Origin of the sequence: Pedobacter steynii (assembly GCF_900103665.1) — a bacterium.
In the GTDB taxonomy this organism is placed as follows: Bacteria; Bacteroidota; Bacteroidia; order Sphingobacteriales; family Sphingobacteriaceae; genus Pedobacter; species Pedobacter steynii.
The window spans coordinates 980,414-1,038,084 of sequence record NZ_FNGY01000001.1 but is presented as its reverse complement, the minus strand read 5'-3'; the positions used below and the strand labels follow the sequence as shown (position 1 = coordinate 1,038,084).

The following is a 57,671-nucleotide window of genomic DNA, read 5'->3' as shown; positions in this document are numbered from 1 at the left end:
ACTACTGATATTTACAACACCCTGAGGCCTTCTTCCGTCCATTTGCAAGAGGTTGTGATTTGCTTTCACTCTTTGAACTACTGATATTTACAACACCAAATGGGCATCCATGAATAACAATTTGATAGTTGTGATTTGCTTTCACTCTTTGAACTACTGATATTTACAACACCTTGATCCAAGCGACTTGTCTTGAACTACCGGTTGTGATTTGCTTTCACTCTTTGAACTACTGATATTTACAACACCCATATTTGATTTTATTTAAAAACTTGCCAGGTTGTGATTTGCTTTCACTCTTTGAACTACTGATATTTACAACACCTTTTACAGCTGAATAATAACTAGTTTTGGTGTTGTGATTTGCTTTCACTCTTTGAACTACTGATATTTACAACACCTGGGATATATATAAAAACTACTACGCAAAGTTGTGATTTGCTTTCACTCTTTGAACTACTGATATTTACAACACCTGAATACATCTAGTTGTACTTTGAATGATCGTTGTGATTTGCTTTCACTCTTTGAACTACTGATATTTACAACACCGGAAAGAAGAATACTACAAACTACTAGAGGTTGTGATTTGCTTTCACTCTTTGAACTACTGATATTTACAACACCCAAAAGAAAACAATAGAAGAGTTCAATAAGTTGTGATTTGCTTTCACTCTTTGAACTACTGATATTTACAACACCTCTATAGAAATAAACGAAAGTATAGAAGGAGTTGTGATTTGCTTTCACTCTTTGAACTACTGATATTTACAACACCTGGTTATCAGTATACCCAACTGGAGGAACAGTTGTGATTTGCTTTCACTCTTTGAACTACTGATATTTACAACACCCAATACTAACAATGCAAGCACCAGTAGTGGGTTGTGATTTGCTTTCACTCTTTGAACTACTGATATTTACAACACCTCTGGAAAGAACATAAATTATTCATGTGAGTTGTGATTTGCTTTCACTCTTTGAACTACTGATATTTACAACACCGCAATAGCAAGTAACGAAATGTTTATGACACGTTGTGATTTGCTTTCACTCTTTGAACTACTGATATTTACAACACCAAACGGTAGCTTCATAACACTAGGAAGCTAGTTGTGATTTGCTTTCACTCTTTGAACTACTGATATTTACAACACCCGGCTGATTTAAGCGGAGCAACAGCCGCAAGTTGTGATTTGCTTTCACTCTTTGAACTACTGATATTTACAACACCTGCTCATAAGTTTGGGGCCGAAGAGGCCCCGTTGTGATTTGCTTTCACTCTTTGAACTACTGATATTTACAACACCACAGTAAACTATATAGTGAAATACATTCAGTTGTGATTTGCTTTCACTCTTTGAACTACTGATATTTACAACACCAAAGAACTGGATAGAATAAGAGAAAAATGTGTTGTGATTTGCTTTCACTCTTTGAACTACTGATATTTACAACACCAGAGACGTACAAGCAATAAAAGACCATAGAGTTGTGATTTGCTTTCACTCTTTGAACTACTGATATTTACAACACCAACGGTAGCTTCATAACACTAGGAAGCTAGTTGTGATTTGCTTTCACTCTTTGAACTACTGATATTTACAACACCCCCACTACAAAACATAGACACTATGAGGGGTTGTGATTTGCTTTCACTCTTTGAACTACTGATATTTACAACACCATATCGTATGCTGCTTGCACTCCTTCTTTGTTGTGATTTGCTTTCACTCTTTGAACTACTGATATTTACAACACCACGAAAGCCCCAGATAGAAGCGCGGCGCTGGTTGTGATTTGCTTTCACTCTTTGAACTACTGATATTTACAACACCCCTTGATTTGTTTGTCAGAAAACGACGTTGGTTGTGATTTGCTTTCACTCTTTGAACTACTGATATTTACAACACCATCAACAGAAGAAGGGAAAGAAGAATACTAGTTGTGATTTGCTTTCACTCTTTGAACTACTGATATTTACAACACCCTTTTGTAAAACAAAAGAAGCGAAAAAAGGGTTGTGATTTGCTTTCACTCTTTGAACTACTGATATTTACAACACCCCTATAGAAATAAACGAAAGTATAGAAGGAGTTGTGATTTGCTTTCACTCTTTGAACTACTGATATTTACAACACCTAAGGGAAAATTTTAAATCATGCGAGAGATGTTGTGATTTGCTTTCACTCTTTGAACTACTGATATTTACAACACCTATTTGACAGTGTATGAAATTGAAGCTCCTGTTGTGATTTGCTTTCACTCTTTGAACTACTGATATTTACAACACCAACCAAAGGCAAAAACCGGCACTGATGATTGTTGTGATTTGCTTTCACTCTTTGAACTACTGATATTTACAACACCTTGGAAACCAAAATGATTGCGATTAATGAGGTTGTGATTTGCTTTCACTCTTTGAACTACTGATATTTACAACACCGGAATATCAAAAGAATCGCCATGGTACATAGTTGTGATTTGCTTTCACTCTTTGAACTACTGATATTTACAACACCGGCCCTGGCTTACTTACATCTTGTTTATCGGTTGTGATTTGCTTTCACTCTTTGAACTACTGATATTTACAACACCTATCAAAGTGATCTATTCAACAACTGGATGGTTGTGATTTGCTTTCACTCTTTGAACTACTGATATTTACAACACCAGAAAGCAACAAAACAATACAAGAAAAAATGTTGTGATTTGCTTTCACTCTTTGAACTACTGATATTTACAACACCATGATAGCAATCATAGGAGCAGTAACAAACGTTGTGATTTGCTTTCACTCTTTGAACTACTGATATTTACAACACCAAGTACTTTGTGTATGATGGCACCATCATTGTTGTGATTTGCTTTCACTCTTTGAACTACTGATATTTACAACACCTGAATTGGACTCCAAAGATAAAACCAGGATGTTGTGATTTGCTTTCACTCTTTGAACTACTGATATTTACAACACCCTTTGATACCAGAGAGCGTTAATGATGGGGGTTGTGATTTGCTTTCACTCTTTGAACTACTGATATTTACAACACCCAGCAAAGGGATTTACTTATAAAGTAGAGTGTTGTGATTTGCTTTCACTCTTTGAACTACTGATATTTACAACACCTCAATTCACGATTTCATTTGACTGAAACTCGTTGTGATTTGCTTTCACTCTTTGAACTACTGATATTTACAACACCACTTCATACAATACCCATCCCATGTTAACAGTTGTGATTTGCTTTCACTCTTTGAACTACTGATATTTACAACACCGCGGATATCTTTTAGAGTGGGGATTGGCTAGTTGTGATTTGCTTTCACTCTTTGAACTACTGATATTTACAACACCTCTGGTGATCAATGGGAAATAGTCACAACAGTTGTGATTTGCTTTCACTCTTTGAACTACTGATATTTACAACACCTGCTTATTGGAGTTGCTGTTATGGCGCTTGTTGTGATTTGCTTTCACTCTTTGAACTACTGATATTTACAACACCATATGCTAAACAAAGAAAGTCATTCACACAGTTGTGATTTGCTTTCACTCTTTGAACTACTGATATTTACAACACCGTAATGTGAACACACCAACACATGAACGCGTTGTGATTTGCTTTCACTCTTTGAACTACTGATATTTACAACACCCTAAAATGGAAAATGGAAGGAGCCGTAATAGTTGTGATTTGCTTTCACTCTTTGAACTACTGATATTTACAACACCGATCCGGTAAAATACAACCACATCTTCGCGGTTGTGATTTGCTTTCACTCTTTGAACTACTGATATTTACAACACCCTAACATACAGGAACAGATTTCTTATGAAGGTTGTGATTTGCTTTCACTCTTTGAACTACTGATATTTACAACACCTAGATCAATGTTGCTAGTTGTAGTGAAAGTGTTGTGATTTGCTTTCACTCTTTGAACTACTGATATTTACAACACCCATTCCTTGCTTCACCATTGATGAAAGTATGTTGTGATTTGCTTTCACTCTTTGAACTACTGATATTTACAACACCCAGCAACCGGGTTTAGCAATATCTATCTGAGTTGTGATTTGCTTTCACTCTTTGAACTACTGATATTTACAACACCTTAATTAATCATTTTAAAACTTATTGTTATGTTGTGATTTGCTTTCACTCTTTGAACTACTGATATTTACAACACCCTCCCGATCTTATTTTTCTTCTTCATGCCAGTTGTGATTTGCTTTCACTCTTTGAACTACTGATATTTACAACACCTAGTTGCGGAAAACTCTCGTTTAACGATTGGTTGTGATTTGCTTTCACTCTTTGAACTACTGATATTTACAACACCTACCCGAAAGAGATACAGCATGTTATTTTAGTTGTGATTTGCTTTCACTCTTTGAACTACTGATATTTACAACACCTATTCCTACTGAAAAACTGCCAACTGATTTGTTGTGATTTGCTTTCACTCTTTGAACTACTGATATTTACAACACCAACAACACAGGCTGAAAGATTTCTATCTAGTTGTGATTTGCTTTCACTCTTTGAACTACTGATATTTACAACACCTCAGTTTTGTTGGAATTTGTTAGAAACAGTGTTGTGATTTGCTTTCACTCTTTGAACTACTGATATTTACAACACCAAGCAATGGTATAGCCTTTTTATTGGCTAGTTGTGATTTGCTTTCACTCTTTGAACTACTGATATTTACAACACCTAAATTAAATAACATGAACGAATCAGCATTGTTGTGATTTGCTTTCACTCTTTGAACTACTGATATTTACAACACCTACGTCGGAGGTAGACACGAGGACAACCCGTTGTGATTTGCTTTCACTCTTTGAACTACTGATATTTACAACACCGACCTTTTAGCGGAAATAGACGGGAGCTGGGTTGTGATTTGCTTTCACTCTTTGAACTACTGATATTTACAACACCCAATGCAATATTGATCAGGGTTAAGGCTGGGTTGTGATTTGCTTTCACTCTTTGAACTACTGATATTTACAACACCACCAAATAGCACAACAAGCTATAATTCAGTAGGTTAAACAAGAAATTAGAATTAAAAAAATCCGGACACAAATGTGTCCGGATTTTTATTCTAAGTATTTTTTGTTATTGTAATATTCGTATTTTAGAATAATTCGAGCTGTTGAGGAGTATCTGGCAATGCTTTTTCGTTCTTTCCATAAAATAATTCCATCATACCAAACTGTTTGTCTGTTATGGTCATAATACCAATATGACCTTTCTCAGGCAACAATCGTTTAACCCGATTAATATGTACATCTGCATTCTCCCTGCTACTACAATGTCTCAGATAAATGGAAAACTGAAACATTGCAAACCCATCCCTTAAAATTTCCTTACGAAATTTAGAAGCAATACTTCGTTCTTTTTTAGTTTCGGTTGGCAGATCAAAAAAAACTAATACCCACAAAATTCGATATTCATTTAAACGCATCAATTAAAATAGCAATTCATCAAAAGCTTCTTGCTCCGATCGGTAATTTTATAAATAAAGATCAAGTTTTAATCCTCATCAGCTTTGAAGTTCGATGATTTTCTAGTGTCGAAATTTTTCATTATTGGATAGTTAATTCTTCGGACCGTACCTTCGTAACACTTCGCCAGTGAAGAAGTTGTAGTCTGCAGACCAACCATTAAAGGGCTTTTATTTTTTTCAAACTGAACATCAACCGTTGCAATCTCCAAAAGCTGTGATTTAATATCCCTACCCAACTCTAAAAAATTTTCACCTCTATCTATTATCCCCAATACAATCTCATCCACGTACGGACGGTAAGGTTCCATAATGTCATCAGCCAGACAATAAGCATTATACTTATTCCGATGATGAATACCTAATGTTGGTAACAAACCAGAACAGACCAAACCACGAGCAACGATAGCACGTAGTATAGCATATCCATAATTCAATAAGTTGTTTGGCGGGTCACCGTCACGCCCTCTGAAGAAATCTAATTTTTTAGGAAAAACGTTTTTCCAGTAATAAGCAGCCGCTCGCGCTTCATAATTATCAGGGTCGCCTGAACGTACTGATTTTGCCCAATGAATCATATTTTTACTGGGAATATCTCTATCAAAAAGTATCGCAGCCTGATTTAAAATTTTTGCCTGAACGGTTTGCTGCCAAAGCTGCTTTTTTAAAGGCTGTGAAGCATCTATTTGATAACGAAATCTTTCACTTTGTGTATTGTGCCCATCAATTGGGAGCATCATACCAGTAGGATGGCGACTTTGGTTACAGGTAATAATTGCTGCATTATTTTCTAACAATGCAGCAATGCAACCATGTGTTATGGTTATTTGTTGGTTATCTAATATGATTATTCCAATATCTTCTATTGGAATAGACTTTTTTGATTCTCTTTCTCCTAAGGATTTTAAATGCGGCAGATCAATTGAAAGTTGATTTTGCTGTAAACTAAGGTACGCAGGATTGCCGAAGTGGAGGGTTCTTTTAATCATGAGAGAATATGTTAGAATTTCGTTATTTACTTTGGCTTTTTATCTCAAGTAACGTTTTTCAGTAGTCACCAATTTTTACAATTTGCCCAATATGGTTAATACGGACTTTTACAATATTGCTGATGCCACCTAATCCTTCCCTTTTCCAGGTGGTGTTCTTTAATTGTGAATTATCTTCCACATTAGTTTCTAAATGATGCCTAAAAAAATAGTCTTTAATAGTGAATTTCTGCACCCTAAACAAATTAGAGCTAATCAGTTTATTGTTCTTTGGATCTAGAAGATCAATTTCAGAAGGATTAAAGTTTGTCTGCTCATTTGGGAATATGAAATATTCATTCTGTTTCATGGTAAATAAAAACGTCCAACCCAAATATGCTTTTAATGTTTTATCAATAATCGGCAATCCTTGATTTACCCTTGCGACTGCCTCATAGAACGAAACCACATTTTCCTGCAGGTTACCTTTTTCATCTCTATAAATAGCCACGTGGTGATTATTACCTGTACTCACAAAATCCGTAGGGACAAGCTTTTGATGATGATCTAAAATCTCATTTCCCAGATGATCTTTTTTGTAATGCAAAGGTTCAGCATTGTTAACGCCGCTAATCTTAACCTTTTTAATAGCAATACCTTTTTCTTCATTAAGCCAAATGGGATTTTTTTCCAGATCAGAAAAAGCCTCTTTTGCGTTATTGTTGTATTTTGCTAATCTTTCTTTTAAAATTTGCTTCACACCTTCGTCCACTATTTTGTCTATAATTTTAATGTCCTTGAAGTTTTCGGGTGTAATGTCCTTTCTGATTGAATAGTCATTTTCCAACCACGTCAATTTTACCATTTCCGGTAGGACCAACATTTTTGTATTATCTAAATAAATAGGATTCTTAACTAAAGCGTTTTTCCCTGTAAATGCTTTCTTCGCATCCCTATCATTTTCGACTAACCGTTCCAACAAAAGTCTCTTATAAGTAGGGTTCGCTACTTTCTGGATGATTTTTTCATCAAATTTTGGCCCAATTTTCTCCTCCTTACAAACGTAGAACTGATATTTCCCATAAACGGTTTCTTTATGTAATTGCCCTCTTGGTGTAAGCTCAATTTTAGTTTTTTCTCCTTTGGCAGATTTTGTCTTATTTTTGTTTTTGGTAACGACCTTATTTTTCGCTTTGAAAGAAATCAACACATTTTCCAGGTGCTTTTTTGCTTCCTCCCTAAAGTTTGGGATAGGCAAATTAAATTTTCGCTTTTTATTACCTAAATCATCAATAACGACTTTAGTTTCCTTTTCTTCGATCGCAATGATATTATCGTGTTGCTTGTGATTTTCATTTTTACGGGCATTCAGATAATTTAAATATTGGATATGGTTATGCTTCGTAAAAGCGATTGTTAAAGCATCCATTGCGTGGTGACGGTGGTCGTTTCGCTTGCTCCAGCCCACTATTCGCTCCTTAAAGCCACCGTCTTTTTTCTCGACCATTTCGGTCAAACCTAATTTTTTGAATTTGTCAATATTAAGCTCTTGCATGATATTGACTAGGTTCCAATCCTCACGTAACCTACCAGTTACACTTCCCGTAGTTGGGGTCACAATCCTACAGATTTCATAAAGCATATTTCTTGCCTTCTTTGCAATGTATTGTGTGTCTCTTAGATCACGTTCTATAAATCCATCACCAATATCGTTTTCTCTCTTTAACAGTTTTTGATATTTGGCTTTAGATATCCCCTCTTCTTTATTTTTCTTTCCCTGTTCAAAAAGGAATTCTATTCTCTCCTCAAAATCAGCTAATTTTTCTTTGCCGAATCTGCTATCTATGTAATCAATTGCTGTTCTATTGCCCTTATCCAGGTTATCCTTTCTAAATACAATAGTCTTATTTGAGAAACTATCATCAAACATCTTTGATTGAGGAATGATATGCTCTATGTCCACCTGTTTGCTAAACAAAATCTCTCTGGAAATATAGGTATTGGTGTACAGGTCTTTATAGCCATTATTCTTTAGTTCTTCGTAGAGTTTATAACGGATAATGTCATTCCTTGTTGGATTTTTCACCCCAAACTCTGCTTGTAAAAGTTTGAATATTTTTTCATGAGCAATTCTTGCTGCATTAATATTCGTGGTCATTTCAGCACGTTCATCCGCGTTCTTCTTTAAATCTCGCGCTAACTCAATTCTAATTTCATCGAACCTGAAGTAATTTACAATGTTTCCATGGGCATCTTTTTCGCTATTGGTCTCAATTAAAGCATTAATTACGTTTACGAGCTGGTTAAGTATCTTTTCTACAACAGGGTTGCGCAGGCTATTTTTCTTTACTAACTCTAATTTATCCTTCAACGGTCTATTAGCAATTTCTTCCTTAGTTAATGATGCTGCGGAATGCCTGTATCCGGCAACTGCAGCGGCCTTATCAAAAGTCTGCTCCTTAATATGCGGATAAATTTTACGCATCGCTTTTGCACTCAAACTACCATAGTCATCAGATAAGGCAACACCTGCCAGAATTTGTGAATGTTCTTTTTTAAAGCCAAATTTTTGTTTTAGAAGTTCGTATAATTTTTCATTTCCACTTGGAGAATCGTCTCCCTCATAAGATTGTAACAAATGCCATAATTGGTAGGAGGCCTGTTGTTCAAAAGCTTTACCATCCTGTTCTGCATTGAACTCTAAAATTTCTATACTTATTTCCAGTGATTCAAAAATACGTTTAACCATATCTTTGATATTAACCACTGGAATATTTATATCATCCAGATCTAACTCATCTTTATTTGAACTTACATTCAACAACTCTTTTGTATCATAACCTTCTAAATCGATGATCTTCAGGTAGGCATTATATAAAGCTTTGTTCGTTCGGTTTCCCTCGATTTCTGAATAATTCATTTCCCAGTCTTTTGCATCATAGCCTAACAACTCGATAATTTTGTTAGATTTTAAGTTTCCTTTGATATTCAACTCATCAAATAAAACCTGTTTTGCCTGCAGATCGAAAACAAATATTTCCGTTCCCTCAGATAAGACACCATCATCTTCCACCTTAACAGTCCCTTTTTTACTTCCTTTTTTTCTGATTAGAATATTGCTCAAAACCTGCCAAATCTTAAATTCCTGGAACAAGGGTGATGATTTAGGTGCCACTTTTAAACCAATAATTTTCTTTATTCTCAGTCCTCCTCTTTCTATCTCAACTTCCTTACGTTCAAACTCACAAAAGTTTACTAATCCCTTTTGTGACTTCAATTTTCGCTGATAAAAGATAATGATATCACGGATTTCCTTTTTTAGTTCATCTGTAAGTTCTGCGTGAAATTTAGCTTGCGTTTCCCAAATTGTTTCAAATTCATCAAAGTAGTCCTGGCGATAAAAAACCTGATTTTTTAATTTTGTATTCGGCTTATTCTGAATTTGTTTATATAAATACTGTCCAACAGTTTGTTTGTTAAAATACAGCTCTTTACTTCTATCGCTAATTGCTCCCAGATAACCACTGGAATTATTTAGGTTACTGTTGATTTCTGTAATCACATAGGCAACTTCCTCCTTCTCGAGCCTATTGCTAACTGCATTACTTCGCCATTGATAAGAATTTAATTTCTTCTCTTCTCGAGTACCTTTATTCTCTGCTGTATTAAAATTGCAGGTCTTCCAAAAAATAGCTGAAGTAGCCCGTTGCCCTTTACCGGCCAATTCCTTTTTAAGCTCACCAGTTAAAATCTCAGGATAAAACTGCTCCTGGAAACTCCATACTTTATCAAATTCTGCCTGCAAATCTGAACGATAAAAATCAGGTAAGTATTTTTTACCCTCTTTTAATAACTGATAAGCTAATTGACCAGGTGTTAAATTTTCATCGTATAATTTCTTGGCAATAGCCATGCCGTCAATTGCCATCCCTTCGACATCGTTATTAGCCTTACGACTACTTTTATAACCTCTTTTTTTATTGATAGTCAGTAATATTCTGGCAAATTCTTCTTTTTCGATCTTTTCATTAACAGATTTCGCACGTAAGGCTAAAGTAGAATGGGTGGTGTTTTTACCGTCCTCGGCAAGAATCGTATTTTCCGTAATGATTTTTGCCTTGGCCAGAGCATCAATTAAATTAGAACGTCTATCTTGATAGCGGTCAAGCATTCTTCTTGCACCACGTTTTAAAGTTCTATCTGCATTTATAGAAATTGGCTTCCCCTTTTCAAAATTGGTTTGCTCATCGGTGGTTAGTGGATTAACACGTACTCCAATTCGTTCAATTGATGATTTTCCAAAATCTGCACTTTCATTAACCTGTGCATACCCAATGGATGTTGTACCTAAATCAATTCCTAAAATTTTTTTCATAACTCTGAGTTAGCGTTTTTTAAAGCTAAAAATAAAAAATTTAATAAAATACGGTTTCCCGTATATGGAGTAATATATAATAACTACATTTGAGTGAAAGCAAATCACAATAAGGATTATTCCGTTGTGAAAACATTAAGTGCCTCGTCTTACAATACGGGGCTTTTTTATAAAGAACCAAAAGATGAGCTACTATTGCAGCTAGCTTACCACCCCAATTATCTCTATTTCATCATAGTAGCAAAAGACCTCAGAAGTTGTATCTTAGAGATTAGGCTCTCCGAATTTCCTATGTCAAAAGCATTTAGATAGAGTCAATCCAAAAAATCTTCAAATTCCTAAGGTTCAAGAGTAAAAAAGTCAAATAAAGTCTTGCAAACCCAGCCCCTTTCTGATTCTCGATTGGCAATGAGATCATCAGTATAAACAAGATCCAGCGCTGTCTCGTCCTGAAGAAACCTTACAGGTGGTCTAATACGGGTTTCACTTTACAAAAATTGATATTATCTGTATTAAATAGCAGAATTCTAATCCACGTGTACCTGGTGAGCCTTTTTAAAAGCTTCGATTTTTTTCCTGCCGATTTCATTCTGGGCAAGTGCGATCTCCCTGAGTAGCTCATCATGTAGTTCACCTTCAATCTTTGCTCTAGCCTTTTGTTTTCTCACTTTTTCCTCTTCCTCAATATTTCTCAATTCTCGCTCATGCGCTAGATAATCTGCCGTCTTGAGTTCCAAAAGAAGTTCAAAGTCTTTTTCCCTCGCATATATTGCACGGTCATAGGCACCTATAGGTGTCGCGATCTTGGCCACAGTCGGCAGAATCTCAATAATAAAGAATAGAACCCTTATCAACCAGAGAAAACTCAGTAACGACTCATTCGTATACTTCAAAGGCTCCTTATCGTTTTTTCTCGGTTCGGTTGCATAAGCGGCATTTTCTAGTGCTACAAAATCTCGAATAAAGCTTTTAGTATACATCCTCTTCACCTTATCCCCCTTCTGCTCAGACTCTTCATTCACAGATTGTATTTCTGCCATCTTTTTTGTTCTGAGATTCCTCTGCAGATCAGCCAGTTTCTGCTTCTCTATCGAGTAAATCCGACATCGTTGAGACATCCTCTGAAATAGTACGTCCTTTTGCTGCTTAAGTACATTGTAGCTGCCCTCGACTACGCGATACTCACGACCTGACAGAAACAAGTTTGCCATATATCCATTATCATCAATATTCCTTAGTTTAGCTAATTTTTCTCTTACTCTTTTATAACGACCATTTACCTGCCGAAATTCGGCTGATTTTGTATCAAAGGCACTACGGATTGACCTAAACTCAGCGTCCGAAGCACAATTTTTAGAGTCTTCTAATGCTTCATTCTCTAAACGTTCCGCCTCAACAGCAGCCTCTCTCTTATCCCCTATATTTCCATTCTCTTTACTGATTTTCATGATATCTGACTTTCCTTTTTCCTGATCAAACTCTCTCTGTATTGCGATTTGGTCAGAAAAGATTAGAAGCTCAAGAGGAATAGAAATGATAAAGGCGATCAACAATGCGAGCACTCCCCGCCCCAAAAGCGGAAGCAAAATAGCTTGTTTAGTCTTAGTAGGATTTTTCTTTAATGTCACCACCAGCGTACGGTCAATCGAAAACACCAATAGCCCCCATATCAATCCGAAAATCGAGGCAGTCATAAAGTTTTCTGTAAAATAATAACCGGCATATCCTCCTGCAAAAACACCAAAAAGTGTTGTCATGAAAATAGTAAAGCCAATGCCTGCCTGTCGGTTATAATCAGTAGGACATTCCTTTAAAATACGGATCTCACAGCCTGACATCAGCCAGAAAAAATATTGTAATGATGAATAAGCCTTTATTGGCTCCGCCTCATCTGGTTGAAAAGTCTTGGACATATCGTTGGAACGTTTGATAATAAATGGAGTTGCGGTAATGATAAATCAGCACGAAAGGGGCTGAAAGCAGTAAGGTCACAAAAAGCGCAATACAGATACATATTGACAAAATGCTACTACCTTCATCCCCATCTGTGCAGAGATCAAAAAGCAATAGTGAACGGGAAGACCATGAGTCACTCCGAGAATCATTAAAAAAAATATAGACCAGTATTTCAGATTTAAAAATCCCAAAAGAAAGACCATAGGCTACTAAGAAAGCAAGCGGAATCGATAACATCAGTAGAGGGATCAATAGACTGATTGAATTGCTTCGGTGAAACAAAAAAGCCGAGAGCTTAAAACCAAAACCCATTAGAATACCAAGAACAATAGCACAAAACAAGGCCGTACTGGGCGTAAAACCAAATAAGTCTCTTGCATAGACGAAGACCGAAGCAGAAAGAGCAAAAAGTCCTAGCAACACCAAATAACCGATACCCGAGAACGCGTTAAACAACGTAGGACAATATGCCAAAACAAAACGGTCATAACCTGCTAGACAACAGAAAAAACGCTGCAATTTAGTCAATCCAATCAATCTTTCCATTGGAGAATTTTTTTAAAAAATGATTTACTCGACCTCTTACGACGAACACCGAAAACCTCTTCAAAAAATAGTCTGGATTGCTCTCTATTATCTGTAAACAACTGGTCAATTGGAAAACCTGGAACCAGTGATGTTTTGTCTGGCACAATATTAGGCAAAACCAGATTCAAACGGGGCCTTGGGTCAACATATATATCGCATTTTGAAATCGCCGAAAAAAGTGCATTCTTAGCCGTCAATGTGTATGTGACCGACCGTTGGGGTTCTACTTCTAATGATTTTCCGCTGAGATGATTAAAACTCTCTCCCAGACTAGACTCAATACTGATCTCATCAGCATAGTCCACATCCCATCTCAATTTTGTCTTTATGGACTCAATGATAAAACTATCTTTAGATAAAAAAAAATTGATATTAACATTTCTTTTAACCTGAATATTTAGTACTTCTTCTATCTGAGTCTTACAATCAAGTTCAACAACTAAGAGCTTACATATACAGTCACTGTTCGGACTCACCACTTTAGTGCCTTCCTCTCCTACTAATTCAGCAAGCCCATCGAAGATAAGTGTTATCTTTTTCGCTCCCTTTACCTTCCAAGAAATCTTCACTGATTCACTAACAGGTATAATGTCTGAATCCACAAAAAAATGTAAGACCTCAGCTCTCGCGTGAAGCTTTACTTTGTATTGACGATTTTTTTCGATCAGCTCATTCCCAAATATGAAGTTCACAACTGCGCCTTCAAGAAAAGCTTGTTTCACTTCCCCTGATAATGGATAAGTAGATCCCTCAAGAGTCAAGTAGTCTGCATATTGCGTCATCCATCTAACAGTAACGGATTCACCAGCCAAGGGCTTTACAGGGTACTGCGAAATCAAAATTGTAGGTTTTGGTATATTACCTCTCAAAATTCCCTCAAGCTCATCAATATAGATAAAAGAAGACCTGCAGGATCGTTTAATGAGATATCCATAGGGACACAAGTGACTGTCCTTCGCCAGTTCAACAAAAAGTAATGAATCATCGGGATAACTAAAATCATGTTTAGTAAAAATTAGATTATGCTGATCATTAAACTGCTCATAAAGCCCTGGATGTTTAGAAAGAGCGAGTATAGAAGTGTAAATAGTCAAGATTGAAAAATCATCGATCCTTTCATTAAAATCCTTTGCAGAACGTAGAGGATGCTGAAAGGCATCAGTACCCAGCTCAACTGAATCAGTTCCGGCAAATGCAGGCGTATAAAGACAATCATAGTCTACCAGAATAAGCTTCCCTTCATCAGAAACTATAATGTTATCATGTTTTAAATCCCCGTGACCGATTCCTTTTTCCAGAAGAAAAAGAGCAAGCTGCTTGAAGCTTTCCGCAAGTGTCGCAATTGCTTTTTTATTTCGATCGATACAAAGTTTCCGAAGACAAGTGCCCAAGGTTACTCCTTTTGCCCAGTCCATTACTACCCCAGGATAATAAGCTCCTCCTTGATAACTTTTATCCTGGACATAGATCAGGTTGCTAAAAAACTCAAAATTGACGAAGTACGGTGAGTTGAATCCTTTTAGGTAAGAACTAATCCGCTCAAATCGCGAAAAACGATCAGCCTCCTCCATTGCAAACAGCTTGAGTGCTTTATACTGTCCCGTCGAATTATCAGATACCTTAAAAACAATGGCTTTGTTCCCTGACTCGAAAACGGGTTCATCTTCATGCAGGACTGGTGTAAAAACCGTCCCCACCTCAGCAGGATCAAAAAAACTATTCCTTATGGAATGTTTGTATTGTAAGTTATCAGGATACATCTATTTTGTTAACATTAAAATACTCAAATCATCTTTCTCAAGCTCCGCCCGTTCGATCCGGTCGCTTAGGTTTTTTCGTATTATAATATATGGGCATTGCAGCCCCCTTTCTATAAACTCCAAGAGCGCTGTAGTTGAATTAAATTCTTTTCTCAGATTTAAGCTTTCCAAAAGTTCTCCCTCCTTACTTACCGAACTGTAAAGCTGCTCACCAAGCAAAGTAGGCATTTCCATAGGCGACAATAACATTAACTGCAGAATAAGCCATCGACTTATGCTATCGGTCGTAAGAATCAGCTGATCATCAGATTTGAGTATTTTTTTTTCAACTTGTATCCTCTGATCAAGTTTTTTGTTCCAATTGAAAAGCTTAGGAGGGTCATTAAGCGACGACTGCTCACCAATCGGAAAAATCAGCTTAGGGATAGACCGATCCCCATTCTTTTCAAACAAAAACAGTGTAGAATCTCCATGTCCCCAATAATACAGTTCAGCACGAAGTGTATCCCACCAGATCAACACCAAAGTAGCATAGGATCCATCATTATGGAACTTTTCAACAATGAACGCATCGCTGGCATCCAACTGAGTAACCTTGCTATCATAAAAGTTCTTAGAGACCCCTAAAAACCATTCCTCAGCTTTGTCCTTTGATAAAAAAGGCTTATCCGGCTGATTATTCACTAAATGGCGAGCCCAGTCTCCGCAGAATATCCCCGCTCCCCCTGCCCCATCAGAAATCGCTGCTTTGAGAAAATCAGGACTAGCTCCGCAATAGAATATTGCGTCCTCATTTTCCGATTCATTTTCCTTATCAAAGGGATCGGAACAGGAAAATCGAAAAGCATTAATCGGCGACATTGGCAAGGGTAATCATAGTTCCTATAGTAAGTAAATTAATTAAACTTGAAGCGGTTGAGTTCAATATAACTCCTTTTGTACGTCCTAATACAAAGCGTTCATCACCAAACACCTTACTGGCCATTTTTTTTAGCTCATGGGGAAGAAAGCTTGCACCTTCATATAAAGACATATGAAAATCGTTACCTTCAAAACCGAGTGCAGTACCATGAGAGGGTAGAATATTCTCGACTCCATCCGTGATTAGGCAGTTAAAGAGAAGTGTCTGACCATCATCTGTACCCGTTTTTTTGATCTCCTCACAGCTATCAACCAACTCTTTTAGTGTTGCAACATCAGTTGGAAATCCATCCGTAATATTGAATACCATCGGCGGAAAGCTTTCCGGATGCTCTGCAGTCCAGTCTAAAAGTTCTTCGCGACACAGTCGAAGTGCCTCTTTCATTGGCGTATTAGCCACACTATAGGGATTTATCCATATTTTTTTTGTTTGGGTATTCGGAATCAGACCCCAAGGCATCTGCTTCTGGGTTGCCACTACATCTGTCTTGTAAACATTATTCTTGAGTTCACTAATATTTACCCAGCTTCTTCCCTCAAGATTTCCTTCCCAGCCGAAACTTACTCTTTGTGAACCCTCGGTTTTACCATAGCCAATCACCATCACATCAAAATATTCCCGAACAATACTATCTCTCTGACATTTCATTATCAAGTTCTCAAGCATGTCATTTACTATGTCTGTCACTACTTGAGCCCTACTTATTCCATTGCTCATCTTTGAAGACATTGAAAAGGACTGATCAAGCAATAAGACAAATGCACATGGATTTTTTCTTGTCACTCTTGCTGCATACGCCAGAGGACTTAGCGCCATTCCTTTCAGCCCAAAAAGCGTCGAAGCGGAATTTTCCGCAGCAATCTGACTAGACAATGCGTTCGCCAACAATCTGTTATCTTCACTCATATTCTAAATTGTTTAATTCGCTTTCATATCGCAGACGTTCATCCCTAAAATACTCATCCATATCTCGTATCGAGCGGATATCCTTATAGGTCTTATCCTTATAGAGCAAGCTCAATTCAACCTGTAGCTGGGCATACTTGGCCTTCATTACTTCAAGCTGTTTCATCAATGCATCAAATTTATTTATCTGCTTCCTATCCTCAATATCATATAACCCACTCTCTAAATTGGAGAGTATCTCTCTTACCTTGGCAATATCATTGTTATCATAAGAATTCATCAGCTCTTTAAAAATACGTTCAGCATTTTGCTGCATCTGCACGTCTCCCGGGAATTTATCAGGATGGCAAAGTACTACTGCTTTACGCTTGAGCCCATCCATCTCTCTGCGTTCATCTTCGCTCAGTTTTAAGGAATTTTTCTGCTTTTCCCGATCAAAATACTGCTCATATTCCCGATATGCTTTTTCAGCTTGTTCAATTTTTTTTCCCTTACTATTTCCTTGCTGCGCAATTTTTTCCTTTTTCAGCTGTAAGATTCTTTTGATCATATCACCAAAAGCAAGTGTATAAGCATGTACGAAATCCGATATCATCTTCTGTATAGTCGATCTCTCGTTTTCCATAGAAATAATCTCTATTTCCAGATATTTGATTTCCCACCGGATCCTCATTAGTCTAACTTCATCATCAACAGTAAGAGCCTGATTTTTTTTGAGATACTGATCAATCGCCTCATAAGCCCGTACATACCGCTTACTATCCACTAGCTCTAACAACCCAAGTATTTCACTAGTCAATTCAAACTCAGCAATCTTGTCTACATGGGACTGAATCATTTCTGTCTCATCAAGATCAATAAGTCCTTTGATCACTTGAAGTCTTTTATTTATCGCTATCGCATCAAAGATCTTTAAGACATCATGCCCATGATACTGTACCTTAATACTTTTAAATTCAGAAAGAAAAGATTCGGCGAGTACCGTATTATCTTTAGTAACAGTAATATTTTCATGATTACTTCCAGCCCGGATACTCCAGTTAAAAGAGCCGGTAATAGTTGTTGAAGCGTCAATAACACAGAATTTATTATGCATCAGATTACCAAAACGCGCAGAATCAATAGAAAAAAAACGTCCCCCTGCATCAATTAGTTCTTCGTAGCGAAGCGATGAGCTACTATTTATATGATCATCTACAATGATCAACTGTACATCAATCCCTTCAGTGGCCTTTTTGCAGATTACATTGAAAAGTCTGGCATCAGTAAACCAAGCGACAGCGACATAAATAGAGACTTTTGCAGTCTCAAGTTCAGCGAGAATATGTACGCGAATATCAGTAAAATAAGCATGAGTTTCCAATAGAAAAGAGAGTGAGCGTTAAGTTTAACGGCAAATTAAGAAAAAAATACATAGCACAAAAAGTATCTTACTAAAGATTCGGCTACGGCTAATACCCAGCCTGAGTAATATATTCATAAAACCTCGTTATATTGAGCTTGTTGATGCAAATAACTTGATAAGTTGCCATAATAGTTTTATTAAAAAGACTAATATTATAATGCAAATTGTTAATTATATAGTGCTATTAAATACGGTTAACCGTAAAACATAGAAATTTTATAAAATCGGGTTAGAATAGCACCAGTCTAATCCATGAGCTCTATTTATAAAATGAGAAAATTAAATGGGTCCAGAAAACACGAATTTATAAATACAAAAAACAGACTAAGCCTGATATCTAGCTTCAAGATAAAAATTAAACAACTGCACTATAGGTATTAATGTTGAAGATAATCCTCGCATACCAATACTATGATCTACAGTATAATAACCAAAAATTAATATTTATGCCACGAAATTAAAAACGCACATAATAAATCGTGATTGATGTATTGAGTAGAATTAGAACCATATCGCATATTATTTAAACGCTAACATTCGAACAAGATTTGATTCCCAATGGGTTCAAGAAAATTTCAATGAAAATTGATTTTTTATACTAAAAAGCACAAACACCTATCATTCAACATCTTGAAACACATATCAAAATTCATATCGATTCCCGTTAGTTACGGAAAACCGTATTCTTTAATACTGTCAACAGTATACATTTACAAAAATTAAAGATAATACTATGGGAACAACTATCGGAAACTTATTAATATCATACGATGTTAATAAATCGTATTCGCAAGTTAAAGCAGATATGGAAAAATTAGGGTACCATGATCATTTTAAAAATACAAATGATCCAAAGACATACGTTTTACCAAATACCACGTTATGGCATCCTAAAAAAAGCTCTGATCAGGCGCTTATTAATCTTAAAACAACATGCAAAAGTCTTCAAGCAATTATTGAAAAAGCCGTTGCTATAAATGCGTCGGAATTTGTTGGACTATGAAATAGTTAATATTATGAGCAAAAAAACAACAGAGAACTTCGCTAAGATTGTACTGAATGAAAACGTCTATATTTATAAAAAGCTTAGTAATAAATTTTACTCCAAAAGAGCAATAACAAATCTTTTTCAACAATCTAAAGGTGAAAAAGCAGATTTGTCTTGTATAATTTTAGATAAATTAGAATTGAAAGAAGGAGTAAGTCTGAACGGTAAGCCTTATAAATTGTCAGCATTAATATTGAAGTATCATACGGAAGCATCATTTATTTCTGAACCAATAAAATATTGGGAGGAGGTCAAGTTAGCCTACCTTTTTTTAATAGATTTTGGTAATTACCTCATAATAACAAAGAAAAATATTTCAGGGCTTAGAAGTATAATGCAAACAGTGGAATCTATTCCATATGAAGTAATAAGCGGAGTTCTATTCACAACTAAATCATTGCTGGAAAAATTGTCTATGGATAACCTTGATACCAGTAGTACTGCAATGAAGGCCCGTATAGTTGTTTCTGAGAGTCTTAAAGATAGTTTTAATTATGTAGGGGCAAATACATATATGTTGAATTTTTTAAGACTGAACAATGAGAACGATCGCTTTACTATATCACTCAACACATCAAGAATTGCGAAATCAGGTGAAAAAACATCAATAATTAAGCTCGTCGACTGGACATCGCACTTGATTTCTCTAATTGAAAACTTTATTGAAAAAGAAACTCCATTAGATTTATTTGCTAAGCCTTACGAATACTCTAAAGAGAGAGATAATTTAACTCCTATTTCCTTAACTATTTTATTCACTCGTTTACTTGATGAAATCGAAAATGGCACTATAGAAGGAGCTCAATATAAATACAAAGACTACTTGCCCAGAAAAATCAATATTAACAAGCTAATCACGAAATTAAGTCAGTTTTTAAAATTAAACTTGGGTGAAGATAACTATACTTATCTGGTAGTAAATCCAGAAAATCCCATTTATAAAGATTTAAAAGTAAAACTTGGCGAAAAGAGCATACGAATTTATTCAAACCGCCTGAGAAATCTAGATCTTTTAAGAAATAATGACACGTCTATTTCTTTCATGGATTTCACAAATAATAGAAGCACCTTTTTTATAAATTTTGACCAGTGCGATTATACTTATGCGAATCGAAAATTATTCAAAGACAGCATGCTTTTGGGAAGTATAGAACAGTTTCTCAGTATATTTATAGATGAAGGTTCCGTTAATGGTATTACAACGGAAAAAGGAAATTTGTCAAAAAGCTCCAAATTCTTTAACAAAAACTCTGCATTTAACTATGTGGAGGAACGATTCAAAAATAGTGATTTCATAGTATTAGATGATCTGGGTGGAGAATGGGCAGATCATATAATAATCAAAGATTCTGAAATTTCCCTCGTGCATTCCAAGACAAATAATAGTAAATTCTCCGCAACAGCATTTACTGAAATAATAGGTCAAGCTCAAAAAAACATGCATGTATTTAATCTACCAAATACACAAATCAATCGAAAAAAAACGTTTTGGAATTCTTATTATAAAAAAGATAAAATAGTATCAAAAATACCGCGGTTAAGAACAGGATCATCAGTAGAAGATTTCATTGAGCGTTTTGAGACTATTAGAGTAATGCCCAATCATAAAAAATCTGTCTATCTCATGGTGAATTTTATCTCAAAAAAACTTTTAGAAACTAATTTGAATAAGCTTAAACTCGACCTTGATTTTGCTCAACGTAAAGAAGCAATTCAAATTTTGTGGCAAATATCTTCATTAATAGCTTCTTGTAGAGAACATAATGCCTCAGTTTACATTATATGCAAGCCATAGAGACTTTTCAGCAATTAGGACACGCTAGATATCCCGACAAAAGTACACCAGTGTTGCATAATAAAGCACCACATCTATTCCAGAGCAAAATATGTCAGCCGTTACGGTTATCTTCTTACATTCTTGTTTTTTTAAAAGATCTCTGGCTTATTTCTAGATTGACAAAACCTACTCATTTACTGATTGGCAACAAATCTATAAGTGAAAATGGAAAATTTGGTGCTGTGATTTTATTAAGATAACTTAGCAAAAATTGATCCTTATTTAGATATCGAAACTAACTATGTCAGAGAGAATCTTAAAGTCTATTTTACCATGAATGTATTCCCTTGTAATTTGAATGGTTGGGTAATTGCTATTGTAGCTTATTGTTTGGTGGCGATCGCAGCCTTTTTGCCAACATTAAATGCAATTCTAAGAAAAATACAATTACATCCTGGAGGCGATTCATTTAATGAATCTCTTTACTTTTCAGATGAGGGAAAAAAAATACTGACCCAACATTATTCAAGAATAAGAGGAACACTCCTTTTTTGGAAAAATCAAGCTGAAAAATTTAAGAATTTTCATTATTACTGCTTGCTTTGGACGATCCCCATCTCAATTTTAATTCCAATAATTACTCAACTAATTGATGAAGATTATTTCTCGAAGCTATTTTTAACCATTATTTCAAGTCACGCAGCCTTACTAATTGGCTTTCATCAAGGCTTGAGAATTGAAGCAAACTACAGAGCTTTTAGAAATGGCGAATCAGATTTTTACGACCTATATAGACGAATGCTAGATGAACCAAAAAGCTTTGGTAATACCGAAACGATTCAAATTGACACCTATATCCAGGATGTTGCTATTGTAAGGAAATTAGTCAGGAACGCAGAAACCAATAACTTCCCCACATTAGAAGATGTCAAACTTACGCATAGAGATAAGTGATTTTTTACACTATGAATGACGCATCATAAGAAATTACCTTGGTATATACTGAACAATCTATAATATATATACCTCGACAAATCGTAACTTGTTCATCAGTTAACTTCTTAATAATCCTCCACAAATCTTTGAAGATGGATTAACTCTATTCTCAAAAATAACGAGCTTAACCTATCCATTGGACACAAAATAAATTTTATAATCCTCGTTTTGATTAAATGTCTCATATCGTCTAGACATCAAAAGTCAAACGACTTGCTTATCTAAGTTACTATACACCTATTGCTAATACTATTAGCAGAAGTCACACATAAAACTGAAAAATATTATCACATTAATAGGGTCTTTAGCTCCGACCACTGGTAGAGAATATAAAAGGCATTTATAGGGCTGGAGGAGCTAGTAGAATACCAAACCCGATAATTTATTGTCTTCAATAAATTAGGATATTTCCCTCTGAAATAGTCCAATGATTTTTTACCGTTAAATATAATTGTATGAATCTGATTATGCTCACTAAAAAATCTCTCGAAATCATTTATTTTCTCGCCTGAAATTCGGTGATCTTGATTTCCCTTTCTGTTGCAAGCCGAAAGTGTATCCCATAAACCAATCCTATTAGTCTTTAGCACTTGTAGTTTCTCTCTGTAACTCAGTAAAATTTGACGATCAGCCGGAAGCGGAGGGTTAAATACGCGGTAGATGATATCCCAGAAAACATTATCTTCATTCGCATAATATTCCTCCTTCTCAATTGACGCTATTCCTGGCATCGTACCTAAAATAATAATCTGGGTGTCAAAATCTACTATTGGCTCCAAGCAATTACATTGCCCAGCATTATTATCCTCTGGTATGTCCATATCATATATTAGTGGATCCAGAAATTCGGTTAAACCCCTTAAATCCGGATCCGAATTTAAATATTTCTCGTTATGTGCTATAGACTACAGCTGCTGTTCTATAACCGAAGTTTCCTCTTCGGGCAACATGAACTCCAAAAACAGCGTCTCCGCCAAGAACTGCTCGTTTTCGAACTTTAGCATCCATCTTTTTTCCATAAATGCAAGTAGCTTTTTCCCCCTGTCATAGATATTGTCGGCATCCCAATGCTCATAATGGGAAACCTCAATTTCCGAATGCGAGCCGTCCAGGTAACCCTGTCTAATCTTTTCGTTCCGGTCATTATACTTCGGCATCTTTTTTTCTTCAAAGCCGTCATTCTGAAGGCTCGAATTTATACTCCGGGAAAGTGGTAAAAGGTTTCCGAGAGACCCCTTCAGCAATGGAAGATGGGATTTCTTGACACCCTTAAAGCGTACTTTCCAATATTTAGTATCTGAGGTTTGGGGAAGGATGTGTTCAACGGACACTCTATCCTTCTCGCCCTTAACAAAAAGGGACCAGTCAATTTTAGGACTTCCTCGTTCTCTAACCTTCTGCATCTCATATTCATATAGAAAATACTTCAGATCATTCCAATGGTAAAAACCACCACCACTTTTAAATTTTTTTTCGATGAATTTTCGAAAATAACCATGATCAAAGTATTTTTTGTCATCTCCATCGTTCTTGTAAAAGCAAAATGACATACGCTCATTTAACAAGTTGATCAGTCCTACACAATCTATCTCACCGTTCCTCAGCTGTCTGGCTGCCCGATAGAATTCACTATTTCGGTAACTGGAAACGGTTCGGCTTAATCTAAATGCGATAAATATGAATCGCTCTATGGCCTCAAAAAGTTCCACCCTTTTTCTCGAATCTAATCCTTTAGAAAGAAATGAAGCCGTTACCAGTGGTCTGAAATAAATAATCCCGACCCTATTTAGCCTATCTATCCATAGGCATTCCTCTTCTGTAAGATTCTTATTATTCTTCGGATTGTGGGTATTATACCAATGTACAGCAGCTGATTTCAAGCTATTTACATAGTCTTTGATCTGCTTTGGTGATAACCTGGACCGCTTGACGATCCTTTCCTCTTGAATTAGTTCCTCCAGTTCTTCATCTTCGATGCTGTCTCGCTCGCATATCTCGACCACTTCCTCTATAGAGGAAAGTTTAACCTCTGTTTTGGTATACACACTCTGTGGCGTAAACTTATGTTCGAGCAAAAAACGGATATAATCATCACCTCGTTCCCTTGTATATGGAAAGTACATGATCCAGTGTGCGGTCAAAAAATCATCGTCGTTCAACGGATTTTTCTTATTTCTCCCCAACTGGTAATAAACCTCTTTCCAAGAGTCATTGATGTTTTCTCGAAGCGCGAATCGGTCATCAGAACTCAATTCCTCCTCATCGTACAAAGTAGTCAAGTAGATTAATCTGTTTTTGAGTAGCTCAAGATTGGAAAGTTTCTTCCCTCTGTTATTCATCGTCTCAAAAGCTACAAAAACATCGAAATCATCACTTATTTCATAGACATTGAACATAAGATTTTGGGTAAGCTTCTTGAAAATTTTCTCAATTTCAGCAAGATCATACTTCTCATAAAACGCAGTTAAATTCTCAGCAAAGAAGTTCTTGGCATTTTCTAAATTCAACGTATAAAACGTTTCTTGGATCGTGCCACTATCCTCTTCGTTGAAGATGCGGTACTTGAGGAATTGAAAACTGGGGTTATCGATTTCATAACCGAACTTATGCGTACGGATGATGAACTGAGGAGGCTTCTGTACCACTAGATATTCTTCCTTGATGCTTTTAAGATTGAAGGTTCCCAGATAGATATCCTCCTCGCTCTTTTCTTTATTTTCTGGTAGTTTTTGTAAGAATTCAGTGATTGCCTGAATAAAAATGACAAAAGTAGTGAGGCGCTGCTGTCCATCAACAATATGGAAAGGTTTATAACCACGGTCTTCTAGTAGCCACGTTTCATCGTTCCAGCTTTTCCAAACCTTTTGCTCCACTTTTTTGAGAGAGAGCATCCCGGTATAATGAAATCTCTCTAATGGCAAGTTGATGACATCTTCCCAGAAATCCTTTAATTGTCTTTTTCCCCAAGCATATCCCCGTTGATAATCAGGGATTTTAAATAGTTTATCCTTGAAGATGTCCTTCAGTGATTGAAGTTCTTGCATAATATTTTTGAATTGAGCGTTTAAATCAGAAGGGTCAATATATAAAACAATGTAATTCAAAGCAAGCTGTGCTAAACAAAAATGTCGCGATATAAAATGAAGATTACAGTTAATGAAACCTCCAGGTAAAAACTCTTGCTGAGACCGTTCGAAAATGATCCGTTGACTTCGCAATATGTATGAGATTATATTTCGTCTTATCTTTGCGTTCTCCAAATTGATAACTGATAAAATATCATCTGTACTTTTTTTGATCAACAATCAAGTCCTGCAACTGCTTTCGGCATATTATTTCATCCGCTCCTGTGCTTCTATCTGTTCACTATACCAATATTTTTGAGTCGAGAAATCTAAAGGCCAATCCCGCTGAGCTTTAGACTTTAATGATCCATCTGGCACCTCTTTCATGTACTTGTAATCTTCCAACTCTGTATTTACCCAATATTCCTGAGTACTATAATCATCAGGCCAGTCTTCTCTTGCTTTTGCTTTCAACTTTGCCAGAACCTCCTCTTCTTCGCTGTCTACTTTAACATTATCTTCTGCAGGAGTAGTATCTACAGATGTCTCTGCCTGTTCTGTTGCAATCCTTTCCGTAGGGATGGCTTTTTCTTTTCCAAACATTGCAGATAATACACCTATTCCAATAAACCCTAAAAATCCATATAACACAACTTTACCAAATGTCAATTTCTTTTTTGGTATAATAAACTGTTGCGGCCAATGAGTCAGATTCAAATTGCGTTCTTGTCCATTGGATAGCACACTGGAAGTAGCATTCAATATATTTTCAATATTCTTCCTATTTTTCCCCATATCAAATGCCCCGCCCATCATGATCCCAGTTTTAGGAGTGGAGGTTATCTGAATTCGCGTTTTATTCTCACTTATCTCAATCAACTGAATAGGAATATTCTCACCCCAGGAAGCCAGGCTACCCCCCCCTTTTACAAGAATACGTCCAATCATTCGATCTGCACTTTCAACCTTAAGTCCTGAAATAGATGGAATAGCGATGCACAATGCATCAAAAACTTTGTTTTTTGCGAAGGGAAATTCACTTTCCCCGTTGTGGTCTAGTAATGCCATAATTTATATTGTTTTATTAATTCATTTTCCAGTAAAGCCACAACGTGATTCATTGGGACTTAATTTATGATTATCTATTAAAGATGAAGTTATTTGATTGGAACTAAATTAGACACAACTAGCCAGTTATAAATCCGGGAAACCGTAAATGGATTTTTATTTAGAAAATGAAAGAAAGTGACTTACATGGAATCACACATCGATGAATACCATCGAAAAACCTAGCCAAAGCTCATCGCTTAAGAACAATATCCTTACATCCATCCTTGAACATATCAAATTTCTTTTTAAAAAGAAATGCGAGATTATCATTTGCAGTAGCAAAGAAAAGTTGCTTTCCACCGGAGCTACTCGAAATTATTTCCCGGAGATAATCGAGGAAAGACAAAATATTAAGATCATCAGTAAAAGCAAGGGGATCGTCAAATATAATTAACTGTGGTCCCTTTTTAACTTTGCTATTAAGCGTTAGAAATACCGCCAATGCCAGTGCTGATCGTTGCCCGGTACTGATCGTAAAAAGATCGCTGATCTCACCATTCGTTTTTAGCAGTCGAATTTTGCCCTCGCTAATTAAAATGTCTGTAAATTCCTTAGGCGCATGAATGGTAAGAAATATAGCTTTTATTTGCTCTTTATTAGCGAGCAGAAAATTATTAAAATAGTCTTCCTCACTGTATTGCTTATAAAGCGAGTCAATAACTCCTAATGCATTCTCCAGGCGGTCAATCTCCGACATAAGCAATTTTAACAGGCCATTTCGATCCTCGATGGTTTCCATCGCCTGTTGAGACAAGCTGGTACTTCTTTCATTTAATGTCAAGTCATAAAACAACTGATCTACAAGCTCATATAGATGCTCCGTTTCCCCTGAGACATCTAGCGCGTGCCTGTAAGGATCATACACTATATATTTGTAGTGAATGATATTTTCAGCATAATGATTTAGGCTTTCAGTACGCTCAAAAAGCAGTTTTTCTATATAGTCATACTTCCCTGATTCAATTGGTACAAACTCATCTAACACCCCATAACGTTGAGCAGACAAACTATAAATTTCTAACGTGTGCTTCCCGATTTCTTCATTGAAATCTCTCACATCCTTTTCCAATTGTAAAATAGTATTTTCGATTTCTTCAGCAGATTCTGTGATTTCCGCTGAAAAATAGGCCTTCAGCTGCCTTAACACCATTCCAAGCTGAAATAGATCAGACTTTCGTCTCTCCCCCCACTGAATAAACTTATTAATTTTTTTTATGGAAGATTCACTTTCGCTAAGTTCCTCTCCAATCCGATCATAGATCACCTGAATAATGTGCGCAATTGTGTCGGTTTGCAGATCTAAACTATATTCTCGCCAACCGGCAGTACTTTTCAAAGACAGAATCCTGTCAAAATCATAAGATAAATCCTGAAGTTCCCGGTCTATTTTTTGTTCTTCTTTTAATATATTAACAAAATTTTCGCGCTCGTTTAGGAGCTTAAAATCTAATTCGATACTACCTTTTAGTTTTTCAAATGATTCAAAATTGGTCTTACAGAGCGGACATATACAAGCATCAGGCTCTATTTTAAGATACTCAATTCCACAATCAGAAATAGTGGAAGTTATTTTTTGCACCTCTGCCAGATGTTCGCGTGCTCGAGCTGTAGATATCCTGGCCACAGTTTGCGAACTTTTCAGATCTCGTTGCTGAAATTGTGATCGATCTATATATTCTGGTATGGTTAGCTGAAGTTTCGCATACCTGGATTCGTAATGTTTTCTCATATTAAAGTAAGCCGCAAAAGAGTTCTTTTTTTTGTCGGTTAGCTCTAAATAAGTTTTGTACTCTGGGTCTGTCTCGGTCACTCCATCCTTTATGTAACCCCGTAAGCTCTTGAGTAGGTTAATTTTTTGTAATGCCAGCTGCTTAGCTGCTTCAGCATTAATCTTCTTCGTCTGCATGTCCTCAACCTCACTGTTGATTTTTTTATAAGCAACGTAAGTAGCATTTAATGCTTTATATTCTTCTGTAACTGTTCTTAAGGTTACTTCCGACAGCCAATCTACATCTCTTAATAAATTTTTAAGATGTGTATTGAATTCTTTTAAATGTTGTCTGATCTCCTCCAAATTAGGTGATTCTGCGTTGTAAGAAGGAATAGTAACACTACTCTTAGAAAGCAGATCAGTCAATTCAGCAAACAATACAGAAAAACCATCCCTTGAGCGGGCGAGCTGGTTTAACGTATCCCCAGCTTCATCAATATCTTTTAGGTAATCAATGCGCAATTGCTTTTTTGATTCCCATACATCCTTTAATTCTTCCCGGTAAGCTTCAATGTGATTTTTCACCTGATTGATTTCTTCACCCAGGGCAAGATCACGGAATGCATTTTCGACATCCAGTTCATCTTTGTTTAACGTCAACCGGAAGGAAGCATCTGTATTGTAAAAATTGAACCTGTTAAAATTTGAAACAAGTGCAGTATCAGAACGACCTCTAGCACTATTGTACCAAACACGGTCTCTTTGGTCAAAAATGGTCAAATCATTTTTAGAAACACGATAATCAGCCTCCCCCGCTAACTTCGCCCCGATCTGATAGTCTTTTTTTAAAACGGTCCCATCGCTTCTGAAATTATCGCCGGTATAAAAATATTCGATAGCTTCCAGGAGTGAAGTCTTTCCATGACCATTTGCTCCATTGATCAGATTAACCTTGCCAAAACTAAACGGCGCATCCGACTTCGGGTATTCCCGGTATCTTATTGTTTTCAACTCCTGGATCTCCCCCATATGTACATCATGGTCCTCAACCCAATCATTGTTGTTGCTTTTATCAGAGGTTTCGGGAAAATCACCGGAAATAATTATTTCAACTCCCGAACTGACAGGCAACGATCTCTCCACTAAAAAGTCCAGTCCATGTGTTCCAAGTTTTGCTTCCCAGATTTCAGCTAAACTCTTATCTATAATTTGTGAGCCCGAAGTATTGCCTACCTCATAAGACCGCTTAAGCCAGTCCGCCAAAGCTTCTTGATGCAGAACAAATTTGCGTGCAAAGTCAAGATCAGATTCAATGGCAAATCTATCCTCCGCCTCAATTTCATGTTCCACTAAAAATACGACGTAATAATTCCATTGTATCGCACCTGGTTTGGCAAAATAATCATCGGTAATCGTACTTTTTAAATAAGCTCCCAGGTTTTCCGGTGTGATTGAACCCGACAAATCAAAATAAAATGTTTGATAAGGAATGTCCATATAAAACCGGGAAGCTTTGACAACTTTATCAGTTATCGGCTCAATGGACTGATAGTATTTTTCAAGCTGTCTTATGAGTTCTTCGATAGTCATCATTCTTTTGTTCTGTTAATTGCCGTTGGATTGTCGTTATTATTGGTTGAGAAACTAGGCGCTGTGGGTGAAAAATTAGGAACTGGCGGCTTGGGATCGACCTCTCTATCGCCGAAGTAATGATAAACGATCAGCAATCTGTTAGGAAAGGTATTGTCATCCGGATGAGATTTAAGCATCAGTGCACGTAATTCTTCCACCTTTGAGGGGTCAGTGACCCCTGCATATACAATACATGCCGGAAGCCCGTTTACCCCAACTACATTATAATTGTAATTGGGAGAACTGTAATGAATTTTACAATCGCTGATCAGATCCTGAAAAAACCCATTTCTAGGCATCCAATCAACGTTTTTGATCAGGCTGGTCGAAAACGTCGCATATTTATTTAACCAGCCAATTTTCAAATCTTTCGTATCTGGATCCTGAAAAAAGTTGATTCTACGTGAATATTCGTCATCTGAAATCTTAAAGAATTCGTTCTTGTCAGGTGATACCCATTCCTTGCCCGAAATTTCTCCAACAGTGATACTCAACAGCCTTTCCCGGTTGATAAAACTCATATTTTCGTTAAAGAAATACTCGAAATCTCCCCCCATTTTACGACAATATTCCACCAGTGATTGGTTCAAAGTATTATCGACGACCACCCATTTACCTTCCCACACCAGGCGTTCAAGCATTTTTGGCCCGTAACGAGCTTGATTTTGAACATTTAACCGTCGTTTGGAAACCTTTGAATTTAAAAAGCAAAAGACCGCTTCGTTTTCGTCAAAAATCAGAATACTGGACTTCGCGTTTTTCCAATTGTTATAATAAAGCCCCAGTTTGTCATTCCTGTTGATCCTATGATCATCAATCAAAATCTTCCTGGTTTTAGTGTAAATAGCAGAATGGGCGTAAGTCAGCACTTCGCCATCAATGGCACTATCTTTTGCCCAGTTGTAACAAAGTATTTCCACGCTGGTATCCTGCGCGCAGTTGTTAAAAAAATTAGTTCGATACTGTTTTAGATTTGCTGTCCTTGGGGAGAGGTTAAGCTGAGGATGTAATAACAGATAGGGTTTATCAATAAACTGCCGTAAGTCAGTTTCCAGATCAATATTCAATCCTTCCGAGCATATAATCGTGGCCAAATAAATTGACTCCTCATCGTTACGAAAAATATACCGTTTGGTACCAAACGCCATAAATTCATTCTCAATTGGGGTCGCTCCCATTGGGTAAGTTTTAAATTGAAATAAAACAACCCGGATATATTTATCCTGCCCGGCTTTTTTAGTAACAAACACATAGGCGACAGGATCGACAAACTTATTTTCCTTCGATGCGAACACGTCCGACTCCATCAAAACGACCAAAGAGTCTGAATTCAAATCATTGCTGAAATTTTCAAGTTCATTTAAAGTCGAGGATTCACATCCGATAACCATCAGGCTGCCTGGATGATCAAAATCCGCTGATTTAACAAAGTCATGAACTGCGGACAGTGGACAAGAGTATTCCGGAGTGACTAACAAGTCGAACGTTTCCCTACCCGCATGCTGAAAAAATGCCAGATGCTTGTCAGCAGCAAGTTTAGAATTTGCATTCTTTACCGATGGTATTCCTTCTACATTGGCAACGACCTTTCCGCTATGCTGATATAAAAATGTTTTATAATGTTCGTAATCGGGCCTTAAGACCTTTAAATCTGGCATAGCCAGTTGGTGTTGTTCAAGTATTTTATCGATAAAGTCGTATTTAACACCCATTGAAAGAGACAGTTAATTTGGTGGCACCTAGCTCAAATATACAATGAAAGTTTTAAGGATATAAAAAATTTAACCCTAATTTAAAGACCGATACAATCCCATTAAATTATTAGACGTCCAACTGCAGCTATTGAATCATCACCCTAAGTTCACAAAGATCTGTTGCCTTTTTACATCTTATAAGTTAATGAATCCTGCACTATTATAAGGTGCGTAATTCCAGCACCTTCTGAATGTATCATACTGACAATTAAAAATTTACGCCAGTTTATTTGGAAACATCATTTCTAATTCCCTAACTTGCTGTAACTAAATTAGCTCGCTCTCAAATGAAAAAACTTCTACTCTTGCTGGGTTTGGTAGTTTGTATCCAAGTGCATAGTTATGCGCAAACGGAAAAAATTGAAGAAATCCCCATCAACCTCAGTTCAAACAGCATTCTGAACACCGGATATCCATTCGATATTAATTTCCTAATAAAAGTCGATATAACGGACAACACAGCATCCATTGCATTTTTCTACCCTGTCCAGCCAAATAAAAATAAAACTAACTATGGTTATAAATCATGGCTGAGATATACTTCTTAAAGATAAGTATGCTGTATTCTGACTGAACGCAGCACTGACAACAGAATTACTAATCGTTGACTTTATGAGTTAACACAAATCAAATCATATAGCGATGAAATTTATATTAAAAATCAACGGATCAGAGTCTCCCACAGCCGCCTATGTCGGCTGGACACCTGTAAAATGTACACTTACAATTAGCGACTATACTGGCCAGTCGCCTATGCCGGTATTGATCACGGCAGGCAACGATAACCTTGATGGACAAATTTCGCTTTATAATAGCAATAAGACATCTTCTGAACCAGTTGATAAAATTGAACATGATTTTCAAACAAAAAGCGAGATTAGTTTTTACGTAGCAGGTAAATATCCGCATGCCAGCGTAGGCAAAAAAGACACCTTTTTAAAGATTGAAAACAAAAGTAACCAAGTGCCAACCCTGACTACAAAAATAATGGTGCGCGTCCGGAAAAACGCGAATAATCTTAAGCCTAATGAAATAGAAGCTTTCCTTTCCAGTTTTGTAGCGTTAGGCAAGCGACCGCCAAAGAAAACTTATCCGGGAGCCAACTTTACCCAAAAACCAAATAGCTTAATCGATGAGATCGTGTTGATGCACACCTACGATGCCATGCAGGAAATTCATCAAAGAACTTCATTTCACCCCTGGCATCGTGCATTTTTAAGTCATCTTGAACGGGAGCTACAAGAAGTTGATGCAACCGTTACCGTACCATACTGGAGATTCGATAAAAAGGCCGAAAATGTATTCAATGAATATTTTATTGGGAAAACTGAACAAAGCGTAGAAACAACGGGGCCATCAGTACCTGCTTTCAACAAAGCCAATCCCCTATATTCCTATAAAACCGTTTGGGGAGACCTGGTACGAGGCTACTGGGGGCAAAATCCAGCAAATGGAAAGACTACTAATGAAATTTATGATCAGAAGGATATTCTGAAGAGCTTTACTGTGTCAAATCCATATTCGGAAGGCATTAATATTTCTTCTGAGAAATTCAAAGGATGGGCCTATCACGAGGAAACTAGATCTCACAATGAAGCTCATAGCGCATTTTCCGGACATGTTGCCGATCCTGGAAAGGATCCGGTAGACCCATTATTTTTTATGATGCATGGGAATGTAGATCGTTTATGGGCACTTTGGCAAAGAAAATATAACCGATTTTCCCCAACAGATCCTGATACCTATCCTTATCAGGGAAAACATCCCGGCCATACAGGTCCATCAAGAGCTCCCAGAAATAGGGACAAAGGAAATTTCCTAAAAGATACACTCTGGCCCTGGGATATGGACAATGCGCCCATCCGGCCAGCCAGAAGATGGAATTTTCAAAACGTCCCCCCAGGTATCGTACCTCAGATCAATATAAAATTCCCAAGCTCAATAGCCACAAATGCCCCTGGCATCTCTCCGACATTAGAGAGTATGATCGATTATCAGGGCCGGCTAAATGCAGGAATTACATTGGGCTTTGACTATGATGAAATTCCTTATTTTGATCATAACCCTATTACTCCTGAAGTTCAAATTGCCGCTGCTTTTGAAGAACACAATAAAGTGTTTTTAAATTCCGGTCTTCCGCTGGAAGAACGGCTCTCCGCAGCCTCAAACGCACGTATAGAAGAATTGGATGAGTTCAATGCGCTACTCAACATCATTAAAGATCAGAGTGAAGCTGAACAAATCAGGATCCAATCCATACGACTTGCGGATAAAACAAATGAACAATTTCTTGACACCGGTTTAACGGTACTAAAAGATGGTTCGGAACCTGAAACATTGAGGTCTGAGCTGATACACGCGGTTTCAAATGCCAAACGGTCAAACTTGCATTTCCCATCCAGGCAACCAGAATTTTTCAACACATTAAGAGGGCTTATGAAAAGCGATAGCCCATTGCTTCGGTCCCAATCTATAGAGATCTTATCTGCGAATCAAGATGAAGCAGTCCAGGAATTTTTGGTGGAAGATTTAAGTAAGGAAGAAAACGCTTTAATGCCCAAAAAAGATGCAATTGCCTTCCTCGCACAAAACCCTAAACCACAACACACGGATCTTTTCTTAAAAGCTTTCGAGCAAGACAACAATGAAGAAGTGAAAATCGCCGCGTTAAAAGCAATGGGCAAAGACCAGGCATCTGTTGATTTGCTTAAAAATGTGGTATTGAAGGGGAAAAGTTTTAAAATCAGGGAAGCCGGAGCCCTGGCATTGCATCAACTCGATACTGAAACCATGAACAACCTGGCAGTTCAGATCATCACGCAACCAGCTAAAGGTATTCACAAAACATTTTTCAGCAATCTTGCTCCAGGTGAAGCTGACTTTAAAGCGGGTTTATTGAATATGTTAACATTTACCGGCGACATTAACCAGTTGAAGCAAAATGATAGCCTGAAGACTTCTTTGAGTAATGTAAAAAACGCCGATAATGACAACAAATCTGGTTTCAGTAAGACCTTTAAAACTGCTGTTGATTCAGCTAGTGTTACTGCTGATATAACTGATGAACCGGATATGATGGACCTGATGGCAACCAAATTACTTCGTAAATTTGACGCTGACGATGAAGTCGAATAGCATACCTGGCAAGAAAAAGGTTGAGCTGGGAAGCGATCGGTCTGATCAGGAGATAGGAAACAGGATTGATTTGATCAGGTCAGGAAAGCTTTCTAAGCGCCTTTTGGTTGAATTGATGTCCGAGCGCCATCCTGTTTATGAGGAAAGGCCGAATTTTCAATCCACGCGGATCAAAGGCTATGCCATGGCCTCTTTCTTTGATGTCGGGCTCCCCGATTCGGCATTAAAATTCGTTCTGGATGAGTTGCAGAATGGCAAAAGTGCTTACATGGTGGCTGCGGCAGCCCGCGGACTAAGGGGCGCGAAGCGTCCGGGATCTCAATACGTCAACTTTTTGCTGCAGGGTATGGAAAACATCCGTTATCATGACGACAGCATGAGCCTGGAAGTGTTCAAACCGGACTGGCCTCTTGAGCACCCAACAACGGCTAAAAGAGAGATATTCCTTACTTTTCAATGGTTACAGGGTTATGCAAAAGGAGCTTTACCAGAGTTGGTATCTTTTTTAAAGGATTCTTATGATTTTGACCCGGGAACCAAAGAAGAAATCCAAAAGACAATTCACATCATTGAAACAGATAACCGAAAACACAATCTAAGCTGCTGCGAGATCGAAAGTGAAGAAGAGAATGGTTTTTCGGGGATATGGAAGAAGTTAAGAAACATTAAAAGCATTGGAAAGCTTGAGGTCGAAAACCAGGAAGGTATCTGCCAGCCATTAGATGCATTTACCAATCAGAATCCAACCGTTGTAGCTTTCTTTTATACACGCTGCATGAACGCTAATAAATGTACCTTAACCATCAATAAGCTGGGATGGCTGCAACAGGATTTGATCAGGTACGGATTACAGGAAAAAGTCAATCTATTGGCTTTCACCTACGATCCCGGTTACGATACTGCAGGTAAGATGCATGTATTTGGTGAAAACAGAGGAGTGATTTTCGGACCAAATGTACATATGCTAAGAACAAAGCCGGAAGATTTTTCGCTTGTATCCGATTTTTTCAATCTGGGTGTTAACCATGTTAATTCCACTGTAAACCAGCATCGCCTTGAGCTATTTCTATTAGATCAAAAGGGAAACGTCAAAACCTCGTACACCCGCCTCCAATGGGAAGTAGAAAAGGTATCCGGAGATATTAAAAGTTTGTTGGAACGTTCTTCCCGTTTTGGTTGGCTTTCTTCTTCGATAAGCTTCTTCCAGCAAGTATGTTTTCCTGTGTTACTGGCTTTCTTCCCGAAGTGCCCCGTCTGCTGGGCGGTGTATATGAGTGCTTTCGGAGTGTCGGGGCTTCAAAGTGTCCCATATAGTCCCTGGTTAATTCCCTGGATTGTTCTGGCGATAGCAGTCAATTTGGTCATTCTTTACCGTAAAGCAAATGTGCGGAACGGCCTTACCCCATTTTGGCTAAGCCTCGCAGGCGGGCTATTAGTCATTGTCCCGGGATATATGTTTTCCTATCGATTCGGCTCCATGCTTGGTATTGCATTATTACTGATGGGTGCCTTATTTAACAGTCTCCCTTATCGGCAATGGTCAAAATGGACTGATTTCTTTTCTTCGGCCTTAAAGGAATTAAAAATTGCTTCCCATACAAAGACAAAAATATGGTTTAAGAAACCCCTTGCGCAAAAATAGTTACTCAGAAAGTCAACCTTGACATAAAAACATTGAATAGCGAAAAACACCTATATTAGCACAAACAAGCAATTCATTTCGATGAACGAATATGACAAACTCAAAGCCCACGTACAGAAACGACTATCCATCACTGAAGATGAGCTGATTGAATTCTGCAACGCCTTCAAAATAGTTAAAGTAAAAAAAAGACAATTCATTGTTCAACCTGAGTTTGTCGCAAAAAACCGGTTTTATGTCGTACAGGGGACTTTTCGTGCCTACGTCATTGGCGATGAAGGTCAGGAACACACCATACAATTTGCGATCAGTGACTGGTGGATCTCAGACTACAACAGCTATATCTTTCAGCAGCCCGCTTCTATGTTCATCGTTGCATTGGAAGACAGCGTTATCCTGCAAATTTCACATGAAGCGGAATCCGCGCTAAAACAACAGCGGCATGTTTTTGAAACCTTTTTCCGCATTCTTGCCGAAGGCACCGCAGCCTATATGGCCAGACGGGTGATTACCAATCTCACTAAAACAGCCGAACAGCGTTATGAAATATTTCTGGAAAGATATCCCGACATCGTAACAAAAGTGCCCCAGTACGCGTTAGCTTCTTTTCTGGGCATGACTACAGAATACCTCTCCAAGCTGCGCAACCGGCGCGTATCCTCAAAAACTTAATCTGGTTCAACCTTTTTTCTTAATCCAGTTCGCCAAGATTTCCTAAACCAGTTCGTTGAAAAACGGTCTTGCGGTTCGCCACATTTGTATTGTCGGAAGCGACAATATAATTCACAAAACACTCCACAAAATGGCATCACTAACAAGAACCCAGGTTTTGATCATGTCGGCAACAGCCGGTATCGCGGTCGCAAATGTTTACTACAGTCAACCAATTTTACAAGCCATCGCCACCCAGTTCCATACCACAGCAGAGAAAGCAGGAACAATATCAGTGCTTTCCCAGATCGGCTACGGCATCGGGCTATTTTTCCTCACACCGGCGGGTGATATGATCGAACGCAAAAAACTCATCTTATACCTGCAGGGCGGACTAATCCTATCGCTTTTACTCGTCGCCTTCTCTCCCAATCTGTTTACCCTGTATGCCGGAAGCCTGCTGATCGGCGTTTTCTCCGTAGTCGCCCAGGTCATCCTGCCAATGGCCGCCAGTCTGGTCACAGAAAACAGAGGTAAAATAGTGGGCCAGATCTTCACGGGCATCCTCGTTGGCATCCTGGTTGCCCGTGTATTCAGCGGCTTCATCACCGGCGCTTTAGGCTGGCAATACGTATACCTGATCTCAGCCGCAATGGTTTTAGGTACAGGCATACTCATGCAGGCCGACTTCCCTTCCATCAGGGAACGCTTTACCGGCAGTTACCCCTCATTGCTAAAATCAACAATTGCCCAATTCAAAAGATTCCCATTGCTACGTCGTACCGCATTTACCGGCATGCTTGCCTTTGGAACCTTAAGTGCCTTTTGGGTAACACTGACCTTCTACCTCAGTAATGCACCCTTCCACTATTCCGCCAGCAAAATCGGCTTATTTGGACTGCTTGCTGCTGCAGGTGCGCTGATTGCACCTGTTTTTGGTAAACTCGCGGACAAAGGTTCTCCACGTCGCTCCCTCCTTTTCTCCACCGGCGTAACCCTGATCAGTATCATCGTGCTGAAATTCTTTCCAGCTTCCATCGCAGCCATTTGGGTAACCGTAGTGCTGCTCGACATTGGTGTACAAGCAACTCAGGTCACCAACATTGCGGTCATTTACACGTTGGACCCCACAGCCAATAGCCGGATCAACACGGTATACATGACCAGCTATTTCATCGGCGGCGCCCTGGGATCTTTTATCGCCATCCAGCTCTATAACGCTGGCGGCTGGAGCTGGTCAACCTCATTTATGGGAGTAATGGCCATTGTCGCCATCATCAACGTCTTTACAACCAAAACTAAATAACAGCTATCATGAAAATAATTATAATCGGAGGCTCTATTGGAGGGCTGACCGCAGGCATTGCATTAATGGACGCAGGTCACGATGTTCATATCTATGAACGCAGCGCAGGAGAAATGAAAGATAGAGGCGCAGGTCTTGTCATCCAGCACGACATGATGGAGTATTTCATTGAACAGGGCATCGCCACCCGATCCGTCTTCGGCGTTTCAGCGACAAAGAGACAAATTCTGGACGACAAGGGCCGTGCCGCGCTTTTGTACCCAAATGACACCGTGTTTACCTCCTGGAACTACATCTGGCGACAGCTGAAAGATTACTTCCCCGCATCCAGCTATTCCCCAGGCTTTGAACTCGAAAGCATCGGTGAAGAAGAAGATACGGTAACCGCAAAATTCAAAAATGGGGAGCACAGGACAGCCGACCTGATTATTGGCGCCGACGGGGTAAGTTCTACAGTACGGGACTACGTCGCATCCGGAATAAAACCGCAATACGCAGGCTATGTAGCCTACCGTGGCCTGATACCTGAAAGCGAACTCACAGCGGATGAAATCAGATTCTTCTCCGATAAATTCTCCATCCATCACTACCAAAATTCCCACTTCCTATCCTATCTGGTTCCGGGAAAAAATGGCGATTTGAGGAAAGGCCACAGGTTGTACAACTGGGTTTGGTATCAGAACAAAACCACAAAGCAACTGGAAGAACTGTTAACCGATAAAAACGGCACCCACCGTCAGTTTACTGTACCAGCCGGTTTTTTAAATCCGGATCAACAGCACCAACTCAATGAACACGCAGAAAGGGACCTGCCGGAAGTCTTAAAAAACCGGGTGCATCAGACAACAAATCCATTTGTGCAAGTCATTTTGGATATGGCAGTACCGAAGATGTTTAAAGGACGTATCGCCATTCTCGGCGATGCAGCCAACCTGGTCAGGCCCCATACCGCATCCGGCACTGCCAAAGCCTACCGCGACGCCATTGCCCTTGCGATGAACCTAAGCGAATATCCAGATCTGGCTGCTGCTTTGCAAAACTGGAACAAATATCAGATTCGACATGCCATCTCTCTGGACATGCACGGCAGGCAATTGGCCGCCCAGAGTGGACTCGGCTCTCATTACTAATAAAACCAACCGGCATATGCCCGGAACTTGGAAATTATTTACATTTAACAAATTAATTTAAGATCAGAATCTACCTTTTCTGTATAAATTTTAACAACTGACTTACTCTTTCTTTTCAATTAAAGTATCATTACTTCCATCAAATACATATTCATAAGTCTTGTAATTTCTATAAATCATGATTCTTTTTATTCAACCTTTTAAAGGCCGTATTAAAAAAAAGCCTCCAGTATCGGTTATACAAAACATCAAAAGCAGGCTTGCTCCCCTCACTCAGTTAGAGCAAGAGTTCATCTTCCCCTTTAACAACCAAATCTATAAATATCTATAATATTACCTATCATCAGAATTTTTGATTTCATTATCCTAACCATGCCTTTCCCAATTGTGCATTATAATTTTTAATTTTGGTTGTTTTTAAGAATTTTCTGACCTCCTTACCAGATTGATTACTGCAGATGAAATTCACAGAAGTTAAACCGCACTTAAACATTGCTCCTTTTGTCGATGCCTATTGGGAGCTTAAAAACTGTGATAATTTTACCGTTTTGGATAAAGTTATTCCAGACGGCTGCATCGACTTAATCATCAATTTAGGAGAAGAATACCCCATCGAATCAGAAAACTGCAGCCTCAAAAGCGAAAAAGCATATTTGGGAGGCGCCATAACTGAGGTAAAAGAAAATAAAATCAGGCCAAATGCGCACCTGCTGGGTGTAAGGTTCAAACCAGCCTGCTTTTCTTATTTTTATTCCTTCTCCTCCTTGCATGAAGCCACAAATCTTTGTGTAGAACTCGATAAGCATATGGTTCCTGATCTAAAATCCCTGTCAGGCAATTTCTCTAGTGCTTTTGACCGGTATTACGCCAACCGGTTCATACAGCCAAAACATGATATGTTGCCCGTAGTTAATGCCGTTCAGAAATTAAAAGGGCAGGTTTCCGTTAATGATTTAGCCGGAATAAACTGTACAACAATTCGGCAATTAGAAAGAAATTTCAAATATTATACAGGTTTAACACCTAAAGAATATATTGGTATTGCCAGGTTTAAGTTTGCCCGGGAACTGATCGCATCAAGCTATCCTCAAAGAACCCTTCTTGATATTGCTTTGGAATGCGGTTACTATGACCATGCCCACCTCGGCAATGAAATAAAAAAATACACAAACCTCTCTCCTTCTCAGCTTTAACACACCCATTTAGACGCAGTTTATTTTGTCGCATTTTTCCAAATCTCAAGCTTTTAGCGTGGTTATTTTTGGTTATGAATAAAATAGCAAGAATTAGCATCCTTTTAGCCTCTTCAACTTTATTGTTTTTTGGACTGTTGCATTTGCATGGCACCTTTTTTTCTACAGACCTTCATCCCCAAAGTCTGGATTTAACCGCAAGACTTAAATCGTCCCATATACAAATGGACGTGTCTGGAAACCTCTGGAAATTATGGATAGGATTTAATGCCATGTTTAGTGCCGGCCTTATTTTTATCGGTTCCATTAATTTATACCTATCGGCAAAGCATTTTCAAATCTTAAGTGACCGGCCTTTTATCGGCCTGCTCACCATTGCTACAAATGTCTTTTTTGTTTGGATAGGATATCAATACATGATAAATGCCTTTGTACTAAGTATGTCTGTCCCATTATTGCTATTTGTTATCGGCTTTGTATTGATTCCAGGCAAACCCAGGATTTCAAATGAAAAATGAGGTGATACCCATTATTGCAGTTCTATTATGGGAAACAGGCATTTATTTTCTATCCGCCGATATTTCCAATAATGAGGGTCTTAAATATCAGTTATGTGCCAGATATTCGGCCCGAACCTCATTTTTCATGCTACTGGCTATGTTGTTTTGGATCGGGATACAGAGGCTCTCAAAAATTTACGGGAAAGAAAGTACCAGGACTACTTTTGTTTCAGCCATGCTATGCTTTGCCATTAACCACCTGATCCATTTTGTTTATATTGTTTTACATTACCGGTATCAACAACTGAGCCTTCTTAAACCGGGAAATATTTTTGGAGCGATTGGTTATCTGGGAATAATAATCCTGCCCATTTATCTGTTGCAAAAAAAATCCTTAACAAAAGAGCGCTGTATCGCAATTCATATCATGATCTATACGACCACACTTATTTTTCTTACCACCTATTTAGGTCGGCTTTCAAAAGAACTACCCTTTCCCAGTCCGCCTTTATTCTATGATCTCTGTTTGTTCCTTATTCTCTTTGCTGTAGCGGTGAATATCCTTCCCTTCTTGACAAAATATGATGGCAGAAAATGACATTATTTTTTCCCAACTACATTAATAAAAGGCCTGATTACTCCTTTCCCATCCTGGCCAGTTAGTTCTTCGGTCATTTGCGCTACTTCAATATTTACGAAACCTGCCTTCCTGAAAAACGTTTTCACTTCATCAACGTCATAAAAATTAAAATCGGCCTGCGTCCAGGGCAGGTCTGCCCCATTTTTCTTGTCTATAAATGACAGGCTAAGTTTTTCTCCCATCCGTAGCACACGGTATATTTCCTTTAAATGGGATACGGGATCTTTCCAGAAATAAATGGTATTTACGGTAAAGCAACCATCAAAGAAATTATTTCCAAAATCCAATGTACCTTCTTCTTTTGCATGGCTAAACTGGGCGGTACCTCCATTTATTTTTAATGCTGGGGCTGATGAAGCAGCCGTTACCAACGTTTCAGAAATATGATTGCCGTAATAACCAATTCCTGTAGCTTTTTTAAAAAGAAACGGAAGATATTCCCTGCTTTTAAAGCCGATTTCCAAAACCAAAGCATGGTCGGCTAATTCCAGCTGATCCAGGGTTTTGGAAATCATAGTACGACTAAAAGGCGAAACGTCACCTGTATTTTTCTTGCCTGCTTCTTTAATAAAATCTATCTGCTCTTCCATATTTTACTTTCTAAATCTCTTTCCAAATAAATTCCATAAATGGTCTCGATTTCTTTGAGCCTATTCGGCGCGCAAATTGGGAAATAGCTGCTACAGGGATTTACACCAAACGGATTTTCTTTTACAAGAAAATGTAATTTTTGAAAATCGCAATCGAGAAAGGTCCGTTTTATGATTATCATTGTCATTATGTCAATTAATGTTGGTAAGGATTATGGTACATGGAAAAAGGTAGGTGGAAATTTTAAGCCTTTTTCTAATCAGGGACAATTCATTAAAGAAAGCCGCGACAGGTACAATTTTTCCTTTAGCGATGCAGAAATGTTGCAGATCACTACTCCTGATCTTTACATCGTATACGGCGACATTTCATTCAAACAGCGGCAAATCTATTTCAGGCCCAACAATGAACTGCCGGATATGGTTAAATTGCGTTTCACCTTATCGGGCAATGGCACCATATATAATGAGGTGAACAAGCAGCGCTATATCTTTAATTCCAATCAGCAAAACATCATTTATATGCCTGAACTGGATGGTACAGGTGAATATGATACCAACAGTAATTACCGTTTCTTCGAAGTCCATTTTGCTAAAGAGAAATTCTTGCAACTCGCCGAAAAATCTAACAGGCCGCTCCAGATTTTAGCGGAGCATCTGGATGCCGGACGTTATTCACAAATGGCTGAACAAAACCTGCCGATCTCCTGGGCCATGCAAAACTGTATGCATGATATCCTCAATTGTACTTATACAGAAGGATTAAAATTGCTGCTGATCGAGTCGAAATGTACAGAATTACTGGTGCTTCAGGCCGAGGCTTTTGAAAGTGCGGTTACTAAAAATGAAAACTTACCCCTGCAATCCGCTTACGATAAAGATTGTATTTATTATGCCCGGGATTACCTGATTCAGAACATCCAGGAGCCCCCTTCTATTGCGCAGCTTGCAAAGATATGCGGCATTAATGAATTTAAATTGAAGAAAGGGTTTAAGGGGTTGTTTAATAAAAGCATATTTGGTTATTTAAGTGATTACAAGCTAAACCATGCCAGGCAACTCCTGCTTGAGGGTGCGCCGATAAAGTCGGTGGCATTTCAATCGGGTTATTCTTCCGTTCCGCATTTTAGCAATGCATTTAAGAAGAAGTTTGCCGTTTCGCCAGGGAAACTGAGTATATAATACTAAATCTGACAGTTCAAATTTTCGGTCAGTATTTTCATCAGCCCATGGTGATTGACCTGCATAAATTTCTTGCCCGAATATATGTCAATATTGCCCATTAGCCGTTTATTGATTTTTTGCGATTTAACCCCTCGTAAAGGCATTAAAAATGCACCTAAATAAGAATAAAGCAAGTAGTAATAAAGCCCCTACTTATCAGCAATGGCGATATTAAAATAAATAGTTAAATATATAAACAATAAAGATACATTATATATATATTCGACATAGATCAATTTAAACAGATGATATAGACAAACAAATTTTAATTATTTAACCCAACGAGCCTCGCAACTGACAAACTGGTAATTTATCATGTGAGAGTAAGTATGGCGCCAAATCCCTACATTCGTAGTCCAAAAGCCTCTTAGGTGGGGCTGGTGCTTGCTTATATTTTTGTATGATAACCGTTTCGAAAGAAATGGCAAAGCTGATGCTTCAATTCATTTTGAAGCTGAGGTGGGCTTACCAGTGCCTTCGGTTGCAAATATAGAAAGTAAGTCACCAGCCCCTTCTACGGGCTCGACTCCCATTCCATTAGGCTTGTTTAATTTATTAAACATGAGCCGTAAAGACAACCTCCGCTACCATCAACTGACCAAAGAGCAAATTTCCAACCCTCACCTATTTCTGGAATACTTCTGCAGGTGCGACATCGACATTGAAACCTTCCGAATAGAAATCCTCAACCTCATTCGTTCTGCATGTTCTTCCAAAAAGCATGGAAATCCGGAAGATTATCATTATAATTACCGATGCCTGCTTCAATTCTTAGAAGTTGCACATATATTCTTTAGAAGAGGTGAAAAATACTCTATTACAGCGAACCTTACCCTATGTACTCCTTGTACAATAGATCTTTCTAAATACTACCATACCCTCATCAATTCCCATTTCAGAAACCTCTCCCATGAGGAAATCAGAAATACCAATTGTTTCTTTACGGATTTATTCAGTTATAAAACACTCAACGACTGGCGCTTAACCTTCGATCGGATTGTGGAATATGCTCACCGTACTCAAACCATTGATGAAGTGATTGAAGATGGAGCTGAGATGGTCATCATCAAAGAATATATCGAGAAACTGATTGAAGTGATTTATCTGATTGACAATACCCAGTCGGTCATTTATCTGCAAAGCACCGCATCAATAAATTAATCGTCAAACTAAAAACTAAACAACATGAACATTGGAAGAAAAATCGGCCGGATTCGTGAATTACGTGGGATGAAGCAATCAACGATGGCAATCGAACTGGGCATAGCCCAACAAAATGTCTCTAAACTACTCTCCTTCCTTCGATCCCATGGAAAAAATAGTAACGCTTTACGAGGAAAAAGTAGCACTCCTGGAACGTCTCGTAAAAAGTGAACAGGAAAAGATTGAACTACTTAAGCGTAGGACTTAACATTTAATGCGATAATAATTTCGCCAAAAAGATTCCCGCGCTAAAAAATATCTATAACCATTATTTCATTACGGAGACAATAACAGAATAAAAAATTATTATTAGAAATAAAATTATCTTCGTTTTAATATGAAGAACAAGATAATTTTATTCTCCGTGGCCATGCTGTTTTCAATCCAGACAATTGCTCAGGAGGTAACCAAACAAGAGCGGGGATATTTTAATTTAACGGAAATAGGGTATTCCTTTGGAAACAAGACATTTGAGTACGAGGCTTCAAAAAATATGTTCAAATCCACCACGGATGGTGCTTATTCATTGAGTTTAAGAAACATCAACGGTATGTTTATTACCAATAAAATTTCTATTGGTGCAGGGATTGGCCTTGAGAACTATACACTTACTGAAAGCAGTCACGACTACAACAACTTAATGCTTCTTTTTGTAGATGTCAGGTATTACTTTAAAAATGAAAACAATACATTTTTTGCCTATGGTGATGCTGGAGGAGCGGCGAAAATTGCGGACAACTTTAGTAAAGGAACAATGTTCAATCTAGGGGTTGGTTATAAGTTTAAGGTTGCTCCAAAGACAGGTATGATTGGGAGTATAGGATACAATGATCAAACTATAAAAAGAGAACCTAACGTTACTAAAAATAGATATTATGGTTTTGCCGTTCGGGCAGGGATTTTGTTTTAACCGGCATTGTTTGTTTATGATATATGCCTTGTACAATAGATCCTTCGGCATACCAGTGGTCAAATAATTACTTATTAAACTGAATATTTTTCAAAAAATCATTTAAGATTTTTTCGGCCTTTTGTTGATCTGCTTTTTTAAATTGAATTCCCCCTCTTATTCCTGCACCGGCACGTGTATCAGACATAAAATAATAATAGCATTCATCTTCGCGTATAGCCTTTCTCACTAAAAACTTAGTGTTATTGTGTTTAATGATATCGACCGTTTCCTTGGTTTTCCTTAATTCGATTGATTCTACCTCGCCAAGTATCCGCTCTTTATAATCTTCAAGAGAACCAGCTAATTTTTCCGGACGACTAAAATCTTCAAAACCAAACAAGATGTCCCCTATTTTGTAAATATGTTTTAGGCCCCTGGTTGAAGACAAATATTTGAAATTTACTTTTTCAAACGCGGCGATTTGCTTTCCGTCAGAATGGTCCAGATTAACCGGCAATTTTATTGTTCCAATTTCACTTAAAGGTGCCTGTTGGAACACAATAGATAAAATGACGCTTGTTATGATTGCAATTGTAGTTTTCATAATTTAAGGCTTGGTGGCTTACAGTCATCAGGATCAGATTGCTATTATTTCTCTCTTTGGCTATATAGCAAAGAAAATACAATATAATGTACTTTTCTTACATAACAGTATACAAAAATGACACAGCAATGCATTCTTAGTATTATTTACTATAGCTTTAATTCTATAAAAAACTAAATTAACTAACCAAATCATCCCAAAATTATGAAAACGACAAAACTGATCCTGACCGGCATCATAGCGGTTCTGCTATGTGCAACATCATGTAAAAAACAAATTGACACTACTGCTGAACCTGCATCGGAAAACCTCAAGGCAAGTCAGGAGGGCGAATGGAAGTCCGCTTACTACCTTGGTTCATTAATCAGCTATCAGCGCATTAACGGACAAAACATATTCAACGGAGATATGATCCTTACGGATGATCAATTATCGGCTTCTCCTCAAAAAACAGACGTTCAGACAGAAGGACATGGGCAAAACAATGTCTGGCCTTCCGCAACGATTTATTATTACATCAGCACGAACTTCACAACCAGTGAAAGATCCGTCATTACATCAGCCATTAATGACTGGGCAAATAAAACCGGTCTCAGCTTTGTATCCCGAAATACCGGTACGTATCTGAGAATACAACGTGGCAGCGCCAATAATTGTACAGTGGGTTATGTGAGTAACGCAACCATGAACTTGTCTGACCCAAGCGCAAAAGGAATTGTAGTACATGAGCTTGGACATGCAATCGGTTTACATCATGAGCAATTGCGGGCCGACCGCGATACCTACATTGACGTGAAGTGGAGCAACATCAGTACATCTGCCCAGGGCAGTTATAACAAAATAACAGGAATGAATTACGGAGGAACAACCTTTGATTTCGCGTCCATTATGTTATACGGATCTTATAACGGTTACGGCGCTATCAATAGCAGCCTCCCTACCACTACCCGCAAAAACGGCACAACCTGGGTTGATCCCTCATGGAGTGGATCTAAAACACCATCCGCAGGTGATGTAAGCTGGGTAAAAACAATGTACGGACTTTAAAACGTAACGTTCTCATCTCTCTGCCTGCAAGAGATAAAAACTTTCCATATTAAAAAAAACGCCCTGTCTGGGCGTTTTTTTTTCACAATCTACACTTCTCATAATTCTCATCATGTACTCACATCAGAGAATAAGGATAACGTCTTCTATCACCACAAATAAATAATCAAAATTATTTCACACATATGTGATTTATCATTTATATTTATAATCAGGAAGACGCGCCTACAACCTAAATAAAACTGGTGTACGCTGAATAACTGTCCCCCACGGCGGCAAGATAGGGAGACAATAAAATCTATACCAATGAAAAATACAACTTTTAATGTGCTGTCTAAAGAACAGCAAAGCCAGGTATTTGGTGGAAAATTACCAGGTGGTGGCTCTTCGCATGGCACTATTGTTGGCTGGAGCTACACTAATGGTCAATACTATGCTGACATCCAATATGCAGGAGGCGAAATATCGTGCGGAGTTCCATGGGGTTCTAAAGAGCCTGTAATTGGATCTAATGCAGGGGAGTAACCTGACCAATCACATCTATAGCTTTCAATTTCGGGCCTATGCAGAACTGCATAGGCCCGAAATTTTTTAATCTATATCCCCTTAAATATCAAATTAAGGTTTCTTTTGACGTGTCGGTTTTCGCCTGCTGCCAATCCCTTCGTTCAAAACATTGCGTGTATAATTACGAACGGAGCGCCCTATCTTTCCTGACTTATTTTTCGGGACAACAGCTTTTGGAATCACCAGATGTTTTGTTACTTTCCCCAGACTTTCCTTTTTTGCTTTTGCACCCTCACAGGGAATAGTCTTACAGCAGCTTATAAAATTCCTTTCTTTTTCATTGGTGTCGGGTTCCCGCAAGTCCAGACATCTGTATTGTGTCCGGGACACCTCCTTTTTCCAGGAAGAACGCAGAAATAGATAAAGATGGATTTTCTTTCCTACCATGTTTTCAGGCAGGTAGAACAGGAAATAATTATCACTTCTCATTGCACCTGCAGCCACTTCAACAACCTGTTTACCTATAGGATCATAAAGGATGCAGTAAATACGGTCACAGCAATCAGGAGCCGGTGATTGATACGATTCTACGCTAGAATTCCATCTCAAATTAAACAACTGATGATCAACCTGATGTACCATCAGACCCTTCAATCCATCCAAATTTCCTTTGCTTAAAGTTACCTTCGGGTAATCAATTTCCAGATTCGGATATGCTCCACTGATGATCCATCGATAATTTTTCGAAAATGCAACATTAAATGCACTCATGCGCTGTTTCGGCTTCTTAGGATATCCTATCCTTATAAAAAAAGTAAACAGTCTTAAAAATCCCGCGACTAGCTTTAATTTTGCTCTGGTACTTAACGCAGCCTCAGTTACCGGTCCTTCATACTTTTTTGGGAGGCTTCTTACCTCCGTCTGATTGTTTCTTGTAGAGAACACCAGTCCTCCGATCTTTCCGGAAATGTTTCCGAAAATACCACCTGTTATTTTTGCCATGTTTTTAAAAATTTAGGAGTGATTATTTAATTGATATTTTGAAATGTACCAGAGGAAAAGTACCCCAATCAGAACCAGAAGCCATTGCCAGACAGATAGTGGCGAGCTTTTCTTTTCTGTATCTTTTCGGGAAAGATCTGTTGCTTTTATCCTGGATTCGGCCTTGTTGGATACTTTGGTACGCTGCGCTACTTCCTCTTTTTTTTCGATGCTGCTGTTGCCAGACTTTGTCTTTTTATAGATCAATACTTTATCTGCCTGTCCGGAAAAACCCTGCCCGGGGGAGAAATCAAACTTTCCTTTTGGCCATATTTCTATCTGTGAAAAAGAACTTAAAGAATCACTTCTGATGGTTAAGGATTTGATCTCTCGCTGATGCAGGTATTTTGATTGATCCTCAATCTCAATTTTCTCCTTCTCTTTCAAATTAGAAACGGAACTGTTCTTTGTTGTTTTATGAAGCATCCCGCATGCTGATAAGAACAGCTGGCCGAGAATTAAAAATAAGCTGCACATCTTCATCGTTTATTCTCCTTTCCTATCCAGTTGGCAAATTTGGCGATGGTGCGCAGATGTCTGCGCTTTTTATAAACCCCATCGCCTTCTCTGCCCCCTTCTATATTGGTGTTGCCTTCCGTTGTTAGTGCCCAGTCTGATTTGATACTTACGACAAACCCTGTATGTGCAATCCGCTTCAATGATGGAAAATAGATTCCAAAAAGATCTGCAGGTTTTGGCTTTCTGGTGAGCCGGTTTGCCGGAAACAGTGCTGGTGTCCAGCCTGTCCTGGGTTTAGAAAGACCTGCCTGTCCGTACACCCAGCTTGTATAGGCACCACACCAGGCATGGCCTTTTGGTAAGCCTATATATTTTAGGTAGTGCTCCACCCTTTCTCCATCATTTTTTCCGGTTTTTTCCCTGACTCCGAGTTCCCTTTCCGCAATCGCAAGTACAGATACTCTAATTTTTTCCTCGGCAAGTGAATCGCCTAACAAATCGCGATCAGGCATCCCACTGCTGCAAATAACAGGGATACAAATGATGCCCAGTAAAAGCTTAATTGTTTCCATGAGTCCAAAGTTTTAAATTGTAAAACCATTACTTCTATTACCGGCAAGCCCAATCCCAGCCATAACCTTTGTAATAACCAAAAGCTTAGTCCTGCAACCAGCAGAAAGGAGATCAGACTCAGCAAGACCAGGAGCCAGATGCCAGGATCAATATATCCTGCGGTTACATCCGCACTTATGATCAAATGTTGTCCCAATGGCCACAATAAAACCATGACGAACAATAAAAAACCAATTTCTAACGCATAGGCCGTCATGATATGAGGCTTTTTTACACCTATATTTTTCATAATAAAATCTATTAAATTGTAGGAATAATCACCCGCTGTCCTTACGGCACAGCGGGTGATCGATTGATTAGGTTAAAGTAACGCTTCCACAATATTGGGAATTTGAAACTATCTTTCCATCAGCAGTGACCAACATCATATAGCAATGAAGTGGCAGACCGATATAGTCAAATGGAACTGCCATCTTAAGCTTTAAAGCTGTCCGTACTACAATTACCGGATTGACGACGACTAGTTCTGCCTCTGGCGTATAGATATAGACCTTCACTACATCGGTGTCATTACTGATGACATGGCTGGAACTTACCGTCCAGGAAAATTCCAGTGTTGCTGTTTCTCCGGCGACACTCGCCACTGTCGGTTTTTGAACAGGAGCCAACTTGCCCCTACTGATCGAAAAATTTTCATGATCGATGCTATAATTTGGCCCAGTTCCTGTAAGCCCATGTTTTAAGTTGTAAGCCAGCGCTGCATTTCCAGGAGCAACATCTTCCTTATTGTTTTTGAATCCAATCACAATTGCTGCGCTGAACAAACTCACTTGCTTCATGATCAGACCAAAGCCGGTACGATGGTTAACTTGCTCTTTCGTAGCAGGCTTTGATGATTTTCCTGGCTTCATTGAAAATACATTTTTGTTTTTGACACGGCGGCCAACGTTGTTTCCTACTTTTCCTGTGAGGTGGAAGAATGGACCTCCTTCTAAAAATCCCATTGTTTTAAGTTTTAAAAATGAATTAATCTGTTGATTCGTAAGTCGCTTGCAAGCTGCGTTTTTCCGGGTACCTCGGAAGCCGCTTAAACATTACGATTCAAACGTATGGATCAATTTCTTAATAACCTAAGTCTCAATGGGTCATGAAGCAATTTGAATGGATTTGACTCAATTTGGATCAATTTGACACAGTCAGTAGTTTTACGAATTAGCATAAATCAAAAATGCCTGTGCTAATCAGCACAGGCATAACAGTTTTAGATAAACAACATTACAAAATGACTCACTAAGCACCCAAAATTGACGATTTAAGGTAATACTTTCTCTTACCAACCTGTTGCATTTTCCAGTTGGACACTTTTTCCAACCTGTAAAAAGTACTTGCGCTGATGCTTAACAATTGCATTACCTGGAGCTTATCGAACCATTCGTCTAACTGTAATGGGACATGATCTGCTTGCATCTGCCTTTCTCTGGAATTAAAATATCTTTCTATTTTCATTTCTATTCTTCTCAAAATCGATTTCATAACAATAAGGATTTATCAGGCCAATTTTGGACAAGGGAATTACCCAGGCAATAAAAAATAAGGCCTATGTAGTTAACGAATAAGGATGATTTTACGGGAGACCAATTGAGTCGAGCGCTCGAGGTACTATTTAGGATTTAAGTATTTCATCATGGGATGCGATTTAAAGGTTAATTTGTATGTTAATTATTTCCCTCCCTTTTTATTTTAATCTTTCTTTAGGCTTCTGCTTCAGTTCACATTAAAACGAACAATATTCCAGCAAGAATATATAATTGCTAAATAACGCACTAAACATTGTTATAGTATAAATATATGTAATTTGTAACAAAAAATTAAACACTAATTATTTTCGTTATTTCAACAATTAAAACATTTAAACACGTTGTAGATATCCCCCTTCCACAGATAAAAAACATTCATACTGAGATCCGATTGAAATGTTTTACATTTCCGTTATATTGCTATTGTCCATTATATAACCATCATCAGGAGGTTGATAGGTCAATTATTGGTCCCCACCACCTTTAAACGACGTTTCCAAAATCAAACTACAGTTTGTTTTATTATAACACATATTAATACGATATGAAAAACATTTCGTAAATTGTTAAAAACAATTTAAATAATTAATTAAAAACATCAAAATGGGAACATTAAGAAATGGGTTATTTGGCGGATTCCATGGCAGAGTCGGCAACCTGGTAGGTTATACCTTAAAAGGCAAACATGTCATCAGAATGATTGGCAAAAGCACTAAACCGCTTACCCCGGCAAGAAAGGCAAACTGTGAAAAGATGAAGATCGTAAATGAGATCCTCAAGCCCTCAATCCATGCGATCCGTATAGGATTCCGCCTTGCCGTTGCGGGAACAGACAGAAACGAATACAATGAAGCAGTTTCTTATAATAAAAAGAATGCACTTCAGGGAGTATATCCAAACATCAGTCTGGATTATACAAAAGTATTAATGAGCATGGGAACACTTCCTGTGGCTGTTAATCCAGGCATCAGTCAAACGGCCGAGAAAATCACCTTTAACTGGGAGAAATCGGACATCCCGGTGAGCCAGTATCATAATGATCGTGCAATGCTGGTGATTTATTTTCCTGATTTAAAAGAGACCTGTTGTCAATTGATCGGGGCAAAAAGAGTGGAAGGAAAAGATGTACTTGCTATTAGTCCGCAACATATAAATGAGCGTATGGAAGCCTATATCTCTTTTGCTAAAGAGGATGGCAGAGAGATCTCCAATAGTGTACACGTGGGCTCTTTGAACTTAGACCGTAAAGCAAGAATTGCAGATGATAGCACCTCTGAAATTAAAGATATTCCTGAATTTGTTCATTTGTTGCAGGATGAGTTTAGCAAAAAAGTAAGCGGAGACTGCGAGTTAAAACTCAGTCAGCATGATGACCGCATTGCGGAACTCATTATCAATTCCTTTCCTAACGAACAAATGAATATAAAAGAATCTCTGTCTTCAACACTGTCTCTTTTATTTAAAAAAGCAAAGGTTAATCGGGTTGTTCTGAAGCTGAGCGCAGATAGCAAGGAAATGATCAACCTATTAAAAGATCTGGGCTTTAAAAAGGAAGGTTATTTTATTGAAAATCGGTTTGTAAATGACAGATGGGTCAATGAATATCAGTTTGCGATATTAAAATCGGAATGGGACATGTTGAATTAGTCGTTCAGCAAAGGAATTTTGATTTTTTACGGGGTATCATCTGCCAGAAGATCGTCAAGGTCTACCCTGGTGGGAATTTCTATGGATTTAATTACCATATTCTCTTATTGAAGATCATTCCAGCCATGGTTCAAGGAATTTCACTTTACCATCTATAATTTGATAAGGCATAAAACAATCTCCTTTTGAATGAGGACTGTTACTCACGAATTTAGCTATTGCCACATCAATAGGATCTTTATATTGTTCATTTCTCACTATCGCATCATAAACAATTGAATAAGCAGCGATACTACCGGAAGCTAATCTCTTGGTGAAATCATTTTGCATCTGATCAATTAAGACATTACTAAGAGGGAAATCATCACCATAAAATGCTAAACTATCAATTATCTTTCCTGTCGTGTCTACGTAGATTCCAATAGGAAAGAACTCTCCCTGCTCTTCAAGAAGTTTCTTCACTATAGCATAACTGTAATTGAGTAAATTAATGATTTGATTAGGCAGCAAGTCTATTGTTTGCATTTGGAGAATAAAAGTTAGCCTAAGATAGCCGTTTACTTCGATTCTTGCATATCCCCATGTTTGGTTTCATTAAAAAGAGTTTTTGAGATTAGACCATCTATTTTATTTTTTAGAGTAGTCCAATTCTGACTTGTCAAATCAGGCTAATCTAGATTGTAAATCAGTGATCTTTTCTCGTTCAAGGTGGAGCAGACTTTCATAGAGGCCTTTATTTTCCTCATAAAGTTTTCTGTTCTCTCCGTAGATTATTTTAAGCTCTTTCATGGCTTCTACCAATGCAATGAAAGGGTCGAAATTTTGAGTATTCGTATGGTTCACATCTCCTCCGTTATGGTTGTTATGTTGAGTACTATTATTAAATGTATTAAAATAATTTATTGCCGCCTGTTCATTAAAGTTCTCTAATACCTGCACTGGGATTTTTAGCACCTCAGCTATCGAATTCAACAAAGCCGGATCTACGCTCTCTCTGGATTCTATTAAAGAAATCCGTTTTTGACTCCACTCCGACCCCAACTGATCAGCCAAAGCCTCTTGCCTTATTCCAAGCATCTCGCGAAAGCGTTTTACATTTTTTCCCTGGTGGATTTTTGCTGCTGCATCTGTTGTAGTTCTCATGTCTTTTAAGTTTTGTGAAATCAAATTTACTAAAACATAACGACATAAATAACACAATAAGGATATATTTTTGTATTTTAATTAACTAAAACTTAAATAGAATAAAAATTGCATGGGTTAGAAGTTCCAAATGATATCTATTCGTACTACAAAAATAGGGAAATCATGAAGACTAAAAACATTTCAACAAAAACACTTCTACTTTATAACCTCAGCCAAAGTGAAATAGAAAACCCCAAGGTTATATTGAAAGACTTTTGTCTTCATGATCACCTTCCTGCTCAGCTGGAACAGCTTAAGTATTGGAGAAACCTCCTACTCACTAATAAAACATACAGGAGAAGGAATTGCCCATCAGACTTATTCCTTCAATACAGAATGACTATAAAGCTATTAGAGGCCGCCTGGCTATTGAGAGAAAAAAGCACTCCAAACAATTTCAACCTGGATGAATCAGAGAAAGCACTCAGAGAAGGGTTCCTCAACAAAGAGCAGCAGGAAATCAAATTTTATCCAACTGTATTGAGCATGGAAGAACTCTGGAATCCAGGGATACTGTTTAGCAAGCTATTTAAGCAATATAAACTAACAGACTATAGGCGTATTCTGCAGTACTGGATGAGCGAAGCCTTAAGCCCATTCTGCAACGATGAACTCCTGATGAAGGATGAAATCATCATCGTTTATGAAAATCTTCAAAAGCTTTACGAAGCCAGTTGGCTGATATACGAACGAAGCTGCAGAACTAAAGAAATTCAGAATTAAAACCAATTTATCCACTCACAAAAAAAACAATAACATGAAAACAGCAACAACAACTTTATCAGAAACAAACTTCAGACAATTAACCAGTTATGAAATCGACTATCCGCTATATGGTATCGGAAAATTCTGGATCCTTGATGCATATATTGAGGATTTCCGGATGGAAGTATTCAATTGGATTAAAACAGCCTGCTCATTGTCGAATGACCAATTTGGAGACCCGGACGAATTTGAATTACTCCATCATCAATGTATTAAACTATTGGAAATTGCTCATATTCTATATACCAGCGAGGAGAACTTCAAAATAGAAAAAGATCATCCAGTTTACAGAAATGTTAAAGCCTGTTTTGGCTATTACCTGGAAAATGAGCAAATTTTAAGCTGTCCGCATTTATACTTCCGCAAGCTTGTAGGAAACGAAGTAAATGACGTAAATATTTTCTTTGAGGAGTTTTTTGATTATAGGAGTTTAACGGAGTGGTACGACATTCTAGATCAACTCCTCATCAGTTCCAGGGAAGAGAGCAGTGTAGTAAAAAATGAAGAGATCGGTCCTGTGATTTTGGAAATCAATGAGTATCTGGAGAAATTAATGGAATCGATCGGTGTGGTGTTTGAAACAAAAGCATTGGCTTACATTACCCGGCATCATCCCGAATTGCTTGATTAGGCTGTTCGACTATTCCTAGGCAGGCGGAGATCGTGGTTCGACTCCGCTCCTCCCTACTTAAGGAAACACCATATTATGGCTGTTTCCTTTTTTTAAGCCAATAAAAATCTGTGGCCTAACAAACAGGGCTTAATGGTGGGGCATTTGAAAACTGTCAGCCGAGCTTAGCACAAAAGTTCAATAGGGTTATCAATGTTAAGTTTTGCACGTCAAGCCCCTTCATTGCCAACCTACTGTTGGCGGTAGTTTTTAGTCCACATATGCGTATTTAAAACTTGCCACTACCATTCTCTCCAATTATCAATATATTCTGTTGTTTCATCAAGTCCCACAATAGTCCCCATCTTGTATAAAGCATCGCACAACCCCTCTCGTTCTTCTGTGTCAATTGTGCTGTCAATTTCTTCGTTGTTTTCAATATTGTTCAAAGACAATACACAACTCTCAAATAGGTAGAGTATTTCTTTGCTGCTTGTACTATCAGGAAGAGAAATCAATTTATCTCTAAGCAAATTAAGTTCAGCCATTAGGAACGGTTCTAAATCTTCATAAACAACAGGAAGTGATTGTTTAAAATTCATTGCTTGTAATTCGATCTGTTTCATAATTCAAAATTGTCTATTTTTTTGTGAGAGAATTTTAAGGTATATTCTTTTTCTCCAATTTTTTTTGTTGCAATTCTTGCCTGATTTAAATCAAGATGATATTCTTTTAAACAGGTTTTAATACTACTAACAGCCCTTTCATCGTCAACAACTTGACAAAAAATATTTAATTTTTTTTGTCCCATATCGAAACCGTCAACATCGCCAAGTCCATTCCAGCCAAGATGGTTTTTTAAATACTCCTGCACCTTGTCTTTTAACCATAAATCTCTTTTGTTTCCTAATTCGCTTTTTAAGGGGAATTGAACAACTACCCAAGCATGTTTGTCCTGAGGTATTTCGTAATATCCATCCGCTTTGCAGTCTTTACAGAAATTAGCTAAAAAATCATTATTTGTTTTTACTTCATCAAGGGGTATTTCTTCTGTTTTTCCTCGATAACCAACTTTCCCATAGTGAACAATGGCAACATTCTTTTTTTTATCAAACCATGTTTCTTTATAAAGCTGTTGTCCTTTATTGTCTATTTTATAATATTTTTTCATTTCTAATTGACTGGTTAAGTATATTTTCTTTTTTAAGCTGTTTAGTTTATCCTCGTCAACATGATCTGTATATGCCTTGATCACCCTTTTTCTATAGGCTTTCTTGCCTTTTTTCTCCCGCATTGTTACCGATTCTGCTGCATCCTTATTTACCGATTTTGCGGCACTATTACTTAACACAGGTTGATGATGAATAAGGGATCTTATGTCCATATAGAACTGGAAATGATGGAAAAGCGCCACATAGTTTTGGTCTCTCGTTTAGCGTTATTAGATTTTCCATGTTTTGCCATACCAATCTTTTTTACTATTAATTGATAGTTCAAAACCATCTTCTAAGTTTGCATTTTTAATCTTAGCAAAAGCATATTTTCCAATTTCTCGTAAGGCCGGATATAATTCTGTCCAACATTTTCCATCAGTTTCACTTTCCCAGTTTTTGGAAAAGCTTTTATGAGAAGTTTCTTCAAAGTCTTTTAGGTTGTAGTCTGCAGGATTGCACATTCTTGTCGCTTCTTTAGGCTTAAATAACGCTGCTTGTTCTAAATCCCCTTCGGCTAAATATTTTTCATAATACTTTTTATCCCATTCATTTGACTTGTCAACATTTTTGAGTGAATTTTCTTTACTATCAAATCCAATTGAGCTTGCAGCCGCATTTGGATCAGTCCAAATACTTGCTGTAAAAATTTTAAATTGCGAATATTCATTTTTCATACGCTCAATGGCATTATCAACCATTTTGGTCATTTCTTTGATATAAATTTCTTTGTTAAACATTATAGTTCCAGTTGTTTATTTTTTGTTTACCATTATGCCATATACAATAGAAAAAGCAAGCTAATAATGCCGATGATGAGTACTCCAATCATTATTTTTCGATAGTTTT

General features: G+C 37.8%; 47 protein-coding genes and 1 CRISPR repeat array (2 of these 48 running past the window's edge). Of the genes, 19 read left to right on the top strand and 28 right to left on the bottom strand.

The genetic code is table 11. The annotated features are described in order from the left end of the window. Nucleotides 1-5,025: direct repeats of the CRISPR family, unit length 46 nt; unit sequence GTTGTGATTTGCTTTCACTCTTTGAACTACTGATATTTACAACACC (it extends 2,452 nt beyond the left edge of the window). A gap of 123 nt (nt 5,026-5,148) precedes the next feature. The 9 genes from cas2 to BLQ87_RS04240 form a co-directional block, all read right to left on the bottom strand. After that, complete coding sequence (cas2, locus tag BLQ87_RS04280) at nt 5,149-5,478, bottom strand: CRISPR-associated endonuclease Cas2 (protein WP_074604866.1); 330 nt, start codon at nt 5,476-5,478, stop codon at nt 5,149-5,151. 68 nt (nt 5,479-5,546) lie between these two features. After that, the gene (cas1, locus tag BLQ87_RS04275) at nt 5,547-6,506 is read right to left on the bottom strand and encodes a type II CRISPR-associated endonuclease Cas1 (protein WP_074604865.1); all 960 of its coding nucleotides are present in this window, start codon (nt 6,504-6,506) and stop codon (nt 5,547-5,549) included. A gap of 58 nt (nt 6,507-6,564) precedes the next feature. Further along, nucleotides 6,565-10,860 (bottom strand): type II CRISPR RNA-guided endonuclease Cas9, encoded by a 4,296-nt coding sequence (gene cas9 / locus BLQ87_RS04270; protein ID WP_074604864.1) that lies wholly within the window; start codon nt 10,858-10,860, stop codon nt 6,565-6,567. A gap of 527 nt (nt 10,861-11,387) precedes the next feature. Continuing rightward, on the bottom strand, nt 11,388-12,773 hold the full coding sequence (locus BLQ87_RS04265; protein ID WP_074604863.1) for a DUF4407 domain-containing protein: 1,386 nt from the start codon (nt 12,771-12,773) through the stop codon (nt 11,388-11,390). After that, nucleotides 12,748-13,362 carry a hypothetical protein gene (locus BLQ87_RS04260; RefSeq protein WP_074604862.1) on the bottom strand — a complete coding sequence of 205 codons (615 nt, stop codon included), beginning with the start codon at nt 13,360-13,362 and terminating at the stop codon, nt 12,748-12,750. The genes BLQ87_RS04265 and BLQ87_RS04260 overlap by 26 nt, the downstream gene beginning before the upstream one ends. Then, nucleotides 13,350-15,164: a serine/threonine-protein kinase gene (locus BLQ87_RS04255; protein ID WP_074604861.1), complete on the bottom strand. Its 1,815-nt coding sequence runs from the start codon at nt 15,162-15,164 to the stop codon at nt 13,350-13,352. The genes BLQ87_RS04260 and BLQ87_RS04255 overlap by 13 nt, the downstream gene beginning before the upstream one ends. Then, nucleotides 15,165-16,025: a hypothetical protein gene (locus BLQ87_RS04250; protein ID WP_074604860.1), complete on the bottom strand. Its 861-nt coding sequence runs from the start codon at nt 16,023-16,025 to the stop codon at nt 15,165-15,167. Beyond that, entirely contained in the window at nt 16,012-16,992 is a 981-nt protein-coding gene (locus BLQ87_RS04245) for a hypothetical protein (RefSeq protein ID WP_074604859.1), read from the bottom strand. The genes BLQ87_RS04250 and BLQ87_RS04245 overlap by 14 nt, the downstream gene beginning before the upstream one ends. Continuing rightward, nucleotides 16,985-18,355 carry a phospholipase D-like domain-containing protein gene (locus tag BLQ87_RS04240; RefSeq protein ID WP_074604858.1) on the bottom strand — a complete coding sequence of 457 codons (1,371 nt, stop codon included), beginning with the start codon at nt 18,353-18,355 and terminating at the stop codon, nt 16,985-16,987. The genes BLQ87_RS04245 and BLQ87_RS04240 overlap by 8 nt, the downstream gene beginning before the upstream one ends. Nucleotides 18,356-19,130: 775 nt before the next feature. On the opposite strand from BLQ87_RS04240, the gene BLQ87_RS04235 reads away from it, so the two are divergent. From BLQ87_RS04235 to BLQ87_RS04220, 3 genes are all read left to right on the top strand, one after another. Continuing rightward, a complete protein-coding gene (locus BLQ87_RS04235) occupies nt 19,131-19,400 on the top strand; it encodes a hypothetical protein (protein ID WP_074604857.1) in 270 nt (89 codons plus the stop codon). 13 nt (nt 19,401-19,413) lie between these two features. Then, on the top strand, nt 19,414-21,240 hold the full coding sequence (locus tag BLQ87_RS04230) for a hypothetical protein (RefSeq protein WP_074604856.1): 1,827 nt from the start codon (nt 19,414-19,416) through the stop codon (nt 21,238-21,240). 315 nt (nt 21,241-21,555) lie between these two features. Next, complete coding sequence (locus tag BLQ87_RS04220; protein ID WP_074604854.1) at nt 21,556-22,176, top strand: hypothetical protein; 621 nt, start codon at nt 21,556-21,558, stop codon at nt 22,174-22,176. Nucleotides 22,177-22,505: 329 nt separating this feature from the next. On the opposite strand, the gene BLQ87_RS04215 is transcribed toward BLQ87_RS04220, so the two are convergent. From BLQ87_RS04215 to BLQ87_RS04195, 5 genes are all read right to left on the bottom strand, one after another. Beyond that, the gene (locus BLQ87_RS04215) at nt 22,506-23,039 is read right to left on the bottom strand and encodes a DNA-deoxyinosine glycosylase (RefSeq protein ID WP_074604853.1); all 534 of its coding nucleotides are present in this window, start codon (nt 23,037-23,039) and stop codon (nt 22,506-22,508) included. An 84-nt stretch (nt 23,040-23,123) separates the two neighbouring features. Beyond that, nucleotides 23,124-25,262 (bottom strand): DUF262 domain-containing protein, encoded by a 2,139-nt coding sequence (locus BLQ87_RS04210; protein WP_074604852.1) that lies wholly within the window; start codon nt 25,260-25,262, stop codon nt 23,124-23,126. A gap of 288 nt (nt 25,263-25,550) precedes the next feature. Further along, a complete protein-coding gene (locus BLQ87_RS04205; protein ID WP_074604851.1) occupies nt 25,551-26,351 on the bottom strand; it encodes a hypothetical protein in 801 nt (266 codons plus the stop codon). A 232-nt stretch (nt 26,352-26,583) separates the two neighbouring features. Continuing rightward, nucleotides 26,584-29,697, bottom strand: coding sequence for an AAA family ATPase (locus tag BLQ87_RS04200; protein WP_074604850.1), 3,114 nt, complete (start codon nt 29,695-29,697; stop codon nt 26,584-26,586). Then, nucleotides 29,694-31,448 carry a hypothetical protein gene (locus BLQ87_RS04195; protein WP_074604849.1) on the bottom strand — a complete coding sequence of 585 codons (1,755 nt, stop codon included), beginning with the start codon at nt 31,446-31,448 and terminating at the stop codon, nt 29,694-29,696. The genes BLQ87_RS04200 and BLQ87_RS04195 overlap by 4 nt, the downstream gene beginning before the upstream one ends. Before the next feature lie 329 nt (nt 31,449-31,777). Here BLQ87_RS04195 and BLQ87_RS04190 point away from each other — a divergent pair, with 329 nt between their 5' ends. The 8 genes from BLQ87_RS04190 (at nt 31,778) to BLQ87_RS04155 (ending at nt 41,065) form a co-directional block, all read left to right on the top strand. Beyond that, nucleotides 31,778-32,038, top strand: coding sequence for a hypothetical protein (locus BLQ87_RS04190; protein ID WP_074604848.1), 261 nt, complete (start codon nt 31,778-31,780; stop codon nt 32,036-32,038). A gap of 94 nt (nt 32,039-32,132) precedes the next feature. Then, complete coding sequence (locus BLQ87_RS04185; protein ID WP_074604847.1) at nt 32,133-34,625, top strand: tyrosinase family protein; 2,493 nt, start codon at nt 32,133-32,135, stop codon at nt 34,623-34,625. Beyond that, entirely contained in the window at nt 34,612-36,267 is a 1,656-nt protein-coding gene (locus BLQ87_RS04180) for an SCO family protein (RefSeq protein WP_074604846.1), read from the top strand. Before BLQ87_RS04185 ends, BLQ87_RS04180 begins: the two co-directional genes overlap by 14 nt. A gap of 81 nt (nt 36,268-36,348) precedes the next feature. Next, nucleotides 36,349-36,939, top strand: a complete 591-nt coding sequence (locus BLQ87_RS04175; RefSeq protein WP_074604845.1) for a Crp/Fnr family transcriptional regulator — start codon at nt 36,349-36,351, stop codon at nt 36,937-36,939. 130 nt (nt 36,940-37,069) lie between these two features. After that, nucleotides 37,070-38,224, top strand: a complete 1,155-nt coding sequence (locus BLQ87_RS04170; protein ID WP_074604844.1) for an MFS transporter — start codon at nt 37,070-37,072, stop codon at nt 38,222-38,224. 8 nt (nt 38,225-38,232) lie between these two features. Beyond that, nucleotides 38,233-39,354 carry an FAD binding domain-containing protein gene (locus tag BLQ87_RS04165; RefSeq protein WP_074604843.1) on the top strand — a complete coding sequence of 374 codons (1,122 nt, stop codon included), beginning with the start codon at nt 38,233-38,235 and terminating at the stop codon, nt 39,352-39,354. A gap of 458 nt (nt 39,355-39,812) precedes the next feature. Further along, nucleotides 39,813-40,547 carry a helix-turn-helix domain-containing protein gene (locus tag BLQ87_RS04160; RefSeq protein WP_074604842.1) on the top strand — a complete coding sequence of 245 codons (735 nt, stop codon included), beginning with the start codon at nt 39,813-39,815 and terminating at the stop codon, nt 40,545-40,547. Nucleotides 40,548-40,621: 74 nt separating this feature from the next. After that, complete coding sequence (locus BLQ87_RS04155; protein ID WP_074604841.1) at nt 40,622-41,065, top strand: LIC_13387 family protein; 444 nt, start codon at nt 40,622-40,624, stop codon at nt 41,063-41,065. Nucleotides 41,066-41,647: 582 nt separating this feature from the next. On the opposite strand, the gene BLQ87_RS04145 is transcribed toward BLQ87_RS04155, so the two are convergent. Then, the gene (locus tag BLQ87_RS04145; protein ID WP_074604839.1) at nt 41,648-42,277 is read right to left on the bottom strand and encodes a class I SAM-dependent methyltransferase; all 630 of its coding nucleotides are present in this window, start codon (nt 42,275-42,277) and stop codon (nt 41,648-41,650) included. Nucleotides 42,278-42,466: 189 nt separating this feature from the next. Here BLQ87_RS04145 and BLQ87_RS04140 point away from each other — a divergent pair, with 189 nt between their 5' ends. From BLQ87_RS04140 to BLQ87_RS04125, 3 genes are all read left to right on the top strand, one after another. After that, complete coding sequence (locus BLQ87_RS04140) at nt 42,467-43,459, top strand: helix-turn-helix domain-containing protein (RefSeq protein WP_172664808.1); 993 nt, start codon at nt 42,467-42,469, stop codon at nt 43,457-43,459. A 438-nt stretch (nt 43,460-43,897) separates the two neighbouring features. Beyond that, nucleotides 43,898-44,662 (top strand): hypothetical protein, encoded by a 765-nt coding sequence (locus BLQ87_RS04135; RefSeq protein ID WP_074604837.1) that lies wholly within the window; start codon nt 43,898-43,900, stop codon nt 44,660-44,662. Nucleotides 44,663-45,041: 379 nt separating this feature from the next. Then, complete coding sequence (locus BLQ87_RS04125) at nt 45,042-45,614, top strand: hypothetical protein (protein WP_074604836.1); 573 nt, start codon at nt 45,042-45,044, stop codon at nt 45,612-45,614. 67 nt (nt 45,615-45,681) lie between these two features. On the opposite strand, the gene BLQ87_RS04120 is transcribed toward BLQ87_RS04125, so the two are convergent. Beyond that, a complete protein-coding gene (locus BLQ87_RS04120; RefSeq protein WP_074604835.1) occupies nt 45,682-46,200 on the bottom strand; it encodes a hypothetical protein in 519 nt (172 codons plus the stop codon). A gap of 204 nt (nt 46,201-46,404) precedes the next feature. On the opposite strand from BLQ87_RS04120, the gene BLQ87_RS04115 reads away from it, so the two are divergent. Together BLQ87_RS04115 and BLQ87_RS04110 are read left to right on the top strand one after the other, a co-directional pair. Next, entirely contained in the window at nt 46,405-47,247 is an 843-nt protein-coding gene (locus BLQ87_RS04115; protein ID WP_074604834.1) for a M12 family metallopeptidase, read from the top strand. 306 nt (nt 47,248-47,553) lie between these two features. Then, a complete protein-coding gene (locus BLQ87_RS04110; RefSeq protein WP_074604833.1) occupies nt 47,554-47,772 on the top strand; it encodes a hypothetical protein in 219 nt (72 codons plus the stop codon). A 93-nt stretch (nt 47,773-47,865) separates the two neighbouring features. On the opposite strand, the gene BLQ87_RS04105 is transcribed toward BLQ87_RS04110, so the two are convergent. The 6 genes from BLQ87_RS04105 to BLQ87_RS04080 all read right to left on the bottom strand — a co-directional run bounded on the left by BLQ87_RS04105 (nt 47,866) and on the right by BLQ87_RS04080 (nt 51,360). Next, nucleotides 47,866-48,756, bottom strand: a complete 891-nt coding sequence (locus tag BLQ87_RS04105) for a DUF6266 family protein (RefSeq protein WP_074604832.1) — start codon at nt 48,754-48,756, stop codon at nt 47,866-47,868. Between the two features lie 12 nt (nt 48,757-48,768). Next, nucleotides 48,769-49,221 carry a hypothetical protein gene (locus BLQ87_RS04100; protein WP_143010334.1) on the bottom strand — a complete coding sequence of 151 codons (453 nt, stop codon included), beginning with the start codon at nt 49,219-49,221 and terminating at the stop codon, nt 48,769-48,771. A 53-nt stretch (nt 49,222-49,274) separates the two neighbouring features. After that, nucleotides 49,275-49,826 (bottom strand): peptidoglycan-binding protein, encoded by a 552-nt coding sequence (locus tag BLQ87_RS04095; protein WP_245723790.1) that lies wholly within the window; start codon nt 49,824-49,826, stop codon nt 49,275-49,277. Next, nucleotides 49,745-50,116 (bottom strand): hypothetical protein, encoded by a 372-nt coding sequence (locus BLQ87_RS04090; protein ID WP_074604829.1) that lies wholly within the window; start codon nt 50,114-50,116, stop codon nt 49,745-49,747. Before BLQ87_RS04090 ends, BLQ87_RS04095 begins: the two co-directional genes overlap by 82 nt. Before the next feature lie 67 nt (nt 50,117-50,183). Continuing rightward, a complete protein-coding gene (locus BLQ87_RS04085) occupies nt 50,184-50,831 on the bottom strand; it encodes a DUF6266 family protein (RefSeq protein WP_074604828.1) in 648 nt (215 codons plus the stop codon). A gap of 286 nt (nt 50,832-51,117) precedes the next feature. Then, complete coding sequence (locus BLQ87_RS04080; RefSeq protein ID WP_143010333.1) at nt 51,118-51,360, bottom strand: hypothetical protein; 243 nt, start codon at nt 51,358-51,360, stop codon at nt 51,118-51,120. A 647-nt stretch (nt 51,361-52,007) separates the two neighbouring features. Here BLQ87_RS04080 and BLQ87_RS04075 point away from each other — a divergent pair. Then, entirely contained in the window at nt 52,008-53,051 is a 1,044-nt protein-coding gene (locus BLQ87_RS04075) for a GNAT family N-acetyltransferase (RefSeq protein ID WP_074604826.1), read from the top strand. A gap of 114 nt (nt 53,052-53,165) precedes the next feature. On the opposite strand, the gene BLQ87_RS04070 is transcribed toward BLQ87_RS04075, so the two are convergent. Both BLQ87_RS04070 and BLQ87_RS04065 read right to left on the bottom strand, forming a co-directional pair. Next, nucleotides 53,166-53,576: a hypothetical protein gene (locus BLQ87_RS04070; RefSeq protein WP_074604825.1), complete on the bottom strand. Its 411-nt coding sequence runs from the start codon at nt 53,574-53,576 to the stop codon at nt 53,166-53,168. Nucleotides 53,577-53,714: 138 nt separating this feature from the next. Then, the gene (locus BLQ87_RS04065) at nt 53,715-54,194 is read right to left on the bottom strand and encodes a helix-turn-helix domain-containing protein (RefSeq protein ID WP_074604824.1); all 480 of its coding nucleotides are present in this window, start codon (nt 54,192-54,194) and stop codon (nt 53,715-53,717) included. A gap of 165 nt (nt 54,195-54,359) precedes the next feature. Here BLQ87_RS04065 and BLQ87_RS33425 point away from each other — a divergent pair, with 165 nt between their 5' ends. Beyond that, the gene (locus tag BLQ87_RS33425; protein ID WP_143010332.1) at nt 54,360-54,959 is read left to right on the top strand and encodes a hypothetical protein; all 600 of its coding nucleotides are present in this window, start codon (nt 54,360-54,362) and stop codon (nt 54,957-54,959) included. Nucleotides 54,960-54,993: 34 nt separating this feature from the next. Continuing rightward, the gene (locus BLQ87_RS04055) at nt 54,994-55,632 is read left to right on the top strand and encodes a hypothetical protein (RefSeq protein ID WP_074604822.1); all 639 of its coding nucleotides are present in this window, start codon (nt 54,994-54,996) and stop codon (nt 55,630-55,632) included. A gap of 281 nt (nt 55,633-55,913) precedes the next feature. Here the strand turns inward: BLQ87_RS04055 and BLQ87_RS04050 are convergent, their stop codons facing one another. The 4 genes in view from BLQ87_RS04050 to BLQ87_RS04035 are tightly spaced (at most 57 nt apart) and all read right to left on the bottom strand, a layout consistent with a single transcriptional unit that may run on beyond the window. Continuing rightward, nucleotides 55,914-56,237 (bottom strand): hypothetical protein, encoded by a 324-nt coding sequence (locus BLQ87_RS04050; protein ID WP_074604821.1) that lies wholly within the window; start codon nt 56,235-56,237, stop codon nt 55,914-55,916. After that, nucleotides 56,234-56,995 carry a hypothetical protein gene (locus tag BLQ87_RS04045; RefSeq protein ID WP_083361673.1) on the bottom strand — a complete coding sequence of 254 codons (762 nt, stop codon included), beginning with the start codon at nt 56,993-56,995 and terminating at the stop codon, nt 56,234-56,236. The genes BLQ87_RS04050 and BLQ87_RS04045 overlap by 4 nt, the downstream gene beginning before the upstream one ends. Before the next feature lie 57 nt (nt 56,996-57,052). Next, nucleotides 57,053-57,562 carry a hypothetical protein gene (locus tag BLQ87_RS04040; protein WP_074604820.1) on the bottom strand — a complete coding sequence of 170 codons (510 nt, stop codon included), beginning with the start codon at nt 57,560-57,562 and terminating at the stop codon, nt 57,053-57,055. 32 nt (nt 57,563-57,594) lie between these two features. Continuing rightward, nucleotides 57,595-57,671 carry the 3' portion of an immunity 17 family protein gene (locus BLQ87_RS04035; RefSeq protein WP_074604819.1) on the bottom strand. 172 nt of this gene lie beyond the right edge of the window, so only the last 77 of its 249 coding nucleotides appear in the window; the start codon falls outside the window, past its right edge — the gene reads right to left on this strand; its stop codon occupies nt 57,595-57,597.

Excerpts from the sequence above, each read along its gene's own strand:
- BLQ87_RS04075 (WP_074604826.1), top strand. The coding sequence starts at position 52,008 with ATGGGAACATTAAGAAATGGGTTATTTGGCGGATTCCATGGCAGAGTC.
- BLQ87_RS04110 (WP_074604833.1), top strand. The coding sequence starts at position 47,554 with ATGAAAAATACAACTTTTAATGTGCTGTCTAAAGAACAGCAAAGCCAG.
- BLQ87_RS04085 (WP_074604828.1), bottom strand. The coding sequence starts at position 50,831 with ATGGGATTTTTAGAAGGAGGTCCATTCTTCCACCTCACAGGAAAAGTA.
- BLQ87_RS04160 (WP_074604842.1), top strand. The coding sequence starts at position 39,813 with ATGAAATTCACAGAAGTTAAACCGCACTTAAACATTGCTCCTTTTGTC.
- BLQ87_RS04200 (WP_074604850.1), bottom strand. The coding sequence starts at position 29,697 with ATGATGACTATCGAAGAACTCATAAGACAGCTTGAAAAATACTATCAG.
- BLQ87_RS04180 (WP_074604846.1), top strand. The coding sequence starts at position 34,612 with ATGAAGTCGAATAGCATACCTGGCAAGAAAAAGGTTGAGCTGGGAAGC.
- BLQ87_RS04105 (WP_074604832.1), bottom strand. The coding sequence starts at position 48,756 with ATGGCAAAAATAACAGGTGGTATTTTCGGAAACATTTCCGGAAAGATC.
- cas1 (WP_074604865.1), bottom strand. The coding sequence starts at position 6,506 with ATGATTAAAAGAACCCTCCACTTCGGCAATCCTGCGTACCTTAGTTTA.
- BLQ87_RS04140 (WP_172664808.1), top strand. The coding sequence starts at position 42,467 with ATGTCAATTAATGTTGGTAAGGATTATGGTACATGGAAAAAGGTAGGT.
- BLQ87_RS04070 (WP_074604825.1), bottom strand. The coding sequence starts at position 53,576 with ATGCAAACAATAGACTTGCTGCCTAATCAAATCATTAATTTACTCAAT.
- BLQ87_RS04260 (WP_074604862.1), bottom strand. The coding sequence starts at position 13,362 with ATGGAAAGATTGATTGGATTGACTAAATTGCAGCGTTTTTTCTGTTGT.
- BLQ87_RS04115 (WP_074604834.1), top strand. The coding sequence starts at position 46,405 with ATGAAAACGACAAAACTGATCCTGACCGGCATCATAGCGGTTCTGCTA.
- BLQ87_RS04205 (WP_074604851.1), bottom strand. The coding sequence starts at position 26,351 with ATGGCATTACTAGACCACAACGGGGAAAGTGAATTTCCCTTCGCAAAA.
- BLQ87_RS04190 (WP_074604848.1), top strand. The coding sequence starts at position 31,778 with ATGAAAAAACTTCTACTCTTGCTGGGTTTGGTAGTTTGTATCCAAGTG.
- BLQ87_RS04155 (WP_074604841.1), top strand. The coding sequence starts at position 40,622 with ATGAATAAAATAGCAAGAATTAGCATCCTTTTAGCCTCTTCAACTTTA.
- BLQ87_RS04065 (WP_074604824.1), bottom strand. The coding sequence starts at position 54,194 with ATGAGAACTACAACAGATGCAGCAGCAAAAATCCACCAGGGAAAAAAT.
- BLQ87_RS04215 (WP_074604853.1), bottom strand. The coding sequence starts at position 23,039 with ATGGACATACCAGAGGATAATAATGCTGGGCAATGTAATTGCTTGGAG.
- BLQ87_RS04170 (WP_074604844.1), top strand. The coding sequence starts at position 37,070 with ATGGCATCACTAACAAGAACCCAGGTTTTGATCATGTCGGCAACAGCC.
- BLQ87_RS04055 (WP_074604822.1), top strand. The coding sequence starts at position 54,994 with ATGAAAACAGCAACAACAACTTTATCAGAAACAAACTTCAGACAATTA.
- BLQ87_RS04050 (WP_074604821.1), bottom strand. The coding sequence starts at position 56,237 with ATGAAACAGATCGAATTACAAGCAATGAATTTTAAACAATCACTTCCT.
- BLQ87_RS04095 (WP_245723790.1), bottom strand. The coding sequence starts at position 49,826 with ATGGAAACAATTAAGCTTTTACTGGGCATCATTTGTATCCCTGTTATT.
- BLQ87_RS04100 (WP_143010334.1), bottom strand. The coding sequence starts at position 49,221 with ATGCTTCATAAAACAACAAAGAACAGTTCCGTTTCTAATTTGAAAGAG.
- BLQ87_RS04175 (WP_074604845.1), top strand. The coding sequence starts at position 36,349 with ATGAACGAATATGACAAACTCAAAGCCCACGTACAGAAACGACTATCC.
- BLQ87_RS04235 (WP_074604857.1), top strand. The coding sequence starts at position 19,131 with ATGGGAACAACTATCGGAAACTTATTAATATCATACGATGTTAATAAA.
- BLQ87_RS04120 (WP_074604835.1), bottom strand. The coding sequence starts at position 46,200 with ATGAAAACTACAATTGCAATCATAACAAGCGTCATTTTATCTATTGTG.
- cas9 (WP_074604864.1), bottom strand. The coding sequence starts at position 10,860 with ATGAAAAAAATTTTAGGAATTGATTTAGGTACAACATCCATTGGGTAT.
- BLQ87_RS04255 (WP_074604861.1), bottom strand. The coding sequence starts at position 15,164 with ATGTATCCTGATAACTTACAATACAAACATTCCATAAGGAATAGTTTT.
- BLQ87_RS04230 (WP_074604856.1), top strand. The coding sequence starts at position 19,414 with ATGAGCAAAAAAACAACAGAGAACTTCGCTAAGATTGTACTGAATGAA.
- BLQ87_RS33425 (WP_143010332.1), top strand. The coding sequence starts at position 54,360 with ATGAAGACTAAAAACATTTCAACAAAAACACTTCTACTTTATAACCTC.
- cas2 (WP_074604866.1), bottom strand. The coding sequence starts at position 5,478 with ATGCGTTTAAATGAATATCGAATTTTGTGGGTATTAGTTTTTTTTGAT.
- BLQ87_RS04080 (WP_143010333.1), bottom strand. The coding sequence starts at position 51,360 with ATGAAATCGATTTTGAGAAGAATAGAAATGAAAATAGAAAGATATTTT.
- BLQ87_RS04090 (WP_074604829.1), bottom strand. The coding sequence starts at position 50,116 with ATGAAAAATATAGGTGTAAAAAAGCCTCATATCATGACGGCCTATGCG.
- BLQ87_RS04145 (WP_074604839.1), bottom strand. The coding sequence starts at position 42,277 with ATGGAAGAGCAGATAGATTTTATTAAAGAAGCAGGCAAGAAAAATACA.
- BLQ87_RS04220 (WP_074604854.1), top strand. The coding sequence starts at position 21,556 with ATGAATGTATTCCCTTGTAATTTGAATGGTTGGGTAATTGCTATTGTA.
- BLQ87_RS04045 (WP_083361673.1), bottom strand. The coding sequence starts at position 56,995 with ATGGACATAAGATCCCTTATTCATCATCAACCTGTGTTAAGTAATAGT.
- BLQ87_RS04210 (WP_074604852.1), bottom strand. The coding sequence starts at position 25,262 with ATGCAAGAACTTCAATCACTGAAGGACATCTTCAAGGATAAACTATTT.
- BLQ87_RS04265 (WP_074604863.1), bottom strand. The coding sequence starts at position 12,773 with ATGTCCAAGACTTTTCAACCAGATGAGGCGGAGCCAATAAAGGCTTAT.
- BLQ87_RS04125 (WP_074604836.1), top strand. The coding sequence starts at position 45,042 with ATGAAGAACAAGATAATTTTATTCTCCGTGGCCATGCTGTTTTCAATC.
- BLQ87_RS04185 (WP_074604847.1), top strand. The coding sequence starts at position 32,133 with ATGAAATTTATATTAAAAATCAACGGATCAGAGTCTCCCACAGCCGCC.
- BLQ87_RS04250 (WP_074604860.1), bottom strand. The coding sequence starts at position 16,025 with ATGTCGCCGATTAATGCTTTTCGATTTTCCTGTTCCGATCCCTTTGAT.
- BLQ87_RS04195 (WP_074604849.1), bottom strand. The coding sequence starts at position 31,448 with ATGGGTGTTAAATACGACTTTATCGATAAAATACTTGAACAACACCAA.
- BLQ87_RS04040 (WP_074604820.1), bottom strand. The coding sequence starts at position 57,562 with ATGTTTAACAAAGAAATTTATATCAAAGAAATGACCAAAATGGTTGAT.
- BLQ87_RS04165 (WP_074604843.1), top strand. The coding sequence starts at position 38,233 with ATGAAAATAATTATAATCGGAGGCTCTATTGGAGGGCTGACCGCAGGC.
- BLQ87_RS04245 (WP_074604859.1), bottom strand. The coding sequence starts at position 16,992 with ATGAGTGAAGATAACAGATTGTTGGCGAACGCATTGTCTAGTCAGATT.